Annotated in this window: 50 protein-coding genes and 1 pseudogene; 13 read left to right on the plus strand and 38 right to left on the minus strand. The window is 69.9% G+C overall.

The features are described 5' to 3' along the window. The 12 genes from VNT59_RS12380 to VNT59_RS12435 form a co-directional block, all read right to left on the minus strand. Positions 1–2367 (minus strand): ABC transporter permease (locus tag VNT59_RS12380; protein WP_325498712.1); only part of this gene is annotated, 2367 nt, incomplete at its 3' end. Next, the gene (locus tag VNT59_RS12385; RefSeq protein WP_325498713.1) at positions 2367–3233 is read right to left on the minus strand and encodes a formate dehydrogenase accessory sulfurtransferase FdhD; all 867 of its coding nucleotides are present in this window, start codon (positions 3231–3233) and stop codon (positions 2367–2369) included. The genes VNT59_RS12385 and VNT59_RS12380, both read right to left, overlap by 1 nt. 72 nt (positions 3234–3305) lie before the next feature. Continuing rightward, positions 3306–3824, minus strand: coding sequence for a hypothetical protein (locus VNT59_RS12390; RefSeq protein ID WP_325498714.1), 519 nt, complete (start codon positions 3822–3824; stop codon positions 3306–3308). Positions 3825–3845: 21 nt separating this feature from the next. Then, complete coding sequence (locus tag VNT59_RS12395) at positions 3846–5033, minus strand: formate dehydrogenase subunit gamma (RefSeq protein ID WP_325498715.1); 1188 nt, start codon at positions 5031–5033, stop codon at positions 3846–3848. 11 nt (positions 5034–5044) lie between these two features. Next, positions 5045–5269, minus strand: coding sequence for a hypothetical protein (locus VNT59_RS12400; RefSeq protein WP_325498716.1), 225 nt, complete (start codon positions 5267–5269; stop codon positions 5045–5047). Then, positions 5266–5883, minus strand: coding sequence for a formate dehydrogenase FDH3 subunit beta (gene fdh3B / locus VNT59_RS12405; RefSeq protein ID WP_325498717.1), 618 nt, complete (start codon positions 5881–5883; stop codon positions 5266–5268). Before fdh3B ends, VNT59_RS12400 begins: the two co-directional genes overlap by 4 nt. Before the next feature lie 15 nt (positions 5884–5898). Then, complete coding sequence (locus VNT59_RS12410; protein ID WP_325498718.1) at positions 5899–8868, minus strand: formate dehydrogenase subunit alpha; 2970 nt, start codon at positions 8866–8868, stop codon at positions 5899–5901. Between the two features lie 88 nt (positions 8869–8956). After that, positions 8957–9163 carry a formate dehydrogenase gene (locus tag VNT59_RS12415; protein ID WP_325498719.1) on the minus strand — a complete coding sequence of 69 codons (207 nt, stop codon included), beginning with the start codon at positions 9161–9163 and terminating at the stop codon, positions 8957–8959. Between the two features lie 127 nt (positions 9164–9290). Then, a complete protein-coding gene (locus VNT59_RS12420) occupies positions 9291–9908 on the minus strand; it encodes a TorD/DmsD family molecular chaperone (RefSeq protein WP_325498720.1) in 618 nt (205 codons plus the stop codon). Positions 9909–9914: 6 nt separating this feature from the next. Continuing rightward, entirely contained in the window at positions 9915–11966 is a 2052-nt protein-coding gene (locus tag VNT59_RS12425) for a 4Fe-4S binding protein (RefSeq protein WP_325498779.1), read from the minus strand. Beyond that, positions 11926–12543: a DUF3306 domain-containing protein gene (locus tag VNT59_RS12430; RefSeq protein WP_325498721.1), complete on the minus strand. Its 618-nt coding sequence runs from the start codon at positions 12541–12543 to the stop codon at positions 11926–11928. Before VNT59_RS12430 ends, VNT59_RS12425 begins: the two co-directional genes overlap by 41 nt. Then, positions 12536–13081: a DUF3305 domain-containing protein gene (locus VNT59_RS12435; protein WP_325498722.1), complete on the minus strand. Its 546-nt coding sequence runs from the start codon at positions 13079–13081 to the stop codon at positions 12536–12538. The genes VNT59_RS12430 and VNT59_RS12435 overlap by 8 nt, the downstream gene beginning before the upstream one ends. 72 nt (positions 13082–13153) lie before the next feature. Between VNT59_RS12435 and VNT59_RS12440 the strand changes: the two genes are divergently transcribed. Beyond that, positions 13154–13606 carry a DsrE family protein gene (locus VNT59_RS12440; RefSeq protein WP_325498723.1) on the plus strand — a complete coding sequence of 151 codons (453 nt, stop codon included), beginning with the start codon at positions 13154–13156 and terminating at the stop codon, positions 13604–13606. Between the two features lie 21 nt (positions 13607–13627). On the opposite strand, the gene fdhF is transcribed toward VNT59_RS12440, so the two are convergent. The 4 genes and pseudogenes from fdhF to apbC all read right to left on the minus strand — a co-directional run bounded on the left by fdhF (position 13628) and on the right by apbC (position 21095). Further along, on the minus strand, positions 13628–16480 hold the full coding sequence (fdhF, locus tag VNT59_RS12445; RefSeq protein WP_325498724.1) for a formate dehydrogenase subunit alpha: 2853 nt from the start codon (positions 16478–16480) through the stop codon (positions 13628–13630). Further along, entirely contained in the window at positions 16470–18200 is a 1731-nt protein-coding gene (locus VNT59_RS12450; protein WP_325498725.1) for an NADH-ubiquinone oxidoreductase-F iron-sulfur binding region domain-containing protein, read from the minus strand. The genes fdhF and VNT59_RS12450 overlap by 11 nt, the downstream gene beginning before the upstream one ends. 87 nt (positions 18201–18287) lie before the next feature. Continuing rightward, positions 18288–19759, minus strand: a pseudogene (locus tag VNT59_RS12460) (DASS family sodium-coupled anion symporter). Between the two features lie 244 nt (positions 19760–20003). Next, a complete protein-coding gene (gene apbC, locus VNT59_RS12465; RefSeq protein ID WP_325498728.1) occupies positions 20004–21095 on the minus strand; it encodes an iron-sulfur cluster carrier protein ApbC in 1092 nt (363 codons plus the stop codon). Between the two features lie 138 nt (positions 21096–21233). On the opposite strand from apbC, the gene metG reads away from it, so the two are divergent. Together metG and VNT59_RS12475 are read left to right on the plus strand one after the other, a co-directional pair. Beyond that, positions 21234–23318, plus strand: coding sequence for a methionine--tRNA ligase (gene metG / locus VNT59_RS12470; protein ID WP_325498729.1), 2085 nt, complete (start codon positions 21234–21236; stop codon positions 23316–23318). A gap of 218 nt (positions 23319–23536) precedes the next feature. Next, positions 23537–23767 carry a hypothetical protein gene (locus tag VNT59_RS12475; protein WP_325498730.1) on the plus strand — a complete coding sequence of 77 codons (231 nt, stop codon included), beginning with the start codon at positions 23537–23539 and terminating at the stop codon, positions 23765–23767. Positions 23768–23770: 3 nt separating this feature from the next. Here VNT59_RS12475 and VNT59_RS12480 read toward each other — a convergent pair whose 3' ends face one another. The 7 genes from VNT59_RS12480 to bamE all read right to left on the minus strand — a co-directional run bounded on the left by VNT59_RS12480 (position 23771) and on the right by bamE (position 31622). Next, complete coding sequence (locus VNT59_RS12480) at positions 23771–24289, minus strand: formate hydrogenlyase (RefSeq protein ID WP_325498731.1); 519 nt, start codon at positions 24287–24289, stop codon at positions 23771–23773. Continuing rightward, positions 24290–25840 (minus strand): NADH-quinone oxidoreductase subunit C, encoded by a 1551-nt coding sequence (locus VNT59_RS12485; RefSeq protein ID WP_325498732.1) that lies wholly within the window; start codon positions 25838–25840, stop codon positions 24290–24292. A 4-nt stretch (positions 25841–25844) separates the two neighbouring features. After that, positions 25845–27305 carry a hydrogenase 4 subunit F gene (locus VNT59_RS12490; RefSeq protein ID WP_325498733.1) on the minus strand — a complete coding sequence of 487 codons (1461 nt, stop codon included), beginning with the start codon at positions 27303–27305 and terminating at the stop codon, positions 25845–25847. A gap of 2 nt (positions 27306–27307) precedes the next feature. Further along, complete coding sequence (locus tag VNT59_RS12495) at positions 27308–27967, minus strand: formate hydrogenlyase (protein WP_325498734.1); 660 nt, start codon at positions 27965–27967, stop codon at positions 27308–27310. Then, entirely contained in the window at positions 27964–28926 is a 963-nt protein-coding gene (locus tag VNT59_RS12500) for a respiratory chain complex I subunit 1 family protein (protein WP_325498735.1), read from the minus strand. The genes VNT59_RS12495 and VNT59_RS12500 overlap by 4 nt, the downstream gene beginning before the upstream one ends. Beyond that, complete coding sequence (gene hyfB / locus VNT59_RS12505) at positions 28923–30956, minus strand: hydrogenase 4 subunit B (RefSeq protein WP_325498736.1); 2034 nt, start codon at positions 30954–30956, stop codon at positions 28923–28925. Before hyfB ends, VNT59_RS12500 begins: the two co-directional genes overlap by 4 nt. 162 nt (positions 30957–31118) lie before the next feature. Then, a complete protein-coding gene (gene bamE, locus VNT59_RS12510) occupies positions 31119–31622 on the minus strand; it encodes an outer membrane protein assembly factor BamE domain-containing protein (protein ID WP_325498737.1) in 504 nt (167 codons plus the stop codon). Between the two features lie 45 nt (positions 31623–31667). On the opposite strand from bamE, the gene VNT59_RS12515 reads away from it, so the two are divergent. From VNT59_RS12515 to nadB, 3 genes are read left to right on the plus strand one after another with little or no spacing between them, the layout of a single operon-like run. Continuing rightward, the gene (locus VNT59_RS12515; RefSeq protein ID WP_325498738.1) at positions 31668–31889 is read left to right on the plus strand and encodes a DUF3460 family protein; all 222 of its coding nucleotides are present in this window, start codon (positions 31668–31670) and stop codon (positions 31887–31889) included. Beyond that, positions 31886–32740 (plus strand): ScpA family protein, encoded by an 855-nt coding sequence (locus VNT59_RS12520; RefSeq protein WP_325498739.1) that lies wholly within the window; start codon positions 31886–31888, stop codon positions 32738–32740. Before VNT59_RS12515 ends, VNT59_RS12520 begins: the two co-directional genes overlap by 4 nt. Before the next feature lie 52 nt (positions 32741–32792). Then, a complete protein-coding gene (gene nadB, locus VNT59_RS12525) occupies positions 32793–34382 on the plus strand; it encodes an L-aspartate oxidase (protein ID WP_325498780.1) in 1590 nt (529 codons plus the stop codon). A 19-nt stretch (positions 34383–34401) separates the two neighbouring features. Here the strand turns inward: nadB and nadA are convergent, their stop codons facing one another. Together nadA and nadC are read right to left on the minus strand one after the other, a co-directional pair. Beyond that, positions 34402–35520 (minus strand): quinolinate synthase NadA, encoded by a 1119-nt coding sequence (gene nadA / locus VNT59_RS12530; RefSeq protein ID WP_414708386.1) that lies wholly within the window; start codon positions 35518–35520, stop codon positions 34402–34404. Between the two features lie 2 nt (positions 35521–35522). Then, entirely contained in the window at positions 35523–36386 is an 864-nt protein-coding gene (gene nadC / locus VNT59_RS12535) for a carboxylating nicotinate-nucleotide diphosphorylase (RefSeq protein ID WP_325498741.1), read from the minus strand. A gap of 159 nt (positions 36387–36545) precedes the next feature. Between nadC and VNT59_RS12540 the strand changes: the two genes are divergently transcribed. Next, entirely contained in the window at positions 36546–36905 is a 360-nt protein-coding gene (locus tag VNT59_RS12540) for a thioredoxin family protein (RefSeq protein ID WP_325498742.1), read from the plus strand. On the opposite strand, the gene VNT59_RS12545 is transcribed toward VNT59_RS12540, so the two are convergent. The 4 genes from VNT59_RS12545 to gpmA all read right to left on the minus strand — a co-directional run bounded on the left by VNT59_RS12545 (position 36906) and on the right by gpmA (position 42497). Beyond that, positions 36906–38327 carry a sigma-54 dependent transcriptional regulator gene (locus VNT59_RS12545; protein ID WP_325498743.1) on the minus strand — a complete coding sequence of 474 codons (1422 nt, stop codon included), beginning with the start codon at positions 38325–38327 and terminating at the stop codon, positions 36906–36908. It abuts the gene before it with no gap. Then, the gene (locus VNT59_RS12550) at positions 38324–39955 is read right to left on the minus strand and encodes a sensor histidine kinase (protein WP_325498744.1); all 1632 of its coding nucleotides are present in this window, start codon (positions 39953–39955) and stop codon (positions 38324–38326) included. Before VNT59_RS12550 ends, VNT59_RS12545 begins: the two co-directional genes overlap by 4 nt. Positions 39956–40141: 186 nt before the next feature. After that, the gene (locus VNT59_RS12555; RefSeq protein WP_325498745.1) at positions 40142–41584 is read right to left on the minus strand and encodes a S41 family peptidase; all 1443 of its coding nucleotides are present in this window, start codon (positions 41582–41584) and stop codon (positions 40142–40144) included. A 169-nt stretch (positions 41585–41753) separates the two neighbouring features. Next, positions 41754–42497 (minus strand): 2,3-diphosphoglycerate-dependent phosphoglycerate mutase, encoded by a 744-nt coding sequence (gpmA, locus tag VNT59_RS12560; protein WP_325498746.1) that lies wholly within the window; start codon positions 42495–42497, stop codon positions 41754–41756. A gap of 83 nt (positions 42498–42580) precedes the next feature. On the opposite strand from gpmA, the gene VNT59_RS12565 reads away from it, so the two are divergent. The 4 genes from VNT59_RS12565 (at position 42581) to VNT59_RS12580 (ending at position 44911) form a co-directional block, all read left to right on the plus strand. Continuing rightward, positions 42581–42988, plus strand: a complete 408-nt coding sequence (locus VNT59_RS12565) for a rhodanese-like domain-containing protein (protein ID WP_325498747.1) — start codon at positions 42581–42583, stop codon at positions 42986–42988. A 53-nt stretch (positions 42989–43041) separates the two neighbouring features. Further along, positions 43042–43308: a glutaredoxin 3 gene (gene grxC / locus VNT59_RS12570; RefSeq protein WP_325498748.1), complete on the plus strand. Its 267-nt coding sequence runs from the start codon at positions 43042–43044 to the stop codon at positions 43306–43308. A gap of 108 nt (positions 43309–43416) precedes the next feature. Then, entirely contained in the window at positions 43417–43881 is a 465-nt protein-coding gene (secB, locus tag VNT59_RS12575; RefSeq protein ID WP_325498749.1) for a protein-export chaperone SecB, read from the plus strand. Positions 43882–43909: 28 nt separating this feature from the next. Next, positions 43910–44911 carry an NAD(P)H-dependent glycerol-3-phosphate dehydrogenase gene (locus VNT59_RS12580; protein WP_325498750.1) on the plus strand — a complete coding sequence of 334 codons (1002 nt, stop codon included), beginning with the start codon at positions 43910–43912 and terminating at the stop codon, positions 44909–44911. A gap of 40 nt (positions 44912–44951) precedes the next feature. On the opposite strand, the gene VNT59_RS12585 is transcribed toward VNT59_RS12580, so the two are convergent. The 4 genes from VNT59_RS12585 to VNT59_RS12600 are packed head-to-tail and all read right to left on the minus strand — an operon-like array spanning position 44952 to position 48163. Next, a complete protein-coding gene (locus VNT59_RS12585) occupies positions 44952–45614 on the minus strand; it encodes a cytochrome b/b6 domain-containing protein (RefSeq protein WP_325498751.1) in 663 nt (220 codons plus the stop codon). A gap of 2 nt (positions 45615–45616) precedes the next feature. Further along, entirely contained in the window at positions 45617–46969 is a 1353-nt protein-coding gene (locus VNT59_RS12590) for a cytochrome c3 family protein (protein ID WP_325498752.1), read from the minus strand. A gap of 40 nt (positions 46970–47009) precedes the next feature. Continuing rightward, a complete protein-coding gene (locus VNT59_RS12595; RefSeq protein WP_325498753.1) occupies positions 47010–47735 on the minus strand; it encodes a response regulator in 726 nt (241 codons plus the stop codon). Beyond that, the gene (locus tag VNT59_RS12600) at positions 47732–48163 is read right to left on the minus strand and encodes a response regulator (protein WP_325498754.1); all 432 of its coding nucleotides are present in this window, start codon (positions 48161–48163) and stop codon (positions 47732–47734) included. The genes VNT59_RS12595 and VNT59_RS12600 overlap by 4 nt, the downstream gene beginning before the upstream one ends. Before the next feature lie 302 nt (positions 48164–48465). Between VNT59_RS12600 and VNT59_RS12605 the strand changes: the two genes are divergently transcribed. Further along, positions 48466–49230 carry a molybdopterin-synthase adenylyltransferase MoeB gene (locus VNT59_RS12605; RefSeq protein WP_325498755.1) on the plus strand — a complete coding sequence of 255 codons (765 nt, stop codon included), beginning with the start codon at positions 48466–48468 and terminating at the stop codon, positions 49228–49230. A 22-nt stretch (positions 49231–49252) separates the two neighbouring features. Here the strand turns inward: VNT59_RS12605 and VNT59_RS12610 are convergent, their stop codons facing one another. The 4 genes from VNT59_RS12610 to VNT59_RS12625 all read right to left on the minus strand — a co-directional run bounded on the left by VNT59_RS12610 (position 49253) and on the right by VNT59_RS12625 (position 53778). Then, complete coding sequence (locus tag VNT59_RS12610) at positions 49253–49603, minus strand: hypothetical protein (protein WP_325498756.1); 351 nt, start codon at positions 49601–49603, stop codon at positions 49253–49255. A gap of 193 nt (positions 49604–49796) precedes the next feature. Continuing rightward, on the minus strand, positions 49797–51215 hold the full coding sequence (locus tag VNT59_RS12615) for an amidase (protein ID WP_325498757.1): 1419 nt from the start codon (positions 51213–51215) through the stop codon (positions 49797–49799). Between the two features lie 79 nt (positions 51216–51294). Beyond that, on the minus strand, positions 51295–53592 hold the full coding sequence (locus VNT59_RS12620; protein ID WP_325498758.1) for an AsmA family protein: 2298 nt from the start codon (positions 53590–53592) through the stop codon (positions 51295–51297). A gap of 9 nt (positions 53593–53601) precedes the next feature. Beyond that, the gene (locus tag VNT59_RS12625; protein ID WP_325498759.1) at positions 53602–53778 is read right to left on the minus strand and encodes a hypothetical protein; all 177 of its coding nucleotides are present in this window, start codon (positions 53776–53778) and stop codon (positions 53602–53604) included. Between the two features lie 236 nt (positions 53779–54014). On the opposite strand from VNT59_RS12625, the gene VNT59_RS12630 reads away from it, so the two are divergent. Continuing rightward, on the plus strand, positions 54015–54404 hold the full coding sequence (locus VNT59_RS12630) for a response regulator (protein WP_325498760.1): 390 nt from the start codon (positions 54015–54017) through the stop codon (positions 54402–54404). A 7-nt stretch (positions 54405–54411) separates the two neighbouring features. On the opposite strand, the gene VNT59_RS12635 is transcribed toward VNT59_RS12630, so the two are convergent. Continuing rightward, the gene (locus VNT59_RS12635; RefSeq protein ID WP_013902425.1) at positions 54412–55044 is read right to left on the minus strand and encodes a response regulator; all 633 of its coding nucleotides are present in this window, start codon (positions 55042–55044) and stop codon (positions 54412–54414) included. Between the last annotated feature and the right edge of the window lie 83 nt (positions 55045–55127).

The raw sequence follows: 55127 nt of genomic DNA on the forward strand, positions 1-55127 counted from the left end.
GTATTTCGCGAGGCCCCAGCCGACCACGCTGGCCACCACGCTGGCGAGAAACCCGGCCAGCAGGCCCACGCCCACCAGCTCCGCGCGCTGCACCTGCCGCAGCAGCGCGCCGCCGGCGCCCACCGCCCGCATGATCGCGAACTCGCGGGCGCGCTCCTCGCGGGTGGCGGTCACGGCGGCGAACAGCACCACGACGCCGGCGGCCAGGGTGAAGCCGAACAGGAACTCGACGGCGCGGATCACCTTGTCCAGCACGCCCTGCAGCTGGTTGATCGTGCTGGTCATGTCGACGTTGGTGATGTTCGGGAAGGCGCGCACCAGCTGGTTGTCGAAACCCTTGCGGTCGGGCGCGCGGAACGCGCCCATGTAGGTGACCGGCACGTCGGCGAGCCGGCTCACCGGATACATGACGAAGAAGTTCGCGTGCATGGAGCCCCAGTCGACCTGGCGCAGCGACGTGACCGTCGCGTCCAGCGGCAGCCCGCCGATGTCGAAGCGCAACCGGTCGCCGAGCTTCAGGCCCAGCGTCTTGGCGATGCCTTCCTCCACGCTGACGGCGCCGCGCTCCTCCGGCTGCCACCGGCCGGCCACGATCCGGTTGTGGGGCGGCTGCTCGGCGCTGTGGGACAGGTTGAACTCCCGATCCACCAGCCGCCGGGCCCGATCCTCGGGGTAATCGTCGGGCGACACCGCCTTGCCGTTCACGGCCACGAGCCGGCCACGGATCATCGGGTACCAGTCGAAGCTGCGCACCCCGGCGTCGCGCAGCGCGCGCTGGAACGCCTCGCTTTGCTCGGGCATCACGTTGATGACGAACCGATTGGGCGCATCGGGCGGCGTGGCCTGGCGCCAGCTGGCGACCAGGTCGGTGCGCAGCAGCACCAGCAGCACCAGCGCCAGCAGCCCGACGGCCAGCGCGCTCACCTGCACCACCGCATAGGCGGGGCGCGCGCAGACCTGGCGCACCGCCAGCACCAGCCAGCGCGGCGCGGTGGCCTCGTTCACCGCCCGCCGCAGCACCTTCACCGCCACCCAGCTGAGCCCGGCGAACAGCAGCACCGCGCCGGCGAAGCCGCCGACGGCGATACCGCCCAGCCACAGGTCGCTGCTGGCGGCCAGCAGCAAGGCGGCAAAGCCCAGCACGCCGACCCCGAGCACGGCCACCGAGGCCGGCCTCAGGTTGCCGACGTCGCGCCGGATCACCCGCAGCGGCGGCACCTGCGCCAGCTGCAGCACCGGCGGCAGGCCGAACGCGAACAGCAGCGTCAGTCCCATGCCCATGCCGAAGCCGACCGGCCACAGCCCCGGCGGCGGCAGCGCGGCCTCCACCAGGCCCGCCAGCAACAGCACGAAGACGAAATGCACGGCATAGCCGATGGCCACGCCCAGCGCGCTGCCGGCCACGCCAGCCAGCGCGAACTCGAATGCATAACCGACGGCGATGGTGCGCTGGCTTTGCCCCAGCACCCGCAGCATGGCGCAGTCGTCCAGGTGCGCCGCCGCGAAGCCGCGCGCGGCCAGCGCCACGGCCACCGCACTGAGCAGCGCCGCCAGCAGCGCGACCAGGTTCAGGAATTTCTCCGCCCGCTCCAGCGTCTGCTTCATCTCGGGCCGGCCGCCTTCCAGCGACTCGACCCGCACGCCGCGCACGGCGGGACGCTTGGCTTCCTGCTGGGCCCAGGCGAGGAAGCGCGCCACCTGCGGGTCGCTGCCCGCGACGGCCAGCCGGTAGGAGACGCGGCTGGCGGGCTGGATCAGGCGGCTGGCCGGCAGGTCGGCCTCGTTCATCATCACCCGCGGCGCGAAATTGACGAAACCGGTGCCCCGGTCCGGCTCGAGCACGATCACCCGGGCGATGCGCAGCCTCGTGTCGCCGAGCAGCAGCGGATCGCCGACGCGCAGACCGAGCACCTCCAGCAGCGCACCGTCCACCCAGGCCTCGCCCCGGGCAGGCACGTCCCGGGTGATCGCGCCCGGCGCATCGGGATCGGCCGCCGTCGTGAGATGGCCGCGCAACGGATAGCCCGGCGGCACCGCCTTGAGCGCCACCAGCTTGCTCGCTCCGCCCTGCTCGTCGGCTGCCCGCGCCATGGTCGGAAAGTTGAGCGTCGTGAGCGCCTGCAGGCCCAGCGCACCGGCCTGCGCCGCGAACGCCGGCGGCGGCGGGTTGTCGCTGGCGACGACGGCATCGCCGCCGAGCAACTGCCGGGCGTCGCGCGCGAGTCCGCCCTGGAGGCGATCGGCGAAGAAGCCCACGGCGGTGAGCGCCGCCACGGCCAGTGTCACGGCGACGATCAGCAGGCGCAGCTCGCCGGCGCGCAGGTCGCGCCACAAGGTGCGCCAGCCCAGGGCCCAGGCCGACGTCATCAGGCGACCGCGCGCAGCGGCCCCGGGCCCGCGAGTCCGGGCTGCAGCTGGAGCCGGTGCGCTGCGGTGTAGCAGAGGAAGTGCTTGTTGGTGGCGCGGCCGATCGCACAGAGCCCCAGGCGCTGCGCGATCTCGTGGCCCATCTGGGTGATGCCGCTGCGCGAGACGACGACGGGCACGCCGATCTGCGCCGACTTGATCACCATCTCGCTGGTGAGCCGGCCGGTCGTGTAGAACACGAACGACGCGGCGTCGGCGCTGGCCAGCGCTCCGCCGGGCGCCTGCTGCAGCCACAGCCAGCCGGCGATCGTGTCGATCGCATTGTGGCGGCCGACATCCTCGACGAACAGCAGCATCTCCTCGCCCCGGAACAGCGCGCAGCCGTGCACCGAGCCGGCCGACTTGTAGGTGGTCTCCTGCAGCCGGATCGCGTTCACGATCGCATACAGCTGCGCCTGGCCGATGGTCGCCGGCGGCAGGTCGATCGATTCGATCTCGTCCATCAGGCCGCCGAACACGCTGCCCTGGCCGCAGCCGGTGGTGACCACGCGCCGCGCCGTGCGCGCCTCGATATCGTCGATGCCGCAGCGGGTCTTCACCGCGGCCGAGCCCACCTCCCAGTCGACGGTCACCGACTCGATCCGGTCGAGCGAGGGCACCAGCCGCTGGTTGCGCAGGTAGCCCAGCGCCAGCCACTCGGGATGGGCGCCCAGCGTCATCAGCGTCACCAGTTCGCGCTTGTCCACGTACAGCGTCAGCGGGCGCTCGGCCGGGATCGAGGTGGCGGCGCGCTCGCCGCGCTCGTTCACGGTTTCGATCTCCTGCGTGAGCGGGGCGCGGGCGCGGGTGAGGAACGGCGCTGTCATGGTCCGGAGGCTACAGCAAAAGGGCCGGCACCGTGGCGGGCCGGCCCTGGACTGCCGAGGCGGATGCGGGCGTCAGGGCTTCTTGGGCGCCGGCATCTGGCCGGAATGCTCCTTGACGCTCGGCGGGCTGGCCGCGGTGCCGCTGGGCGAATGGGCGCCGGAGGTTTCCAGCGGCTTTTGCTCCGGCGGGTTGTACGCGAACGGCCCGGGGTCGGCGCATGGCGCGGGCGGCGCGGCGGCCACCGGCGTCCCGGACGCCGAGGCGGCACTGGCGGCGGGAGCGGCAACGGCTGCGCCGCCCTTGGCCGAAACCGAGGCCGCCGAAGCGGCAGCCGAAGCCGCAGCCAAGGCCCCTGACGACGTCGCCGGCAGGGACGGCTTGGCCGCCTGCGCGCCGGCGCTCTTGCGGTACTGCGCGGCCACGCGGTCCTGCGCCTTGCAGAGCTGGTAGGCGTCCACCTTGGCCTGCCAGGCGTTCTTCGCCGCGGTCTCGGCGGCCTTGGCCTTGGCCGCATCGTCGGGCGGGGGCAGCTTGGCCGCCGCGCAGCCGCAGGCGATGGCGAGCACCGCCGGAACCAGAACCTGTCTCATGCTGTCTCTCCTGTGGCCCGGTCAGGCCGGACGCGCGGTTTCGATCTCGCCGGCGCTGCCGCGGGGGCGGCTGCGCTGCGCCGGCACCCGGCCGGCGTCGATGTCCTCGTACCAGTAGGCATGGTGCTCGCGGGCCCATGCATCGTCCACGTAGCCGGTGCGCATCGCCCGGTAGGCGCCGCGCAGGCCGATGGTGCCCAGATAGATGTGCAGCGCGAACACGCACATCATCAGCACGGCGGCCACCGAATGCACCATGTGCGTGACCTGCATGGTCTGCCGTTCGTACAGCAGGCCGGGGATGAGATGGTCCATGACCAGGCCCGAGGCGACGGCGACGAATCCGAACAGGAAGACGCCGGCCCAGAACACGACCTTCTCGCCCGCATTGAACCGGTGCGACGGCAATTCGTCGCCGCTCCTGCGCAGCGCGCCGCCGAAGTGGAGCAGCCAGCGCAGGTCGCCGCGCTGCGGCAGGTTGTCGCGCACGAAGGTGAGGAAGATGATCACCAGCGACACCGCGAACAGCGGGCCGGCGAAGTTGTGCAGGTTCTTCAGCACGTAGCTGAGGCCGCCGTACAGCGTGAGCCCGAGCACCGGCAGCAGGAAGAACTTGCCGAACGCCATCACCAGGCCGGAGACGGCGAGGCAGACGAACGCGATCGCGTTGGCCCAGTGGGCGGACCGCTCGAAGGGGGTGAAGCGCTCGATCGCGGCCAGGCCGCTGTTCTCGCTGTGGCCGAGCGGGCCGCGGGCGAAAAAGAGGATGGCCAGGGCGCCCAGCATGATCAGGAACAGCGCGCCGCCGTAGGGGATGATCCAGTTGTTGCGCACCTGGCGCCACGCCTCGCCGGCCGTCGTGAGCCGGGAGCCGGGATATTGCACCGGCCCCTGGATCAGCACGCCCGCTTCGGGCGCCTGGGTCCGGGGCAGGCTGGAGTAGCCGGCGTTGCCCGCGGCCACGCCGCGCCACATCGGCGCGTTGTTGCCGGGCTGGACGCGGTTGCGCTGCCCGTTGTTCTGCTGCAGGTAGCCCGGATCGGAACTCGCGTCCGGCTTGACCTCCGGCTTCACGTCGAAGATGTTCTGGCCCTGGATGCCGCCCGGCGCGGCCACCGGCGGCGGCAGGTCGTCCGAGGCCTTGGTCTGGGCGGCGGCCGGCCCGCCGAACGCCACCAGCAGCGCCAGCAGCAGTGATCTGGTCAGCATGGCGGCCTTTCTCAGTTGACCTTCGTGTACTCGTTCTGGGTATTGACGGCGCGGGCCTTCAGCTGCTGTTCCCAGCTCACCTTCTCGCCGGCCTTCCAGCCGGGCGCCACGAACGGCGAGCCGGTGCCCTGGAAGGCGGCCTGGTCCTGGCGCACGCCGCTGCCGTTGGTCTGCGGCTGCTCGGTGCAGGCGGCCGCCGCGGCCAGGACGGCAATCGCGATGAGGGTGCGCTTCATGACTTGGCACCTCCGGGCTGGCCGGCCTGCTTGGAGCCGTAGGCGGTGCCCCAGCCCCAGACTTCGGCGCCCTTGCCCCGCTTGAGCACCCGGTTGCGGAAGATGTCCGCCACCACGTCGCCGTCGCCGCCCAGCAGGGCCTTGGTGGAACACATTTCGGCGCAGACCGGCAGCTTGCCCTCGGCCAGCCGGTTGCGCCCGTATTTCTCGAATTCGGCCTGCGAGCCGTTGGCCTCGGGACCGCCGGCACAGAAGGTGCACTTGTCCATCTTGCCGCGCACGCCGAAGCTGCCGGCGGCCGGAAACTGCGGCGCGCCGAACGGGCAGGCGTAGCTGCAATAGCCGCAGCCGATGCACACGTCCTTGTCGTGCAGCACCACGCCCTCTTCGGTGCGGTAGAAGCAGTTGACGGGACACACGGCCATGCACGGCGCGTCGGAGCAGTGCATGCAGGCGACCGAGACCGAGCGCTCGCCCGGCACGCCGTCGTTGAGGGTCACCACCCGGCGCCGGTTCACGCCCCAGGGAACCTCGTGCTCGTTCTTGCAGGCGGTGACGCAGCTGTTGCACTCGATGCAGCGCTCCGAGTCGCAGACAAATTTCATTCGTGCCATGTGGGTCTCCCGTCCTTATGCCGCGCGCTCGACGTTGCAAAGCGTGGTCTTCGTTTCCTGCATCATCGTGACGCTGTCGTAGCCATAGGTCGTCCCGGTGTTCACGGCCTCGCCCCGCACCACCGGCGCCGCGCCGCTCGGGTAGTACGGCAGCATGTCGGTGCCTTGCCAGCGGCCCGAGAAGTGGAACGGCATCCAGCAGGTGTCGGGGCCCACCCGTTCGGTCACCAGGGCCTGCACGTTCAGGCGCGCCCCGGTCGGCGTGGCCAGCCACACCCGGTCGCCGTTGCGGATGTTGCGCGCCGCGGCGGCCTTCGGATTGATCTCCACGAAGGCTTCCTGCTGCAGCTCGGCGAGCCACGGATTGGAACGGGTCTCCTCGCCGCCGCCCTCGTATTCGGTCAGGCGCCCGGAGGTGAGGATCAGCGGGTACTTCTCGGCGACCTTGTCGGTGACGTTCTTCTGCTGCAGCGTCTTGTACAGCGTCGGCAGCCGCCAGAACGCCTTCTTGTCGTCGTGCGTCGGGTACTTGGCGACCAGGTCGGGCCGCGGCGAGTAGATCGGCTCGCGGTGCTGCGGGATCGCATCGGGGAAGTTCCACACCACCGCGCGCGCCTTGGCGTTGCCGAACGGATGGCAGCCGTGGTTCTTCATCACGACGCGGATGATCCCGCCGGACGAATCGGTCTTCCAGTTCTTGCCCTCGGCCGCGGCCTTCTCGACGTCGCTCAGCTCCTGCCACCAGCCCAGCTTCTTCAGCAGCACGTGGTCGAACTCGGGATAGCCGGTCTGGATGTCGGCGCCCTTGGAGGCCGAGCCATCCTCGGCCAGCAGGTTGACGCCGTCGCGTTCGACGCCGAAGTTGGCGCGGAAGTTGCCGCCGCCGTCCATCACGTGGCGGCTGGTGTCGTACAGGTTGGCCGAGCCGGGGTGCTTGAGCTCGGGGGTGCCGAAGCAGGGCCACGGCAGCCCGAAATAGTCGCCGGTCAGGTCGTAGCCGGTGAGCTTGTCCTTGACCTGGCCCTTCACCTTGAGCGTCTTGACGTCGAACGCCGCCATGTTGCGCATGTGGGCCTTCAGGCGCTCCGGGCTCTGCCCGGTGTAGCCGATGCTCCAGCACGACTTGTTCACTTCGCGCAGGATGTCCTCGGGGACCGGTTCGTCCATCCCCTTGACCTTCTGCATCTTGAAGTTCTTGACCAGTTCCTTGCCGAAGCCGAGCTTGTCGGCCAGCTGGTACATGATCATGTGGTCGCTGCGGCTCTCCCACAGCGGCTCGATCACCTTCTCGCGCCACTGGATCGAGCGGTTGGACGCCGTCACCGAGCCGCTGGTCTCGAACTGGGTGGCCGCCGGCAGCAGATAGACGGCGCGGTTCGGGTTGAGGTCCTCGGGCTTGCCCGGCATCGCCGCCATCGCGGCGGTGGCCGAGGGATAGGGGTCGACGACGACCAGCAGGTCCAGCTTGTCCATCGCCCGCTTCATCTCCAGGCCGCGGGTCTGCGAATTCGGGGCGTGGCCCCAGTAGACGACGCCGCGCAGGTTCGGCCCCTGGTCGATGACTTCGTTCTTCTCCAGCACGCCGTCGATCCAGCGCGACACCGTGATGCCGGGCTTGCTCATCATGGAGGGGTCGGCGAAGCGGCCCTTGATCCACTCGTAGTCGACGTCCCACACCTTGGCGAAGTGCCGCCAGGACCCCTCGACGATGCCGTAGTAGCCCGGCAGCGAGTCCGGATTGGGTCCGATGTCGGTGGCGCCCTGCACGTTGTCGTGCCCGCGGAAGATGTTGGCGCCGCCGCCCGAGACGCCCACGTTGCCGAGCGCGAGCTGCACGATGCAGGAGGCGCGCACCATCGCGTTGCCGATCGAGTGCTGGGTCTGGCCCATGCACCACACCAGCGTCGAGGGCCGGTTCTTGGCCATCATCTCGGCCACCCGCGCCATCTGCGCCTCGGGCACGCCGCAGGCCTCTTCGACCTTGTCGGGCGTCCACTTGGCCATGACGTCCTTCTTGACCTCCTCCATGCCGTACACCCGGTCGTTGAGGTACTTCTTGTCCTCCCAGCCGTTCTTGAAGATGTGGTACAGCAGGCCGAACAGGAACGGAATGTCGGTGCCCGAGCGGATGCGCACGTACTCGTCGGCCTTGGCGGCGGTGCGGGTGAAGCGCGGATCGGCCACGATCATCTTGCAGCCGGTTTCCTTGGCGTGCAGCATGTGCAGCATGCTCACGGGGTGGGCCTCGGCGGCGTTGGAGCCGATGTACAACGCGCACTTGCTGTTCTGCATGTCGTTGTACGAGTTCGTCATCGCGCCGTAGCCCCAGGTGTTGGCGACGCCGGACACGGTGGTGGAGTGGCAGATGCGGGCCTGGTGGTCGCAGTTGTTGCTGCCCCAGAGGCTGACGAACTTGCGCATCAGGTACGCCTGCTCGTTGCTGTGCTTGGACGAGCCGATCCAGTACACCGACTCCGGTCCGCTCGCCTTGCGCAGGTCCAGGATTCTGGCGCTGATCTCGCCCAGCGCCTGGTCCCAGGAGATCCGCTCGTACTTGCCGTTCACGAGCTTCATGGGGTAGCGCAGCCGGAACTCGCCGTGGCCGTGCTCGCGGATCGCCGCGCCCTTGGCGCAGTGCGCGCCCAGGTTGAGCGGCGAGTCGAACACCGGCTCCTGCCGCACCCACACGCCGTTCTCGACCACCGCGTCGATCGCGCAGCCCACCGAGCAGTGGGTGCAGACGGTGCGCTTGACCTCGATCTTGCCCTGGCCGACCGCCGGGGCGCGGCCCTCGGCGGCGCGCGCCTTCTTCACCAGCGTCAGCGACGAGGCGGCGAGGCCGACGCCGACGCCCAGCCCCGAGCGGCGCAGGAAACCGCGCCGGTCCATGGTCGGCAGCGCGTGCGAGAGGCCCCGCTGCAGGCTGTGGACGAAGGCGGTGCGGGTGCCGGCGGGCGCCGCCGCGGCTTTCTTGGTCAGCAACATGATGACGACTCCTGCGAGGCGCGCTCGGGTCGGGCGGGCCTGGAACGAAGGGAACGCTGGACGGCCATGGACCTTCCGCCGGGGAAGGTCACACGCGGGTGGTCTGGTAGTAGCGCTTGACGTGTTCCGTCAGCTGGTAGCCGCCGCCGCGCGCCGGCGGCGCCTTGGCCTGCGCGGGTTGGTCTTGCGGCTCGCCGGCCGCCGGCAGCAGGCTGGCCGCGGCGGCGAGGGCACCGGCGGTGCCGGCGCCGGCAAAGACGGTACGGCGTGACAAGAGGCTCTTCGGCTGCTTCATCGCTGTCTCCCCTGGCATCGAATTCATTCGACGCTGCCGCTGCAATGTAGTCCGCCGGGAAAACCCCTGCACTGATGGAAACCCCAGGATGGTGCACGCAGCCTGCTTGGGCTGGCGGTCGCGGGGTTCAATCGAGCAGGTCGAAACCCTGTGCTTCAACGCTCATGAAGGCCTGGGTGAACCCCGCCAGCGCCCTGTAGAAACGGGCCGCCGGGTGGGCCGCGATCGCCTCGCACAGCGGGGCCATCCACGGCTGCAACTGCGCGCAGAAGAACGACCGCTGCCTTGTCAGGTTGCTGACAGCCACGTCGTCGCCGGCGATGAGGTAGCGCATCACCTCGCACAGGTAGGCGATGTGGTCTTCCGTTTCCGGCATGGCCTCGTCGCGCCCCAGCCCCAGGGCCGCCAGTTCGTCGCGCAGGCGGGCCAGCGGCTTGTCGTTGAGAAAACCGCTGAGATAGTGCGAACCGAACAGATAGACCTCCGGCTTGCCGACGCCGCCGAACAGCGCGTGGTATTCGCCGGCGATCGCCTGGTCGCTGCCGCCGCGCGCGGCGCCCACCAGCTGCCGCCACGGCTCTTCGAGGTAGGCCCCGGCCGCGGGCGCTTCGGTCGGCGCGACCCGCAGTGCCGCCAGCAGTTCGGGCGGCGGCGGGGCGTAGAACAGCTGCGCCAGCAGGCCGTACACCTCGGCCCGGGCGGTTTCCTCGTCGAGGGTGGTGGAGACAGGGATCGGTTCCGTCATGGGCGGCTACAGGTCGGTGATCTTGACTTCGTCGGCCGCGGCGTAGATGTCGATGACCCGGCAATCGCCGCACATCTTCAGCCGCTCCAGCGCCGGCCCCTGGAACATCGAATGCCCCGCCAGCCGGCCCAGCATCGCCTCGATCGCCTTGAGCGTGCCGAACGGCTTGCCGCAGCGGATGCAGGCATACGGCTGCGCCTCGTTCAGCACGCGCGGCTGGCGCCGCTCGGGCGCGGGCAGCAGGCGCGGCTGCAGCGCGATGGCGTGCTCGGGGCAGGTCGTGGCGCACAGCCCGCATTGCACGCAGTTCTTCTCGATGAAGCGCAGCTGCGGCGACTGGGCGTTGTCCTGCAGCGCGCTCGCCGGGCAGGCGCTCACGCAGCTGAGGCACAGCGTGCACTTGTCCCGATCCACCTCGATCGCGCCCAGCGGCGCGCCCGCCGGCAGCGCGATCGGCGCCGGCCGCGCGCCGGCGTGCGCCATCAGGTGATCGAGCGCCAGTTCCAGCGTCGCCCGTTTCTCGGGCGCGAAGGCGAACTTCGCCGGTACCGCCGGCGTCTCGGCGCGCTCGCGCGCCAGCAGCTGCAGTTCCTGGTCGACGTCGGCCATCGTCCGGACGCGCAGCACGGCGAAGTGCCGGCCCTGGTAGCCCAGCCCGTGCAGGATCGATTCGGCGACCTCCATCTGCCCGGCGAGCGCATCCAGGTACTGCGGCGCCTCTTCGCCGGTCGTCAGCACCGCCACCTGCGATGCCCCCATGGCCACGGCCCCGAGCCAGGCTTCGATGCCCAGGCTGGCGGCGTGCCACACCGCCACCGGAATGACGTTGGCCGGCACGCCCTGCGCGACGCCCAGGCGGGCGCCCCGGCCGACTTCCTCGACCAGCGCCTGGCCCCGCTCCTGCGAATGCAGCAGCAGCACCGGCGCCTTGCCGCCCACCTGCAGGTAGGTCGACAGCAGGGTGCGGAACTTGGCGCCCTGCGTCGCCGCCGTCGGATACGCGTAGCTGATCGCGCCGGTCGGACACACGGTGGTGCAGGCGCCGCAGCCGACGCACAGGTGGGCGTCGACCTTCACCTGCTGGCGGCCCTTGTCGCTGGAAATCGCCTCGGCCGAACAGACGTCGATGCAGGCCCGGCAGCCGACGGTCTGGTTGCGGCTGTGCGCGCACAGCTTCTGCTTGTAGCTGACGAAGCGCGGCTTCTCGAATTCCCCCACCAGTGCGCGCAGCTGCAGCACCGTGGCCAGCGCGCCGTCGTTCCACGCCCCGGCGGGCAGATGGAAGTAGCCCTGCGGCCGGGCGTGCTGCCGGAAGGCGGGGGCCTCGCGCAGGTCCAGCACCAGGTCGAAGCGGTCGGTCCGGCGCTCCGGCTCGCGGCTGAAGTCGATCGCGCCGGCGACGGCGCAGGCCTTCACGCAGTCGCGGTGCGAGGCGCACAGGCCGGCATCGATCTGGTAGTCCAGGCCGATCGCGCCCTCGGGGCAGGCGGCCACGCAGGCGTTGCAGCGGGTGCACAGGTCGAGGTCGATCGGATTGGTCGCCGTCCAGGCGAGCTCGAACGCGCCGAGCCAGCCCTGCAGGCGCTCGATGCGGCCGCCCAGCACCGGGTAGCGCCGCTCCTGCGCGCCGGCGCCGCCTTGGGTGAACAGCGTGACGTCCAGCTCGTCGCCGGCCAGCGCTGCGGCGCGTTCGGCTGCCTCCATCGGGCCGATCACCAGCAGCCGGCCCGAGCTCTTGAACGTGACCGTCGGCACCGGTTGCGGATCGGGCAGGTGCGCCGCGGCCAGCAGCGCCGCCAGCTTGGGCATGGCGACGCCGGCATCGCGGCTCCAGCCGCCGGTCTCGCGGATATTGACGAAGCGCAGCGGCGCCACGGCGCCCTCGGTGTGCTGGGCGACCTCGGCGAACAGCCGCCGCTCCTGGGTGCAGGCCACGACCACCTCGCCGCCGCCCTGCACCGCCCGCTGGAAGCTCGCCGCTTCGCGCCGGCAGAGGCTGGAGTGGAGCGTCAGTTCCTCATGCAGCGCCGTCCCCAGTTTGCCCGGGTCCAGCGGCATCGTCTTGTTGCAGTCGCAAATCAGGGTCGGCATGGTCGGGGTGCTCGGGAACGGTCTCGGACTGTGCCACGGATCGCACGGTGGGCTTATCCGCAACATCCCTGGGCTGCTGCGCCGTCGGGGCGGTTGCGTCGGGCTCGTCGAACAGGCGCAGGAACGCCGCGCCGGCAAGCTGTCGCGCCATCGCGGCGGGCAGCGGATCGGGCTTGCTGTAGTCGTCGATGTAGACGTCGAGCCCGTCCATCACGTTGAAGCGCGGATCGGCGAACAGCTTCTTCAGCGCCGCGTTCTTGACCTCGGGCGCCACGTCGCGCGCGGCGAACCGCCGGAAGTCGGACTGCGCCGTGAGCCCGTGCACGTCGTCCATCGTCGGCGGCGGATCGGCGGCCGGCGGGGCCGCAGTGCCGGCGCCGGTGGCAGCTGGCGTCGCCGCCGCCGTTGCCCTTGCGGGAGCCGGCGCCGCAGCCGCCGCCGGCGCGTCGGCCGCCGCCACCGGCGGCACGGGCTCGCCGAGCGGCTTGCCCTCGCGCGCATCGAGCTTGCGGCGCGACCAGCGCCCAAGGAAGCCGTCACTCATGGCCGCCGCCGAACTGCTTCTCGGTCGTCACCGACGCCGGGTTGCCGAAGCGGTCCTGCAGCGGACGGAAGCTCTGCGGCCGCCGCCGCTTCTTCGGCTCGATGACGTAATGCTCGTCGGCGAAGGCGCGGGCCCATTCGACGACGGCGGGCGGCGCGGGCACCTGCTCGACCGTCTCCTGCGCGTCGAGCCAGCGGCCGGCGTCGTGATAACTCAGCGTGACGGCGACCGGGCGCGCCATCGGCTCGGGCGCGACGGTCGGCGCCTCCTCCATCCGCCACAGCACGAACCAGCCCGGCGCCGCCGTCGTCACGTTCAGGTAATAGCCTTCGGCATCATCGCGGAACAGCTCCACCCGCAAGCCCGGATGCAGCCAGCGCTCGCCCTCCTCGCTGCGCACCAGCAGGCGCGGCTCGCTGCCGTACGCCGGTTCGTGCGGGACCACGTCGTCGAGCACCCAGCGCCAGGGCTGCCAGCGGTTGGCGAGCCGCTCGCGGCGCATGATCACCGCGACGTCGATGCTGGGACGTTCCATCATGCGGGCACTGTAATCCATGCCCGGCTACCATTCACGGCCCGGACTTACCCGCACCGATCACAGGGAGACACCATGAGCCATCCGACCGCCGGCCCCAGCCGACGCCTGTTCGCCGCGGCCTGCGCGGCGCTGGCCGCCGCCGCGCTGCCGCTGGGCGCCGCCCGGGCGCAGGCCGCCGGCAAGCCCAACCGGGTGGTGCTGCAGGTGAGCGACGCCGATCCGCAGAAATGGACGCTGGCGCTCAGCAACGCCTACAACGTGCAGAACGGCGTCGGCGCCGACGGCGTCGAGCTCGAGATCGTGGTCTACGGCCCGGGGATCGGCATGCTCAGGAACGGCTCGCCGGTCGCCGACCGCGTGGCCAGCGCGATGAAGTCGGGCATCGCCGTCGTCGCCTGCGAGAACACCATGACGGCGCAGAAGCTCACCAAGCGCGACATGCTGCCCGACATCGGGTACGTGCCGGCCGGCGTGGTGGAACTGATGAAACGCCAGCAGCAGGGCTGGGCCTACATCCGGCCCTGACGCCGCTGGCGGCCGGCGCGCTCAGCCGCTGATGGCGACCGCGCAGTACTTGAACTCCGGGATCTTGCCGAAGGGGTCCAGCGCGGCGTTGGTCAACAGGTTCGCCGCGGCCTCGACGTAAGCGAAGGGGATGAACACCGTGCCCGGCGCGGTACCGTCGTCGCGGCGCAGGTACAGTTCGACCTCGCCGCGGCGCGAGCGCACGCGCACGCGCTGGCCCGGCTCGAGTCCCAGCGCCTCGATGTCGGCGCCGCACAGCGACGCCGTCGCCACCGGCTCGATCGCGTCGAGCACCGCCGAGCGCCGCGTCATGCTGCCGGTGTGCCAGTGCTCCAGCTGGCGACCGGTGATCAGCACGAAAGGAAAATCGGCGTCGGGCCGCTCGTTGGCCGGCACCAGGCCGGTGGGCACCAGCGTCACCCGGCCGTCGGGCGTCGGAAAGCGGTCGATGAAGACGATCGGCTGGCCCGGGTCTTCCTCCGTGAGGCAGGGGAACGTGACGCTGCCCTCACGCTGCAGCCGCTCCCAGCTGATGCCGCCGATCGCCGCATGCTGCGCCTGCCGCATCTCCTCGTAGACGGCGGCGACTCCGCAGTCCGGCCCCGGGTAGTTCCACGTCAGGCCCAGGCGCCGCGCCATCTCCTGGATCAGCCACAGGTCGGGCCTGGCGTCGCCGGGCGGATCGATGGCCTGCCGCCCCAGCTGCAGCATCCGGTCGGTGTTGGTCACGGTGCCGCTCTTCTCGGGCCACGCCGTCGCCGGCAGCACCACGTCGGCGAGCCAGGCGGTCTCGGTCATGAAGATATCCTGCACCACCAGGTGCTCCAGCGCCGCCAGCGCCTCGCGCGCGTGGTTCAGGTCGGGGTCGCTCATCGCGGGGTTCTCGCCCATGATGTACATGCCGCGCACCTTGTGCGGATCGCTGTCCGGCGCCAGCGCCTTGTCCATGATCTCGACCACCGTGTAGCCGGGCCGTTCGTCCAGGCGGGCCCCCCAGAACTGCTCGAACCAGGCATGTGCCTCGCGGTCGTCCACCCGCTGGTAGTTCGGAAACATCATCGGAATCAGCCCGGCGTCGCTCGCCCCCTGCACGTTGTTCTGGCCGCGCAGCGGGTGCAGCCCGCTGCCGGGCTTGCCGATCTGGCCGGCCACGGTGCACAGCGCGATCAGCGCGCGCACGTTGTCGGTGCCGTGGACGTGCTGGCTCACGCCCATGCCCCACAGGATCATCGCGCTGCCGGCGGTGGCGAACGCGCGCGCCACCTCGCGGATCGCCGGCGCCGCGATACCGCACACCGGTGCCATTGCCTCCGGGCTGAAGCGCGCGACGCTCTCGCGCAGCGCCGCGTAGTTGCTGGCGCGGGCGGCGATGAACGCCTCGTTGGCGAGCCCTTCCTCGATGATCGTGTGGATCATCGCGTTGACCAGCGCCACGTCGCCGTCGGCCTTGAACTGCAGCGTGCGCCAGGCATGGCGCGAGAGCTCGGTCGCCCGCGGGTCGGCCAGCACGATCCTGGTGCCCTGCCTGGCCGCGTTCTTCATCCAGGTCGCCGCGACCGGATGGTTGCTGGTCGGATTGGAGCCGATCACCAGGATCAGATCCGAGTGCTCGATGTCGTTCACCTGGTTGCTCACGGCGCCGGAGCCCACGCCTTCGAGCAGCGCGGCGACGCTCGAGGCGTGGCACAGCCGGGTGCAGTGGTCGACGTTGTTGCTGCGAAAGCCGGTGCGCACCAGCTTCTGGAACAGGTAGGCCTCCTCGTTCGTGCCCTTGGCCGAGCCGAAGCCGGCCAGCGACTTCGGCCCGCGCCGGTCGCGCAGGTCGACCAGCCGGCCGGCGGCGAGCGCCAGCGCCTCGTCCCAGCTCGCTTCGCGGAAGACATCGCCCCAGCGCGCGGGATCGCGCTGCACGTCGGTGTCCTTGGCCACGCCGTCCTTGCGGATCAAGGGCGTGGTGAGCCGATGCGGATGGTGCGCGTAGTCGAAGCCGAAGCGTCCCTTGACGCACAGGCGGCCGTGGTTGGCCGGCCCGTCGCGGCCATCGACGGCGACGATCTTCCGGTCGCGCACCTTGTAGGTGATCAGGCAGCCGACGCCGCAGAACGGGCACACCGACGCGACTTCGCGGTCGACCCGCTGCGAGCCGACCAGGGTCTTGGGCATCAGTGCGCCCGTCGGGCAGGCCTGCACGCATTCGCCGCAGGCCACGCAGGTGCTGTCGCCCATGGCGTCGCCGAGGTCGAACACGATCACGCTCTGCGCGCCGCGGCGGGCGTAGCCGATCACGTCGTTGACCTGCTCCTCGCGGCAGGCGCGCACGCAGCGCTGGCACTGGATGCAGGCGTCCAGGTTGACGGCCATCGCCGGGTGCGAGAGGTCGGGGGCCGGCTGGCGGCGGCGCAACGCCTTGAGTTGCGGTCGCGCGCTGACTTGCAGCCTGGCGGCCCATTCGCTCAGTTCGCCGTGCTGGCCGACACCGGCGGGCTCGGCCGCCGCCGCCGGCGCGGGCGGGAGCTCGCCGCGCCGCTCCGCCGGCGGCTGCGCGCCGTCGGTCCACTTGTAGCCCGCGTCCGGCATGTCCGCCAGCAGCAGCTCCACCACCATGCGCTGGCTTTTCAGGGCGCGTTCGCTGCGCGCGCGCACCTGCATGCCCGGCGTCACGGCGCGGCAGCAGCTCGGCGCGAGCACCCGCTCGCCGGCGATCTCCACCACGCAGGCACGGCAGTTGCCGTCCGGCCGGTAGCCGTCCTGGTGGCACAGGCGGGGAATCTCGACGCCCGCGCGGCGCGCGGCTTCGAGGATGGTGTCGCCTTCGACGGCCTTGACGGCCACGCCGTCCAGCTCGAAGTCGACCAGGGGGAGATCAGATTTCATGGGGGAAGTAGTCCTGCACGCAGCGCACCGGATTGGGCGCCGCCTGGCCGAGGCCGCAGATCGACGCGTCGGCCATCACCTGGTTCAGGTCCGTCAGCGTACCGTTGTCCCACTGCGGCGCTTCCATCAGCAGCGCCGCCTTCGACGTGCCGACCCGGCACGGGGTGCATTGGCCGCAGCTCTCGTGCGCGAAGAACCGCATCATGTTGAGCGCGGCGTCGCGCGCGCGGTCGTGCTGGCCCAGCACGATGATGGCGGCCGAGCCGATGAAGCAGCCGTGCGGCTGCAGCGTGTCGAAGTCGAGCGGCAGGTCGGCCAGCCGGGCCGGCAGGATGCCGCCCGACGCGCCGCCCGGCAGGTAGCCGTAGAGCTGGTGGCCGGGCGCCATGCCGCCGCAGTATTCGTCGATCAGCTGGCGCAGCGTGATCCCGGCCGGGGCGAGCTTGACGCCCGGCTGGGCGACGCGGCCGCTGACGCTGAAGGAGCGCAGGCCCTGCCGCCCGTTGCGTCCGGCGCCGGCGAACCACTCGGGGCCCCGCTCCAGGATGTCGCGCACCCAGAACAGCGTCTCGAAGTTGTGTTCCAGCGTCGGCCGGCCGAACAGGCCGACCTGGGCGACGTACGGCGGGCGCAGCCGCGGCTCGCCGCGCTTGCCTTCGATGCTCTCGATCATCGCGGACTCCTCGCCGCAGATGTAGGCGCCGGCGCCGCGCCGCAGCTCGATGCGCGGCAGCGGACACGGCGGGTCGGCCTGCAGCGCCGCGAGTTCCGCCTCGAGCAGCGCCCGGCAGGCGTGGTACTCGTCGCGCAGGTAGATGAACACCGCCTCGGTGCCGGCCACCTGCGCCGCGATCAGCATTCCCTCCAGGAACCGGTGCGGGTCGCGCTCCAGGTAGAAGCGGTCCTTGAAGGTGCCGGGCTCGCCTTCGTCGATGTTGACGGCCAGGTAGCGCGGCGCGGGCTGCTCGCCCACGATCCGCCACTTGCGCCCGGCCGGGAAGCCGGCGCCGCCCAGGCCCCGCAGCCCGGAGGCTTCCATCGCGCGCAGCACCCGGTCGGCATCGTCCTCGCAGTTGACGACGGCGGCGGCCGTCGCATAGCCGCCCTGCTCGCGGTACGCCCGGTAGCCGACGAAGCCGGACGGCATCGCCGCGCGACCGCGTTCGCCAGCCGGCCGCTGCTGCTCGCCGGCGACCGCCTGCGCCAGCAGCTCGGGGGTCGCCTGGCCCACGGCGACCTGCCCGACGAGCGCCGCCGGCGCCTGCTCGCAGCGGCCGATGCACGGCGCGGCGATCACGCGCACCGCACGGCCGACGATCTGCGGCAGCCGCTCCAGCAGCGCGCGCGCGCCGGCCAGCTCGCAGGACAGGCCGTCGCACACCCGCACCGTGAGCTCGGCGCCGGGTCGGTCGTCCGGCAACAGGTCGAAGTGGTGGTAGAAGCTCGCCACCTCCATCACCTCGGCCATCGGAATGTTCATCTCGCGCGCCAGCGCCACCAGGTGCCGCTCGTGCAGCCCGTGCCAGCGGTCGTTGACGCGGTGGAGGTACTCGATCAGCAGGTCGCGCCGGTGGCCGCCGGCGGGCACCGGGCCGATGAGGCTTCGCACTTCGGCCAGCGCGCCTTCCTGCGGCTGGCGGCCCTTGAGCTTGGCGGCGCGGCGCAGGCTGCGGCGCAACGCCTCGGCCGTCCCGAGCACGGTGGCGGGAGCATTCCCCATGAGTTCTCGATCCAAAAAAACGTAACAGCTGCGCGGTCGAGCGCGACCGCGCAGAGCGCGCTGCTGTCCCGTTCGTTCACGACCTCGCTACAGGTATCCGAGCATATTCCACCACACCGCGCCGACCGCGACCAGGATCGCCAGATTGACGACGCTCATGACGGCGCCGGCGGCCCACCACTCGTTGAGCGTGGCATAGCCGGAACCGAAGATGATCGGCGCGGTGCCGGTGCCGTAATGGGTCAGCGACATCATCAGCGACGAGGCGAACGCCAGGACCAGCGCGAACAGCATCGGCGGCGCGCCGAGCGCCACGCCGGCGGCGAAGAACGCCCCGAACATCGCGGTGATGTGGGCGGTGGTGCTGGCGAAGAAATAGTGCGCGTAGAAATAGATCAGCACCAGGATCGCCGTCGCGCTGATCCAGCCCAGCCCGAGCTGGCCGATGCCCTGCCGGATGGTGGTCGACACCCAGCCGACCAGGCCCAGCTTGCCCAGGAAGGTGGCCATCATCACCAGGGCGGCGAACCAGACCAGCGTGTCCCAGGCGCTTTTCGCCTTCAGGATGTCGTCCCAGTCGAGCACGCCGGTGACCAGCAGCAGCGACAGGCCGATGAAGGCGGCGGTGGTGGCGTTGATCTCGAAGGCGGGGCCCAACAGCAGCGCGGGCACCTCGCCCACAGCAGCAGCATCAGCCCCAGGACGCCCAGCGTGATGTATTCGGAAGCCTTCACGGGCCCCAGCCGGGCCAGTTCGTTCTGGGCCAGTTCCTTGGCGTTGGGCGTGTTCTTGATCTCGGGCGGGAACAGCAAGTACAGCACCAGCGGCATCACCAGCAGCATGCACAGGGCCGGCAGCAGCGCCGCCAGCGCCCACTGGCCCCACGTGATCCTGATGGCGGAGTTGGTGGCCTTGGCGACCAGGTCGACGATCAGCGGGTTGGGCGCGGTGGCCGTGATGAACATGGCCGACGTGATCGGGTTGGTGTTGTAGTTGACCAGCGCCAGGTAGCGCCCGATCTTGCGGGCGGTCCCGAGTTCGGCGCTGGAGCCGAAGGCGTCGGCCACCGAGCGCATGATCGGGTGGATGATGGCCCCGCCGCGGGCCGTGTTGCTCGGCGTCACCGGCGCGATCGCCACTTCCGACAGCACCAGGCCGTAGGCCACGCCGATCGTCTTGCGTCCGAACAGCGAGATGAAGTAGTAGCCGATGCGGGTGCCCAGCCCGGTCTTGCTCAGGGCGGCCGAGATCATCACCGCGATGGCGATCAGCCAGATCAGCGCGTTGGAAAAGCCGCTCAGCGCATCGGCGATCGCGCCCTCGGGATTGTGCGGGCGCGTGACGCCGGTGAGCGCCACCAGCGAGATCGCGACGATCGACAGGGCGCCGATCGGCATGGCCTTGCCGATGATCGCGGCGATGGTGCCGATGAACAGGGCCAGCAGATGCCAGGCCTCGGGACTGACCTTGGCGGGCACCGGGATGACGAACCAGAACAGGAGGGCGATGCCGATGGCGATCGCGCTGGGAAGGGGCTTGGGGAGAGACTGCTTGAGCATGGCGTTCGACGCCTGCCGCCGGGCCGCGGTGCGGCCGTGACGGCGGCAGGCTTTGCAGGCTGCTGGAGCAATAGCTCCATAACCATGCAGTGATTTTACGAACGCCTCAGCGATGCAACGAGTGCCGGGCCGGCCGACTTGCGCATCGTTTGACCTTCCTCATCTCGCCGGCGCAGGCGGCGCGCGCAAGCCGGCGCGCCCGGACGCAACCGTGCCCGCGCACGCCCCGGGCGCCGCGCCGGATTCAGGTGCCCTTGGAGACCGTGATGGTGGGGAACTTGGAAGAGAAATCCTTGGCCTTGGCCGCGATCTTGATCGCCACCTGGCGTGCCACGGCCTTGTAGATCGCCGCCACCTCGCCGTCGGGCTCGGCCACCACGGTCGGCTTGCCGCTGTCGGCCTGCAGCCGGATCCTGATGTCCAGCGGCAGCGCGCCCAGATAGTCCATGCCGTACTCGGCCGCCATCCGCTGGCCGCCGCCCTCGCCGAAGATGTGTTCGGCGTGGCCGCACTGGCTGCACACGTGCACCGCCATGTTCTCGACGATGCCCAGGATCGGCACGCCGACCTTCTCGAACATCTTGATGCCCTTCTTGGCGTCGAGCAGCGCGATGTCCTGCGGCGTCGTCACGATCACCGCGCCGGTCATCGGCACCCGCTGGGACAGCGTGAGCTGGATGTCGCCGGTGCCTGGCGGCATGTCGACGACGAGGTAATCGAGGTCCTGCCAGTTGGTCTGGCGCAGCAGCTGCTCCAGGGCCTGGGTGGCCATCGGGCCGCGCCAGATCATCGCGTCGTCCGGGGCGACCAGAAAGCCGATCGACATCACCTGCACGCCGTAGTTCTCCAGCGGCTCCATGGTCTTGCCGTCGGCCGACTCCGGCCGCTGGTCGATCCCCATCATCATCGGCTGGCTGGGGCCGTAGATGTCGGCGTCCAGGATGCCCACGCGGGCGCCCTCGGCGGCCAGCGCCAGCGCCAGGTTCACCGCCATCGTGCTCTTGCCGACGCCGCCCTTGCCGGAGGCGACGGCGACGATGTTCTTGACGCCCGGCAGCAGTTGCACGCCGCGCTGGGCGGCGTGGGCCACGATCTTGCTGCCCAGGGTGGCCGAGACGTTCCTGACGCCCGGCACGGCCTTGGCCGCATTCACCAGCGCCGTGCGCAGCGCCGGGATCTGGCTCTTGGCCGGATAGCCCAGCTCCACCTCGAACGAAACGTCGCCCTCGTGCACCTGCAGGTTGCGCAGCGCCTTGGTGCTGACGAAATCCTTGCCGGTGTTGGGATCGATCACGGCCGAAAGGGCCTGGAGCAGCTGGTCTTGGGATGCGGACATGGGTGGGGATTCCTCTGCGGCAAGTGTACCGACTCGATCCTGCTCCCCTCGCGATGTCCCCGCCGCGCGCAGGGCAGCCGCGGCCTGCGGCCGGCGCAAAGCGGTCGCCTAGAATTCCTGGTTCCCTGGAAGCCCACCATGCCCGCACAGCGCAAGCTCTTCGTCACCACCGCCCTGCCGTACGCCAACGGCAAGTTCCACATCGGCCACATCATGGAATACATCCAGGCCGACATCTGGGTGCGGCACCAGCGGATGCACGGGCACATGGTTCATTTCGTCGGCGCCGACGACGCCCATGGGGCGCCGATCATGATCGCCGCCGAAAAGGCCGGCAAGACACCGCAGGCCTTCGTCGCCGACATCGCCGCCGGCCGCCGCCAGTACCTGGACGGCTTCCACATCCAGTTCGACAACTGGCACTCCACCGACAGCGCCGAGAACACCGAGCTGGCGCAAGGCATCTACCGCACGCTGCGCGCCAACGGCCTGATCGCGACGCGCACCATCGAGCAGTTCTACGATCCGGTCAAGGGCATGTTCCTGCCGGACCGCTACATCAAGGGCGAGTGCCCCACCTGCCACGCGAAGGACCAGTACGGCGACTCGTGCGAGGTGTGCAGCAGCGTCTACGCGCCGACCGACCTGATCGAGCCCTACTCCACGCTGAGCGGCGCCCGGCCCGAGCTGCGCAGCTCCGAGCATTTCTTCTTCAAGCTCTCGGACCCGAAGGTGGTCGCCTTCCTCCAGGCCTGGACCCAGGACGGCAAGCTGCAGCCCGAAGTCGCCAAGAAGGCCAGCGAGTGGTTCGAGGCCGGCATGGCCGACTGGGACATCAGCCGCGACGCACCCTACTTCGGCATCGAGATCCCGGATGCGCCGGGCAAGTACTTCTACGTGTGGCTGGACGCGCCGATCGGCTACCTGGCCAGCCTGAAAAACCACTTCGACCAGGGCCAGGCCCAGAACCACTGGGACCCGGCCTCGCGCACCGACGCCTCGTTCGACGACTTCGTGGCCGACCCGGCGGTGGAGCAGGTGCACTTCATCGGCAAGGACATCGTGTACTTCCACACCCTGTTCTGGCCGGCGATGCTGCAGTTCTCGGGCCGCAAGACGCCCGACCAGATCAACGTGCACGGCTTCATCACCGTCAGTGGCGAGAAGATGAGCAAGAGCCGCGGCACCGGCATCGACCCGCTGAAGTACCTCTCGCTCGGCATGAACCCCGAGTGGCTGCGCTACTACATCGCCGCCAAGCTCAACAGCAAGGTCGAGGACGTCGACTTCAACCCGGACGATTTCGTCGCCCGCGTCAACGCCGACCTGGTGGGCAAGTACGTCAACATCGCCAGCCGGGCGGCGAAGTTCGTGCCCGGCGGCAAGCTGGTCAAGAGCGATGTGGCCCGGCTCGCCCCGGCGCGCCGCGTCGAGGAGATCGGCAAGCTCTACGAAGCGCGCGAGTACGGCAAGGCGCTGCGCGAGATCATGGCCTTCGCCGACGAGATCAACCTGCGCTTCGACGGCGCCGCGCCCTGGAAGCTGGTGAAGGAAGGCCGCGGCGCCGAGGCGGCGCAGGTGTGCTCCGAATGCCTGGAGCTGTTCAAGGTGCTCACGGCCTGCCTCAAGCCCGTGCTGCCCGAACTCGCGCTGCACGCCGAAGCCTTCCTGCAGTGCCAGCCGCTGACCTGGGCCAACGCCGCCCTGCCCCTGGGCGAGGGCCACCAGATCGGCGAGTACAAGCACCTGATGCAGCGGGTCGACCCCAAGCAGATCGACGCCTTGTTCGAACCGCCCGCCGAAGCGGCCGCAGCGGCGCCGGAGGCGCCGGCCGCGCCCGCCACCGGCGGCCGCAGCGACCCGGGCGGCGAAGGGCTGGCCGCCACCATCAACATCGACGAGTTCGCCAAGGTGGACCTGCGGATCGCGAAGATCCTGCGCTGCGCACCGGTGGAGGGTTCGACCAAGTTGCTGCAGCTGGAGCTCGACATCGGCGAGACCTCGCCGCGCAACGTGTTCGCGGGAATCGCCTCGGCCTACGAGCCCCAGGAGCTGGTCGGCAAGTTCACGGTGATGGTCGCCAACCTGGCGCCGCGCAAGATGAAGTTCGGCATCAGCGAAGGGATGGTGCTGGCCGCCAGCCACGCCGACCAGAAAGCCAACCCCGGCATCTTCATCCTGCAGCCCTGGCCCGGCGCCAAGCCTGGCATGCGGGTGCGCTGAAGCAACCGCGGCCGCGCTGCTCCGAGCTGGTTGGCACCGGGTTCGGTGCTCCGGCATGGTTGGAGCAGCCCCTTCGGCGCTCCGGCGCGGTCGCTGCACCGGCATTCGGCGCTCCAGCATGGTCGGCGCCGGCCGCTGCCAACCAAGCCTGAGCGCAGGCATCCGGCCTGCGCTTTACATGCGCTCCCTAGAATGGCCGATCTTCAGAAGGCCGCCCGATGTCCCGCAGTACCGCTTCTCCCCTTCGTTTCGTTCGTCGCTGCGTCGCGCTGGCCGCGATCGCCGCCGGCAGCGCGTTGCTTGGCGGCTGCGCGGTGGTCACCGTCGCCGGTGCGGCGGTCGGCGTGGCGGCGACCGGGGTGGGGCTGGCCGTGGATGCCGGCGTCGGCGCGGTGAAGCTCACCGGCAAGGCGGTGGGCGCGGTGCTGCCCTCGGGCGACGAGCAGTAACTCCTACTTGCGCCGGCGCACGGCGGCGAGGATGCCGCGCATGATTTCCAGCGGTGGCGGCGGGCATCCCGGCACGGTGAAGTCGACCGGCAGCACCTTGGCGACGCCGCCGCGCGTCGCATAGCTCTCGCCGAAGATGCCGCCGCAGGCGCCGCAATCGCCGACGGCGACCACCAGGCGCGGCTCGGGCATCGCGTCGTAGGTGCGCAGCAGGGCCTCTTCCATGTTGCGCGTCACCGGCCCGGTCACCAGCAACAGGTCGGCGTGGCGCGGACTGGCCACGAATTTGATGCCCAGCCCTTCCAGGTTGTAGTAGGGGTTGTTCAGCGCGTGGATCTCCAGCTCGCAGCCGTTGCAGGACCCCGCATCGACCGCGCGGATGGCCAGCGCCTGGCCCAGGATGTCCAGCAGTTGCTGCTGGATGCCGGCGACGGCGGCCGCCGCATCGGCCTGCGCAGGGGCGAACGGCGGCGCCTCGGTCGGCATGCCGGCGCGCCCGATCTGGCGGACGATCTTCCACATCTAGAGGTCCACTCCCGAATAAACCAGGTTGAACGACTTGTTGATCAGCGGGAAGTCGGGAACGATGTTGCCGATCACCGCGTGTTCGAGCGCCGGCCAGTTCTGCCACGACGGATCGTGGCAGTGGCAGCGCCGGATGCTGCCGTCCGCGCCGAGCTCCAGCGCCACCAGCACTTCGCCCCGCCAGCCTTCCACCCAGCCGACGCCGACCCCGGCCTGCGCCGGCGCAGCGATCGCGGCGCGCACTTCGCCGGCGGGCATCCGGCCGCAGATCTCGCGGATCAGCCGCAGCGACTCGAAGGTCTCGAAGAAGCGCACCGCCACGCGCGCGCGCACGTCGCCGGTCTGCTCGCCGGCGGCCGCCACTTGCAGTTCCTGGTACGGCACCCAGGGGTGCTCACAGCGCAGGTCGGTGGTGCGGCCACTGGCGCGGGCGGCCAGGCCGGTCAGGCCCAGCCGGGCGGCCAGCGCCGGCGTGACGACGCCGGTGGTGGTGAAGCGGTCCTGCAGCCCTGCATGGGATTCGTAGATGGCGGCCAGCGAGCGCACTTCGGCCTCGATCTGCGTGCATTGCCGCAGCAGGCGCTGGCGCATGGCGTCGTCGAGGGCGACCGCGACGCCGCCGGGCACCACGCAGTCCATCGTCAGCCGGTGGCCGAACGCCGCCTGCGACAGCCGCAGCCAGTCCTCGCGCAGGCGCGAGAACTGCGCCAGGCCGAAGGCGAGCGCCGCATCGTTGCCGAGCGCGCCGAGATCGCCCAGATGATTCGCCACCCGTTCGCGCTCGAGCAGCAAGGCGCGCAGCCACAGCGCCGCTGGCGGCACCTGCACGCCCAGTGCGCTCTCGAGCGCCATGCAGTAGGCCCAGGCGAAAGCGACCGTCGAGTCGCCCGACACGCGCCCGGCGAGCCGGTGCGCCTCCAGCGGCGCCATGCGCGTGAAGCGCTGCTCGACGCCCTTGTGGGTGTAGCCCAGGCGCTGCTCCAGCCGCAGCACCTTCTCGCCGACCACCGAGAACCGGAAGTGGCCCGGCTCGATGATGCCGGCATGCACCGGCCCGACGGCGATCTCGTGCACGCCGTCGCCTGCCACCCGCACGAAAGGATAGTCCTGCAACGGGGTCTGCGGCACGCCCGCCGGCGCGGCACCCCGGCGCAGCGGCCGGTAGCCGTCGGGCCAGCCCCCGTGCGCGAGCCAGGGCCGGCTGTCCTCGGCGCCTTCGGCCACCACGCCGACCATATCGGCGGCGGCGCGCTGCATGCGGGCGGCGAAGGGAAACAGCCGCGACAGGTCGGGATAGGAGCTCTGGCCCGGTTCCAGCTGCAGGTCGAGCCAGTACAGGCCCTGCTGCACGGCATAGGCGGCGGACAGGGCCAGGCGCGGTTGCGCCCCCTCGCCCCGGTCGCCGGCCCACAGCGCGACCAGCCGGCCGCCGCCGGCCGCCACGGTGCGCGCGCCGGCCAGCCACTGCAGCGCGTCGACGCTGGCGCGCCATATCGGCAGCGGCCCGGGCAGCCGCTGGAGCGCGAGGTTGAGGCCGGACAGTGCCATCGCTTCAGTTCCCCAGCATGCGCGCCGCCTGCCGGTACCACATGTCCAGGTAGGGCGGGATGTACAGGCCCAGCATCAGGCCGAGGCCGAGGTGGACGAACACCGGGATCAGCGCCGGCGGATGCGGCAGCCGCCGCACCGTCGTGTCGCCGAACACCATCGGCTGGACCCGGCTGAACACGCTGGCGAACGCCACCCCCAGCGCGATCAGCAGGAACGGCGTGGCCCAGGACTGCTCGCGCATGGCGGTGGTCACGATCAGGAATTCGCTGGCGAACACGCCGAACGGCGGCATGCCCAGGATCGCCAGCGAGCCGAGCATCAGGCCCCAGCCCACCCTCGGGCTGATCTTGATCAGGCCGCGGATCTCGTCCATCACCTGGGTGCCGGCCTTCTGCGCGGCATGGCCGACCGCGAAGAAGATGGCCGACTTCACGAGCGAATGCACGGTCATGTGCAAGAGGCCGGCGAAGCTGGCGATCGGCCCGCCCATGCCGAAGGCGAACGTCATCAGCCCCATGTGCTCGATCGACGAATAGGCGAACATGCGCTTGACGTCCTTCTGCCGGATCAGCAGGAAGGCCGACACCACGACCGAGAGCAGGCCGAACCCCATCATCAGGTTGCCGGCAAGATGGCTGTGCAGCGCGCCGTCGGTGAGCACCTTGCCGCGCAGCGCCGCGTAGAGCGCCACGTTCAGCAGCAGGCCCGACAGCACGGCCGACACCGGCGTCGGGCCTTCGGCGTGCGCGTCGGGCAGCCAGTTGTGCAGCGGCACCAGGCCCACCTTGGTGCCGTAGCCGATGAAAAGGAACGCAAACGCCAGCGTCATGATGTTGGGATCGAGCCGGTCCTTCACCGCGTCCAGGTGGGTCCACAGCAGCGCGCCGCCCTCGGCGCCGAGCACCTTCTCCGCCGCCATGTACAGCAGCACCGTGCCGAACAGGGCCTGCGCGATGCCGACGCCGCACAGGATGAAGTACTTCCAGGCCGCTTCCAGGCTGGCGGCCGTGCGGTAGACGCTGACCAGCAGCACGGTGGTGAGGGTCGCCGCTTCCATCGCCACCCACAGGATGCCCATGTTGTTGGTGGTCAGCGCCAGCAGCATGGTGAAGCTGAACAGCTGGTACATGCTGTGGTACAGGCGCAGCCGGCCGGGCGTCATCTTGCCGTGGTCGCGCTCCACCCGCATGTAGGGGCGCGAGAAGATCGCCGTGGTCAGCCCGACGAACGCCGTCAGCGTGACCAGGAACACGTTCAGCGGATCGATGAAGAATTCCTCGCCCAGGGCAAACAGCGGACCGTCGGAGATGACGCGGGCCGTCAGGCCGCAGGCGGCCAGGAACGTGCCCAGGCTGAAGGCGACGTTGATCTCGGGCGCCTCGTCCCAGTGGCCGCACAGGGCCAGCACCACCCCGCCGGCCAGCGGGATGGCGAGCACCAGGAACAGCACGTCGATCGCCATCGTCACTGGTCCTTCAGTTGTTCGAGGTGCCGGATGTCCAGGCTGTCGAACTGCTCGCGGATCTGGAACATGAACACGCCCAGGATCAGCACGCCGATCAGCACGTCCAGGGCGATGCCCAGTTCCACCACCATCGGCATGCCGTAGGTGGCGGAGGTGGCGGCGAAGAACAGGCCGTTCTCCATCGCCAGGAAGCCGATCACCTGCGGCACGGCCTTGGCGCGCGTGATCATCATCAGGAAGGACAGCAGCACGCAGGCCAGCGCGATGCCCAGCGTGCCGCGCGCCAGCGCGGTGGCCAGCTGCGCGATCGGCGTGGCGAGGTTGAAGGCGAAGATCACCACCAGGATGCCGATCAGCATGGTGGTCGGGATGTTGATCAGCGTCTCGACGTCCCAGCGGATCTTCAGGCGGTCGATGATCCGGTGCAGCAGCACCGGGATCAGCACCACCTTCAGCACGAAGGTGAGCGCCGCCGACAGGTACAGGTGCGGCTGCCCGGTCACGTAGCCCACCACCACCGTGGAGACCACCAGCGCCAGGCCCTGCAACGTGAACAGGTTGATCAGCGACAGGATGCGGCGCTGCGAAATCATCGCGAACGCCAGCATCAGCAGCAGCGCGCCGATCAGGTTGATCGACTGGGCCAGCAGCTCCCTCATGCCACCGCCTTTCCGGACGCCAGCAGCAGGTGCACCAGCATGCCGATCACCGCCAGCAGGAACGCCGCCGCCAGGAACTCCGGCACGCGGAAGATCCGCATCTTGGCCGCCAGCGTCTCCAGCACCGCCAGGCCGATGCCGCCGATGGCCAGTTTCAGCACCAGCACCGGCAACGCCAGCAGCAGCGCGAGCGGCGCCTGCGCGTCGGCGATGCCCCAGGGGAAGAACAGCGCCAGCCCGATGCAGGAGTAGGCGAACAGCTTCAGGCTCGCCGCCCACTCCAGCAGCGCCAGGTGCCGGCCCGAGTATTCGAGGATCAGCGCCTCGTGGATCATCGTCAGCTCCAGGTGCGTCGCCGGGTTGTCCACCGGCACCCGGGCGTTCTCGGCCAGCGAAACCATCGTGAACGCCACCCCGGCGAACGCCAGCGCGGGGTGGATCGCCAGCTCCCGATGGGCCAGCGTTTCGACCACCGTGGCAAGCGAGGTGGAGCCAGAGATCAGGGAGGCGGAAAACAGCACCATCAGCAGCGCCGGTTCGGCCAGGAAGCCGATCAGCATTTCGCGGCGGGCGCCGAGCGTGCCGAACGAGGTGCCGATGTCCATCGCCGCCAGCGAGATGAACACCCGCGCCAGCGCGAACAGGCCGACCAGCGCGATCGCGTCGGCCGCCGGGGCCAGCGGCAGGTCGGTGGACATGGTCGGCACGATGGAACTGGCCAGCGCCATGCAGCCGAACACGATGTAGGGGACGGCCCGAAACAGCGGCGACGCGTGCTCGGCCACCACCGAGTCCTTGTGGAACAGCTTGTGCAGCAGCTTGTACGGCTGCCACAGGCTGGGGGCCGACTTGTTCTGCAGCCACGCCCGCCACTGGTTCACCCAGCCGGTCAGCAGCGGGGCCAGCGCCAGCGCCACGAGGATCTCCAGCGCCTGGGCGGCGAAGCCGAGCGGGCTCATCGGCGCACCACCATGAGGACGGCGATCAAGGTCGCGAAGCTGTACAGCAGGTACACCGAAATGCGCCCCTGCTGCAGCAGCCCGACCAGGCGCGCGATGCGTGACGCCAGCGCCACCAGCGGCAGGTAGATCCAGCGCCAGAAATGGTCTTCGACCACCACCCGGTAGCGCGGCTCGGCATCGAACGGCGTCGGCAGCTCGCGGCGCATCACGAAGAAGGGCTCGAAGATCTGCCGGATCGGCTGGCCGAAGCCTTCGGCCGTGTCCTGCATGCGGGCGTTCTGCCAGGGGAAGCCGCAGTCCCAGGGCGCGGCGCGGCGCAGCCGGCCGTGATAGAAGACCCGCACCAGCAGGTAGGCCAGCCCGCAGCTGGCCGCGACCCCGAACAGGAAGATCACCGGGCCGTAGCTGGCGCGCTCGACGCTGATCGGCGCGAGCAGCCAGCCGCCGGCCGCCACCGTGCGGCCGAGGCCGGCGCCCAGGAGCTGCTGCGTCACCGGATCGATGAACTGGATGAACTGCACCGGCGCCAGGCCCAGCCCGACGCAGCCGAGCACCAGCCACAACATGCCCACGCGTTCCCAGGCGCCGGCGTCATGGGCCTGGGCCAGCTTTTCCTCGCGCGGCTGGCCCAGGAAGATCACGCCGAAGAACTTCACCATGGTGTAGCCGGCCAGCGCCGCCACCAGCGCGATCAGCGCGGCGACCACGGGAATGAGCATGTTCAGCAGCGAATCGGGCAGCCCCGGCGTGAACAGGAAGCTTTGCAGCAGCAGCCACTCCGAGACGAAGCCGCCCAGCGGCGGCAGGCCGGCGCTGGTCAGCACGCCGACCAGGGTGACCCAGGCCACCCACGGCATGTAGCGGATCAGGCCGCCCAGCTTGCCCAGGCTGCGCTCGGCGGTGGCGTGCAGCACGCAGCCGGTGCTCAGGAACAGCAGGCTCTTGAAGACGGCGTGGCTGGCGACGTGGTAGAGGGCCGCCGTGAGCGCCAGCGCCGCCAGCGCCTTCATGCCGTAGCCGGCGAAGACGACCGTCAGTCCGATGCTGGCGAACAGCAGGCCGATGTTCTCGATCGACGAGTAGGCCAGCAGGCGCTTCATGTCGACCTGCACCGCCGCGAACACGACGCCGAACAGCGCCGTCGCCAGCCCCAATGCCAGCAGCAGGCCGCCCCACCACCACAGCTGCGTGTGCAGCAGGTCGAACGACACGCGCAGCAGCCCGTACACGGCGGTCTTGAGCATCACCGCGCTCATCAGCGCGGACACCGGCGATGGCGCCGCCGGGTGCGCCTCCGGCAGCCACACGTGCAGCGGCAGCAGGCCGGCCTTGGCGCCGAACCCCAGCAGCGCCAGCAGGAAGGCGGTGGAGGCCCAGAACGGCGAGAGCTGCTGCGCCCGCATGTTGGCGAAGGTGTAGTCGCCGGTGTTGGCCTGCAGCACGCCGAAGCACAGCAGGATGGCGACGGCGCCGATGTGCGCCATGGTGAGGTACAGGTAGCCGGCACGGCGCACCTCGTCGATGCGGTGGTTGGCCGTGACCAGGAAGTAGGACGACAGCGCCATCGTCTCCCACATCACCATGAAGGCATAGGCGTCCGCGGCGAGCACGACCAGCGTCATGCTGGCCAGGAACACGTGGTATTCGAGGCACAGCAGCCCCGGTGGCGTGCCTTCGGCCTTGCGGAAATAGCCGGCGGCGAAGACCGACACCCCGGCCCCCACGGCGCCGATCACCATCAGGAAGAATGCGGCCAGGCTGTCCAGGCGCAGGTGGAACGGCAGGTTCGGCAGCCCGACCGGCAGCACCACCGACTGCGCGCCGCCGAAGACCGAGGGCAAGGCGGCGCCGAACAGCAGCAGCCCGACGGCCCCGCCGGCGGGAAAGAGCACGCGCGAGACGAAGGTGAACCGCCGCAGCGCCACGATGCCGGCCACCCCGATCAGCAGCCATGCGGCAACGGCCAGCAGCATCCAGTCGAGCCGTTGCCAGCCGCCGGCATGCATCAGTACGGTGATGTCCGTCATTCCTCTGCCCGCGCCGACCGGCGCAGTGGCCGCCGATCTCGTGTCGGGTCACCTGCTGAGGGGGCGCGGATGGGCATATGGTAAACCCATCGGCGGCGCGGGGCAGCCAAAGGCCGGGCTGCTGGCGCATGTTTGCGCGCCGGGCGCCACCTGCCGGCGGCTTCAGCGGCCCCGGTGCTCCAGCGCCTCGGGATCGGGCGCGCTGCTGGTGCGCAGCACCCGGTAGTCCGGGTTGAACCAGACCGTGAACACCATCGAGGTGTTGGGCGGCTCCAGGTAGCGCCAGTCCCAGGCGATTTCGTTCTTCAGGGCGTACGGGGTCTTCTTCATCGGCTTGCCGAGCAGGCGGCGCACCTCCTCCATGGCCATGCCGGGCTGCACCTGGGCGAAGGTGCGCGGGTTCAGCACCTGCCGCAGCGAGGTCATCTTCCCGTCCGGGCCGATGCCGATCATGAAGTTCTGGTGGCCGGACGGCTGCCGGTTGTATTCGAAGATGCGCTCGCCGCCGGCGCCGTCCCAGATGTTCTCGGGCGCGCCGAAGCGCTGGCGCACGTCCGCCTCGGTCGACACGCCCTCCTCCAGCTCGCGCACGCGCTGGGGATCGCACGCCGCCAGGACGGTCAACGCCAGCATCAGGGCGGCGCGGCCCAGCTTCTTGATCAGCATCAACGGCACTCGGAGGTAAAATTCGGCTCGAAAGGCTTCCAGTCTATGTCCATCCTGCTTCGCATCTTCCGCCGCCCCGACTACAACTCGGACACGACCGAATTCATCGAGCAGCTCAAGGCCAGGAAGCCGGACATCGAGGCCCAGCAGCGCGTCGGCCGTTCGCTGCTGTGGGACAAGCACATCGACCGCGACGCCACCGAGGAGTGGCAGGCGGCCCGCGTGCGCCAGAAATCCTACGTCTACTTCTCCCAATCGGGCCGATGACGGCACCGGCGCCCGCGACGCTGCCTGAGCCGCCGGCGCCCGAGCTGGGCGGCATGCCCGACGTCGTCGACCAGGTCGCGCTGGCGCGGCTGTATGGCGAACCGCTGTTCGCCATGCCGACCGACCTCTACATTCCGCCGGACGCGCTGGAGGTCTTCCTCGAAGCCTTCGAGGGGCCGCTGGACCTGCTGCTGTACCTGATCCGCAAGCAGAACTTCAACATCCTCGACATCCCGATGGCCGGCGTCACCCGCCAGTACCTGGCCTACGTCGAGGAGATTCGCTCGCGCAATCTGGAGCTGGCCGCCGAATACCTGCTGATGGCGGCGATGCTGATCGAGATCAAGTCGCGCATGCTGCTGCCGCCGCGCAAGAGCGCGGAGGGCCAGGAGCCCGAGGACCCGCGCGCCGAGCTGGTGCGCCGGCTGCTGGAATACGAGCAGATGAAGCTCGCGGCGGCGCGCCTGAACGAGGCGCCGCAGCTGGGCCGCGACGTGTGGCGCGGGCAGGTCTACATCGAGCAGTCGCTGCAGCCGCGCTTTCCCGACGTCAACGTGGCCGACCTGCAGGAAGCCTGGCGCGACATCGTCAGGCGCGCCAAGCTGGTGCAGCACCACAAGATCACGCGCGAGGAGCTGTCCGTGCGCGAGCACATGAGCGTGGTGCTGCGGGCGCTGCAGGGCCGCAAGTTCGTCGAGTTCGAGCAGCTGTTCGATCCGACGCGCGGCATGCCGGTGCTGATCGTCACCTTCATCGCCGTGCTGGAGCTGGCGAAGGAAGCGCTGATCGACCTGACGCAGGCCGAGGCGTTCGCGCCGATTTACGTGCGGCTGGCCTACCAGCCGGCCTGACAAGAAGTATGGCCCCCGGTGGGGCAGAGGTGATCCCGTGACTGCGACTTCCATGGACTTCGACGTACTGATCGTGGGCAGCGGCCTGGCCGGCCTGTCCGCGGCGTTGCACCTGGCGCCCACCCACCGCGTGGCGGTGCTCACCAAGCGCGGCATCACCGACGGCTCGAGCGAGCGCGCCCAGGGCGGCATCGCCGCCGTGATGGCCGAGGGCGACACCTTCCAGTCGCACGTCGACGACACCATCGTCGCCGGCGCCGGCCTGAACGACGTGGCCGCCACCCGCTTCGTGGTGGAGCACGCGCCCGAGAGCATCGAATGGCTGCGCCAGCTCGGGGTGCCGTTCTCGCTGGAGGACGGCCACCTGCACCTGACCCGCGAAGGCGGCCACAGCGCGCGCCGCATCGTGCACGTGACCGACGCCACCGGCGCCGCGGTGCAGCAGACGCTGATCGAGCACGTGCGCCGCACGCCCAACATCACCGTCTTCGAGCAGCACACGCTGGTGGACCTGATCACCAGCCGCAAGCTCGGCATGTCGACGGCGACGCCGCCGGCCTGCCTGGGCCTGTACGCGCTCGACGAGGCCACCGACCAGGTGATCACCCTGCGCGCGCCGCAGACCATCCTGGCCACCGGCGGGGCCGGCAAGGTCTACCTGTACACGACCAACCCGGACACGTCGACCGGCGACGGCATCGCGGCCGCCTGGCGCGCCGGCTGCCGGGTGACGAACATGGAGTTCATCCAGTTCCACCCGACCTGCCTGTACCACCCCAACGTCAAGTCGTTCCTGATCAGCGAGGCGGTGCGCGGCGAAGGCGGCCGGCTGCTGCTGCCGGACGGCACCCGCTTCATGCCCAGGCACGATGCGCGCGGCGAGCTGGCGCCGCGCGACGTGGTGGCGCGGGCCATCGACTTCGAGATGAAGAAGGGGGGCCTGGACTGCGTCTACCTGGACATCTCGCACCAGCCCGAAGCGTTCATCCGCGAACACTTCCCGACCATCCACGCGCGCTGCCTGGAACTGGGCATCGACATCACCAAACAGCCGATCCCGGTGGTGCCGGCCGCGCACTACACCTGCGGCGGCATCCACACCGACCTGGCCGGCCGCACCGACCTGGCAGGCCTGCACGCCATCGGGGAGGCGGCATACACCGGCCTGCACGGCGCCAACCGGCTGGCGAGCAACTCGCTGGTCGAATGCATGGTGTTCGCCCGGGCCGCCGCGCACGACATCCGCGCGACGCCCTTGCCGACGCCGCCGGCGGTGCCGCCCTGGGACGTGAGCCGCGTCACCGATCCCGACGAATGCGTGGTGATCTCGCACAACTGGGACGAGCTGCGCCGTTCGATGTGGGACTACGTCGGCATCGTGCGCACCAACAAGCGCCTGGAGCGCGCCGCCCACCGCATCCGGCTGCTGCAGGAGGAGATCCAGGAGTTCTACGCGAACTTCCACGTCACGCGCGACCTGCTGGAGCTGCGCAACCTGGTCACCGTGGCCGACCTGATCGTGAAGTCGGCCCAGGCCCGCCACGAGAGCCGCGGCCTGCACTTCAGCCGCGACTATCCGGACCTGCTGCCCAACGCCCTGCCGACCATCCTCACCCAGGAACAGGTGCTCTCGCGCGCCTGAGGCGAGGCGCGGCCCGCCGTCAGGCGGCGCCGATGTTCGGCACCAGGGCGCCCGCCGGCTGCCCGGCCTTCAACGCCGCGGTGAACGCGAGCATGCGGTCGATCGGCACGCGCGCCCGCGCGCCGACCTGCGGATCGACGTGGATCTCGTTGGCGCCGGTCTCCAGGACGTTCGCCAGTCCCGCCAGGCCGTTCATCGCCATCCAGGGGCAGTGCGCGCAGCTCTTGCAGGTGGCGCTGTTGCCGGCCGTCGGCGCCTCGATGAACACCTTGCCGGGGTTGAGCGTGCGCAGCTTGTGCATCATGCCGTTGTCGGTGGCGACGATGAATTCGCCGGCGTCCATCTCGCGCGCCGCCTTCAGGATCGCCGAGGTGGAACCCACCGCATCGGCGAGCGCGACCACGTCCGCCGGCGACTCGGGATGCACCAGCACCTTCGCCTTGGGGTACTGCTTCTTCAGCGACTCCAGCTCGAAGGCCTTGAACTCGTCGTGCACGATGCAGGCGCCGTTCCAGAACACCATGTCGGCCCCGGTCTCGCGCTGGATGTAGTGGCCCAGGTGGCGGTCGGGCGCCCACAGGATCTTCTGCCCGGCGTCCTTGAGCGCGCGCACGATGTCCACGGCGCAGCTGGAAGTGACGAGCCAGTCCGAGCGCGCCTTCACGGCGGCGCTGGTGTTGGCATAGACGACCACCGTGCGGTCCGGGTGCTGGTCGCAGAACGCCGAGAACTCGCCGATCGGGCAGCCGAGGTCGAGCGAGCAGGTCGCGTCCAGGTCCGGCATCAGCACGCGCTTTTCCGGGGACAGGATCTTGGCGGTCTCGCCCATGAAGCGCACGCCCGAGACCACCAGCGTGGTGGCGGGATGGTCGCGCCCGAAGCGCGCCATCTCCAGCGAGTCGCTGACGATGCCGCCGGTTTCCTCGGCCAGGTCCTGCAGGTCGGGGTGGACGTAGTAGTGCGACACCATCACGGCGTCGCGCTCCTTCAGCAGGCGGCGCACCCGCTCCTTCAGTTCGGCCCGTTCGGCCGGCGAAGGCTCGGCGGGCACCCGGGCCCAGGCATGCTTGGTGTCGCAGGCATTGCCCGGCAGGGGCTGCTCGTATTCGACGTCGACGATGGGGATGACGGCACTCATGCTCATAGTTCCTTGAGCCGCATGGAGAAGTCGATGGCCTTCACGTCCTTCGTGATGGCTCCGATGGAGATCCGGTCCACGCCGGTTTCGGCCAGCGCGCGCACGGTGTCCAGCGTGACGCCGCCGGAGATTTCGAGGATCGCGCGGCGGTCGTTGATGAGGACGGCTTCGCGCAGGGTGGGCAGGTCCATGTTGTCCAGCAGGATCATGGTGGCGCCGCCGTCCAGCGCTTCGCGCAGCTGCGCCAGCGTCTCCACCTCGATCTCGACGAAGCTGGCCCGCGACGCCACCGCGGACGCCGCCTGCAGCACCTGCCGCACGCCGCCCGCGGCGGCGATGTGGTTTTCCTTGATCAGCACGGCATCGAACAGCCCGATGCGGTGATTGGTGCCGCCGCCGACCCGCACCGCGTACTTCTGCGCCAGCCGCAGCCCCGGCAGGGTCTTGCGGGTGTCGACGATCTTCGCCCGGGTGCCGCGCACTGCCTCGACATACGTCGCCGTCTGGGTCGCCACGGCACTGAGCAGCTGCAGGAAGTTCAGGGCGGTGCGCTCGGCCGTCAGCAGGGCGCGGGCGCTGCCCTCCACCTCCAGCACCACCTGGTCGGCCAGGGTGCGCTGGCCCTCGGGCACCAGCCAGCGCAGCACCGCCTCGGGCTCGACCTGGCGCACGGCGGCGTCGACCCAGGGCGCGCCGCAGATCACGGCCTGCTGGCGCGAGAGCACGCGGGCGCGGGCCCGCCGCCCGGCCGGCACCAGCCCGGCCGTCAGGTCGCCGGCGCCGACGTCCTCGGCCAGGGCGCGGGCGGCGTCCGAGCGCGCCAGGTCGGCCACCGCCGCCGCCGTAAATTCGAAACTGTTTGCCATCGGCCAAGCATAGCCGGATGGCGCGACCGTCATGGCCGCGCGGCCTTGTTCGGCGTCAAGCAGCCCCGTCGGGCCGCCGGCGCCGCTTCGCGTGGCGCCGACGCCCTGCCGTGGCCGTGGCCTACGCGGCCCCGGCGCCAACCCGGCCACAATCGCGCCATGAACACGGCCTACGCTGAACTGGAGCCGGCACGCGCGGACGTCGACGCGCTGCCCGGGGCGACGCTGCTGGAATTCGGGACGCCCTGGTGCGGCTGGTGCCGCGGCGCGCAACCGCTGATCGCCCAGGCCCTGGACGGCCGCGACGGGGTGCGGCACCTGAAGGTCGAGGACGGCAGCGGCCGGCCGCTGGGGCGCTCGTTCCGGGTGAAGCTGTGGCCGACGCTGGTCTTCCTGCGCGATGGCCAGGAACTGGCGCGGCTGGTGCGGCCGCAGGGGGCCGACGAGATCCGGCAGGCGCTCGACCGCATCGCCGCGGCCAGCGCCGACCCGCCGGGCGGGCCGGCGCCGCGCGGCTGATCAGTCGCTGTCTTCCGCGCTGCCGGGTTCGGTGTCCCGGACCCGGATGTTGTACTTCTTCATCAGCGCCTGGAAGTTGGCGCGCTGCATCCCCGTCTCCTCGGCGCTTCTGGTCACGTTCCAGGTATTGCGCCTGAGCGTTTCGTGGATGAAGAGCTTCTCGATGTCCTCCACCGACTTCTCGCGGGCGATCTTCTTGACGCGCTTCAGGTCCTCGCTGGTGCGCGGCACTTCCAGGTCGTGCCGCGGCGCCACGTGCAGGATGCTGGCCAGGTGCGCCTGCCGGATCATGCTGTCGGAAGCCAGGATCACGGCCCGGTGCACGGCGTTTTGCAGCTCGCGCACGTTGCCCGGCCAGTCGTACGTCATCAGCAGGCTCATCGCGCCTTCGGAGAACTGCGGCACCGGCCGCTCCAGCTCCTCGCTGAAATGGCGCAGGAAATGGAAGGCCAGCGCCGGGATGTCGTCGCGCCGCTCGCGCAGCGGCGGCAGGTGGATCGGGAACACGTTGATGCGGTAGAACAGGTCCTCGCGGAACGTGCCCTCGCGCACCATGGCCTCGGGGTCCTTGTTGGTGGCCGCGATCACCCGCACGTTGGTCGAGTGCACCTTGGTGTCGCCGACGGCGCGGAACTCGCGCTCCTGCAGCACGCGCAGCAGCTTGGCCTGCGTCGACAGCGGGATGTTGGCCAGCTCGTCGAGGAACAGCGTGCCGTTGTTGGCCACCTCGAACATGCCGCGCTTGCTCGACACGGCGCCGGTGAAGGCGCCCTTCACATGGCCGAACAGTTCGCTCTCCAGCAGGTTCTCGGACAGCGCCGTGCAGTCGACGGCGACGAACGGCTGCTCCTTGCGCAGGCTGTTGTAGTGGATGGCGCGCGCCACCATCTCCTTGCCGGTGCCGCTCTCGCCGGTGATCAGCACCGTGGCGTTGGTCGGCGCGCATTTGGCGATCAGCTGGTAGACCGTCTGCATCTGCGGACTGAAGCCGATGATGTTCTCGAACCGGTATTTCGAGCTCACCTCGTTCTTCAGCGAGCGGTTCTCCTGCAGCAGCCGGCGCTGCTCGAGCGCGCGGTCGACCACCAGCTTCAGCTCGTCGGGGTCGAAGGGCTTGGACAGGTAGTCGAAGGCGCCGAGCTTCATCGCCTTGACGGCGGTCTGGATCTGCGACAGGCCGGTCATCATGATCACGTCGATCTCGGGATGCCGCTCCTTCACGTGCTGCAGGACCTCGAGCCCGTCGATCTTGGGCATCATGATGTCCAGCACGACGACGTCGTAGCTGCTCTCGTCGATCCTGCGCAGCGCTTCCCAGCCGTCGGCGACGGACTCCACCTCGTAGGCCTCGCCCTGGAGGATGCGCAGGCAGCTGCGAACGACGATCTCCTCGTCATCGACGATCAGGATCCTGGCTTTCATTGGATGCTCTCCGAGAGATTGCTGGCGCTGTCGACCACCGGCAGGCGGGCCGGCAGCAGGACCCGGAAGGTGCTGCCCTCGCCCACGGTGCTCTCGACCTCGATCTCGCCGCCGTGCGAACGCACGATGCCGTAGCTCACCGACAGGCCCAGCCCGGTCCCCTTGCCGACCTCCTTGGACGTGAAGAACGGATCGAAGATGCGTTGCAGGTTCGCCGCCGGGATGCCGCAGCCGGTGTCGGTGATCTCGATCTGGACGGCGGGCGACGGCGCGCCGGCGCCGGCGAACCGGCGCGCGGGGAGCAGCCGGCTGCGCGCGGTGATGCGGCCCGGGCCCTCGATCGCCTGCTGCGCGTTGACCAGGATGTTCATCAGCACCTGCTTGATCAGGTCCGCGTCCACCGACAGCGGCGGCAGCTCGGGGTCGAGGTCCGTCACGATCTCGATTTGCTGCAGGGCCGCCGAGCGCTCGACGAAGCGCACCGTGTCCTCGATCAGCTGGTTGACGTCGACCAGCGCCTTTTCCGGTGTCTTCTCGCGCGCGAAATCGAGCAGGCGCCGGATGATGCTGGCGCAGCGCTTGGTCTCGCGGATCACGAGATCCAGGTCCTCGGCGTCGGCGCTGCCCTCGGGCATCTTCTTGCGCAGCAGCGTGGTGAAGGTGAGCACGCCGGTGAGCGGGTTGTTCAGTTCATGGGCGATGCCCGCGGCCAGCTGCCCGATCGAGGCGAGCTTTTCGCCGCGCGCCACTTCGGCTTCGGCCAGCCGCAGCTCCTCGGTGCGCTCCTTGACCTTCTCCTCGAGCTTTTCGACCCACTGCTCCAGGTCTTCGTGCGACTTCTTGACGGCGCCCATCATGGCGTTGGTGGAGCGGGCGAGGCTGCCGAATTCGTCGTCGCCGCGCACCGGGATCGGGCTGTCGAAGTTGCCCGAGGCGAGGCGCTTGGCGCCCTTCTCCAGGTCGCGCAGCGGCACGTAGATCATGCGGTGCAGCAGCCAGCCGACCGACAGCGACACCAGCAGGATGAAGCCGATCGACACCGCGATCATGTTGATCACGTGGGCGCGCAGCTGCTTGTTGATGGCGTCCATCGAGTAGGTGATGTCCACCACGCCGAGCACCGACTGCACTTGCGGATGGCGGTGGCACGAGGCGCTGGAACACGACGGCTCGTTGCGGATCACCTCCATGTTGCCCAGCATCTGGTGCTTGTCGGCGGTCTCGAACAGCCGCCACTTCTTGTGGTTCGGGATGTCCGACAGCACCCGCTCGCCCTGGTGGCAGTTGGAGCAGTGCTCGGCCTCCTTGTCGATGTTGCTGCCGATCTCCTCGGGCCGGTTCGAGTGCGCGATGACCCCGTTCTTGCGCAGCACGCGGACCCGCTGGATGCCTTCCTGCTTGCCGATGTCGTGGATGATCTTGTCGACGATGTCGGGCTCGTCCAGCAGCATCGCGTAGCGCGTGCTGCGGGCGATCACCTGCGACAGCTGCGTCATGTGGGTCACCAGCGCGCTGAGCTGGTCGTTGCGCGCCTGCTGCACCAGCAACAGCACGAACAGCACCATCACGGCCACCAGGGCGGCGCTGAGATAGAGGCTGACTTTCGCTTTGAGGCTGGTCGGAAACATCCGAGGCGGCGCAGGCGGGGGGCTGCTGCGCCTCGCGCCAGTGTGCCCTCAACCATGGAAGGGCCTTTTGATGCCAAGCAAGTGGCCCCGCATTCCCGAACCCCGCGCGCCCCCCGGCGCCCAAAAGCAAAGCGGGGCCGCAGCCCCGCTTCGTCGACCGCCGCCGGCGGGTCCGACCCGCCCGGCTCAGTTTTCCTTCTTCTCGTCCTTGCGCTCGACGATCTGGGTCTTGCTCACCAGGACCGGGCGGCCCTTGAGCTGGTTGAGCGCCTGGACCAGCTGGAAGTCCTTGTCGCTGCCGAATTCCGGCATCTTGCGGTCGGCCACGGGCTTCTTGGCTTCCTCTTCGGCGCGCTTGCGCGCTTCCTCGCGGGCCTTCTCGCGCGCCGGGTCCCTGGCGGCGTCCTTGCCCTGGCCGGCCGTGAGATGGTGCTCGAGGTCGGCTTCGCGGGTGCGCAAGGCGGAGAACAGGTTGCCCTCCTCGGTCTCGTCGACCATGACGTCGGGCACGATGCCCTTGGCCTGGATCGACTTGCCCGTCGGCGTGTAGTAGCGCGCCGTCGTCAGCTTCAGGCCGGTGTCCGGGCCGAGCGGGCGCACCGTCTGCACCGAGCCCTTGCCGAAGGTCTGGCTGCCCAGCAGGGTCGCCCGCTTGTGGTCCTGCAGGGCGCCGGCGACGATCTCGCTGGCCGAGGCCGAACCCTCGTTGACCAGCACCACCAGCGGCACCGATTTCAGGGCCGCCGGCAGGCGGCGCAGCGGATCGGAGCCGGCCCGGCGCTGGTAGTACTCCGGCGCCGCCTTGTAGACGAACTTGCTCTCGGCCAGCTGGCCGTTGGTCGAGACCACGGTGACGTTCTCCGGCAGGAAGGCGGCGGAGATGGCCACGGCGGCGTCCAGCAGGCCGCCCGGGTCGTTGCGCAGGTCGAGCACCATGCCCTTCAGGTGGGGCTCGGCCTTGTAGATCTCCTCGACCTTGCGCACGAAGTCATCGACCGTGCGCTCCTGGAACTGCGACAGGCGGATCCAGCCGTAGCCCGGCTCGATGACCTTGCCCTTGACCGACTGGGTCTTGATCTCCTCCCGGGTGATGGTCGCCGGGAAGCTGCGGTTCTCGTCCTTGCGGAAGATGGTCAGCGTCACCTTGGTGCCGGGCTCGCCGCGCATGCGCTTGACGGCGTCGCTCAGGGACAGGCCCTTGACCACCGTGTCGTCGATCTTGGTGATCAGGTCGTTCTGCTTGAGGCCGGCGCGGTAGGCGGGCGAACCCTCGATCGGCGAGACCACCTTCACCAGCCCGTCTTCCTGCGAGATCTCGATGCCGACGCCGACGAAGCGGCCGGAGGTGCCTTCGCGGAATTCCTTGAAGGACTTCTTGTCGAAGTACTGCGAGTGGGGATCGAGGCTGGCGACCATCCCCGAGATGGCGTCGGTGATCAGCTTCTTCTCGTCGACCGGTTCGACGTAGTCGCTCTTGACCATGCCGAACACGGCGGCCAGCTGCTGCAGCTCCTCCAGCGGCAACGGCGCCAGCGAGCCACGGGCGACCGTCTGCAACGACACCGTCGTCAGCGCGCCGGCCAGGGCGCCCACGGAAATCCAGCCGGCGATCTTCAGTTTGTGGCTCATAGCGGGGGAGTCCAGTCCTTCAGCGTTCGGAAAATATACACCTGAGAGGATGCTCTGACGCAATGGTTACTTGCGGGTTCCCCTCTTCTCGCGCGGATGTGCGAAAAGCTTTGTGTTTCCCCGACTTTATCCCGAGGCGGCCGGCCGCGCGCGCCGCCCGGACATGTCCTCAGGCCTTGCCCTGGCTGGCCACGGCGGCCGCCGCCCTGGCCGCCGCCTCGGCGTCGCCCAGGTAATAGTGGCGCAGCGGGTTCAGGTTGCCATCGAGCTCGTACACCAGCGGAATCCCGTTCGGGATGTTCAGCCCGACGATGTCCTGGTCCGAGATCCGATCGAGGTATTTCACCAGGGCGCGGATCGAGTTGCCGTGGGCCGCCACCAGCACCCGGCGGCCGGAGGTGATGGCGGGCGCCATCGACTCGTTCCAGAACGGCAGCACCCGCGCCACCACGTCCTTCAGCGACTCGGTGAGCGGCACCTGCGCCGGCTGCAGGTCCGCGTAGCGCGGGTCGCCCCGCTCGCAGCGCGGATCCTCCGGCGTCAGGGCCGGCGGCGCGATGTCGTAGCTGCGGCGCCAGATCAGGACCTGCTCGTCGCCGAACTTGCGGGCCGTCTCCGCCTTGTTCAGGCCCTGCAGCGCACCGTAATGCCGCTCGTTCAGGCGCCAGGAGTGCGCCACCGGCAGCCAGGTCCGGTCCATCTCGTCCAGGCAGTGCCACAGGGTGCGGGTGGCGCGCTTCAGGACGCTGGTGTAACAGAGGTCGAACTCCCAGCCACCCTCCTTCAGCAGCCGTCCCGAGGTCTTGGCCTGCTCGATGCCGGTGGGCGTCAGGTCGACGTCGGTCCAGCCGGTGAAGCGGTTTTCCAGGTTCCAGGTCGATTCGCCGTGGCGGATCAGGACGAGCTTGTACATGGGCAGTGGGCCTCGGGATGCGGTGCAAAACCCGGCATTTTAGAATCGCGGGTTCACCCGAACACCGCACTGCACAAGGAAACATGAAATTCATCATCGACAACTGGATGCTCATCTCGGTGGCACTGGTCTCCGGCGCCATGCTGGTGTGGCCGGCCATCCAGGGCTCGGCCGGGGGCGGACTCACGGCCGCCAACGCCGTCCAGCTCATCAACCGGGAGCGCGCGGTGGTGGTCGACGTCTGCTCGCCCGAGGAATTCGCCGGGGGCCATGTCGGCGGGGCCAGGAACGTACCGCTGGGCCAGCTGGAACAGCGCCTGCCGGAGGTCGTGAAGAACAAGACGGTGCCCCTGATCCTCGTGTGCGCCAGCGGCGCGCGCGCCAGCCGCGCCGCTGGCGTCGCCAAGAAACTGGGCTACGAGCAGGCCCAAGTCCTGGCCGGCGGGATGAAAGCCTGGAAAGAAGCTAACCTTCCGGTCGAGAAAGCCTGAGGGCCGGCGCACGACAGGCGTGCGCCCGGCACCCCGCCAGGCACAGGAATCCCATGCAGCCCGTCAAGATGTACACCACGGCCGTTTGCCCGTTCTGCATTCGCGCCAAGCAGATCCTCAAGGCCCGCGGCGTCGAATCGATCGAAGAGGTCCGGGTCGACGCCAGCCCCGAGGAACGCATGAAGATGATGGAGATCACCGGCCGCCGGACGGTGCCGCAGATCTTCATCGGCGACACCCACGTCGGCGGCTGCGACGACCTCATGGCGCTCGACAGCCAGGGCGGCCTGGTGCCGCTGCTGAACGGCGCTTCCAGCTGAGGCGGCCCGTCGGGCGGGCGGCGGCCCGCGGCCTGAGATAATCGCTCCTTTCAGCCCGCCAGGCGGCCGCCGGCGGGCTTTTCGCTCGCATTGACAGGAAACAAAGCCATGGCCGACCAGCAAGCCGATCCCGTGTTCCAGATCCAGCGCGTCTACCTCAAGGAAGCGTCGCTGGAGCAGCCCAATTCCCCGGCCATCCTGCTGGAGCAGGAGCAGCCGACCGTCGACATCCAGCTCGGCGTGGAAGCCGCGCCGGCCGCCGACGGCGTCTTCGAGGTGGCGGTGACCGCCACCGTCACGACCAAGATCAAGGACAAGACGGTGTTCCTGGTCGAGGTCAAGCAGGCCGGCATCTTCGAGATCCGCAACATCCCGGCCGAGCAGATGAGCGCGATCATGGGCATCGCCTGCCCGCAGATCGTCTACCCCTACCTGCGCAGCAACGTGTCCGACATCGTGACGCGCGCCGGCTTCCCGCCCGTGCACCTGGCCGAGATCAACTTCCAGGCCATGTACGAGCAGCAGCAGGCCCAGCAGGCCGAGCAGCCGTCCGGCATCATCACCACCGCCTGAACGGGCGGCGGCCGGCGCGGGCAGGACCATGAAGATCGTGGTGTTCGGCGCCGGCGCCTGGGGCACGGCCCTGGCCGTGTCGGCCGCCAGCCGGCATCAGGTGACGCTCTGGGCGCGCGACGCCGCCCAGGCCGACGCGATCGGGGCGCGGCGCGAGAACCGGCGCTACCTGCCGGGCATCGCGCTGCCGCCGGCACTGGCCATCACCTCCGGGGCGCCGTCGGACGTGCCGAGCCTCGCCGTGGCCGCCGATCTGGCGGTCGTCGCCACGCCGATGGCGGGCCTGCGTGAACTGCTCGCGCTGCTGCGGCAGCACCCGGGCCCCGTTGCCTGGCTGTGCAAGGGCTTCGAGGCGCCGGCCGGCGGCGGCGACGGCCTGCTCGGCCATGAGGTCAAGGCCCAGGTCGCGCCCGACCTGCGCGCCGGCGTGCTCAGCGGCCCCAGCTTCGCCATCGAGGTGGCGCGCGGCCAGCCGACGGCGCTGGTCGCCGCCAGCGACGATCCCGGCGTGCGCACCGCGCTGGTGGCGGCGTTCCACAGCCCGCAGCTGCGGGTGTATGCCAACGACGACGTCGCCGGGGTCGAGATCGGCGGTGCCGTGAAGAACGTGCTGGCGATCGCCACCGGCCTGTGCGACGGGCTCGAGCTGGGCCTGAACGCCCGCGCCGCGCTGATCACCCGCGGCCTGGCCGAAATCACCCGGCTCGGGGTCGCGCTCGGCGCCCGCCCGGAAACCTTCATGGGCCTGTCGGGCCTGGGCGACCTGGTGCTCACCGCCACCGGGGACCTGAGCCGCAACCGCCGCGTCGGCCTGCTGCTGGCCCAGGGCAAGTCCCTGGCCGAAGCGGTGGCCTCGCTGGGCCACGTCGCCGAAGGCGTCTATTGCGCCAGGGCGGTGGTGCGGCGCGCCGCCCACGCCGGCGTCGACATGCCGATCGCCCGCGCCGTGGTGGCGCTGCTCGATGGCGAGCTGAAGCCCTCGGGCGCGGTCGCGGCCCTGATGGGACGCGACCCCGTCGCCGAGGGCTGAGCCCGCCGGGCGGCGCCTCCCCAGGGCCGCCCCAACTCCGTCATGCCTGCGCCGGGTGCTGCGCCACCGGCGGCGCCGGCTCGTCTTCGTCGACATCCTCGTAGCCGGTGATCATCGCCTTGATGTGGGCGGTGGGCGTGTGCCCCAGGGTGGCCAGGTAGGGGTGGATGAACATGTAGAAGACGAAGAAGATGAAGATCAGCACGTGCACGGTGTCGACCACGCGGATGCCGCCGACCAGGTCGATCAGGTGCGAGAAGCGCTTGACGTCCCACAGCAGCAGCCCGGTGGCGAACTGCAGCGGCAGCAGGAACAGCATCAGGATCTGGTAGAGCGTGCGCTGCAGCGGGTTGAACTTGTGGTACGGGTCGATCCGGTGCGGATTGGGCTCGCCGTGGAACATGCCCCAGCCGTAGTACTGCATCTGCGCCAGCGAAGCCTTGGTCAGCTTGATGATGTTGAACTCCGGGTGGTAGGCCATGTTCCGCGGCGAGAACAGGTAGAACAGCAGCCAGAGCAGGAAGTTGGCGATCAGCGCGAACGCCACCCAGTTGTGCACCACCACGGCGGTGCGGAACGACATCAGCTGGAACAGGTCGAGGTACCTGATCTGCACGCCGGTGACGATCAGCACGATGAACAGCAGCGCATTGGCCCAGTGCCAGATCCGCACCGGCAGGGGGTTGACGTACAGCTTGCCCATGATCAGCTCCTCTCCTTCGATGGTCCGTCGGCGTCCGCCGGCCGGGCCCGCCGCCGGCGGAACATCAGCTGCATCACCAAGTGGGCGCCCGGAATGGCGATGCCGGCGGCCAGGGCCATCAGCAGCAGGACGTCCAGCAGCTTGATGCGCGTGCTGCCGATCGCGTAGAAGCCGCCGACCGCGCCGATCGACTCGAGCGAGGTCAGCACACCCTGGCTCGCGTCGTGCCGCAGCGGCCGGCCGTCGGCGCCGGCCATGCTCACGGTGACGCTCTGGAACGAGGCAGCGCCCTGGCGGTGGCAGGTGTCGCAGTCCTTCAGCGCGAGGCCCTTCGCGGCGAGCCGGTGGGCCTGCACGCCGGTCTGCACTTCCAGCCGGCCGCGCAGCACGGTCCTGGCGGCCGCGCCTTCCTGGTTGAACTCCTGCAACAGACTCCACAGCGCGCGCGCGTCCAGTCCCGCCGGCGTGCGACCCGCCTCGTCGGCCAGTTTCACGAACTTGGGCACGCCGACGCTGCCGGCCTGCTGCGGTGCCCCACCCTCGTAGACGCGCAGGTTGACGCGGCGCGTGGTTCCCGGCGAATGGCAGGCCGGGCAGGAGATCGCCTCGAGGTGGCGCTGCGTGTTGGGCAGCCACTGCGCGTGGCTGGTCGCCACTTCCTTGTGGCAGGACAGGCAGCCGGTCCTGAGATGGTCGCCGAGCGCCGCCGCCGCCACGTTGTGCGTGCGGTGGCAGTCCTTGCAGACCAGGGCCTCGTCGCCGCCCTGGCCGTGCACGCTGTCGGCAAAGGCCCGGGTGATCGCGCCGTGGCACGCCTGGCAGGGCGCGGCCTGCGCCTGCCCGGCCCCCCGCTCCTTGGCCGAACGGGTGGCATGCGGGTCGTGGCAGTCCGTGCACAGCGGCGCCTTCTCGCTGCCGGCCTTCACCAGGGCCGCGTGGACGCTGTCCTCGTACTGCTTCATCGTCTTCTTGTGGCAGTCGCGGCAGGTTTCCATCTGCCCGAGCGCGAACGCGCGCCGGCTGGCGACCGGCCTGCTGCCGCCCTTGCCGTGCGTCGCGGCGTCGAGGTCGGAGTGGCAGCCTTCGCAGCCGTCCGCCGCGTGCACCGACGATGCGAAGGCCCTGGGCGCGATGGCCAGCGACAGCCGCTCGCCGTTGCCCAGGGTGCGGTCCAGTTCCGGCCTGGCATGGCATGCGAGACAAGCCTTGTCCTGGCTGGAGAGGACGTCCCTGGCCGGGGCGGCCTGCGCCGCCAGGCCGGGAAGGGACACGACCAGCGCCAGGACCACCGCCACGAAGGCCACGGCCCGGCGCCGGCCGTCGGCCGTGCCGGGGAAGGTGCCGGAGGTTGTCATGCCGTCCTCGCTCGAGCGTTCGGGCCCGGCACCTGCTCCGTCACGACTTCGCGGCTGCGGCGCCAGCCGGGGCCCGGGCGCCGGTCCACACCAGCATCGCGAGCCCCACGAAAGGATAGGCGATGACGTAGCCGAGTCCAACGAACGGCGCGCCGAACAGCCTGAGCATGAAGCCGGCGAAGGCCAGGCCTTCGCGCACCCGCGGCGACGCCAGCGCCGCCTTGCCGCCGATCCAGGCCAGCATGCCGAGGCCGACGAACGGCAGCAGCACGGCGTACAGCAAACCGACGAACGGTGCCGACAGGAACAGCAGCATGTTGACGAACGTGCCCCGCTGCGGCGGTGCTTCGGCCGGCACGGCCGGGCTTGCCGCGGGCGCGGCGGCCGGCGCGACCGGCGCGGGCTGCAGCGCCTTGGCCGTGCTCGCCTCGATCATCTCGGGCGAGAGCGGCTTGTGCAGGAACTCGGATACGCCGGCGGCGCGGGCGCGTTCCTCGCTGGTCTGGCTGCCGTAGCCCGTCACGATGACGACGGGCGTCCACGGCTGCCGTGCCTTCACGCGTTCGGCGACCTCGAGCCCGTTCATGCCGGGCATGCGCAGGTCGGTGAAGACCACGTCGTAGGTTTCGGCCTGGAGCTTTTGCAGCGCGTCGTAGCCGTCCTCGGCCGTGACGACGATGTAGCCCTTGCCGGACAGAACACGGTTGAAGCTCTTGCCAACCACCGGGTCGTCATCGACGACCAATACCTTGCGCAGTGCACTCATGATGGACTCCTTTGAAATTCGGGCTGATGGGGGCCGGCGACGCTGTGCAGGGCCCAGCACTTGTGCCGGAGCGCCGCGGTCGATGCTTCGATCACCTGGTCGGGACCGAGCGGCTTGGCGAGATAGTCGTAGGCGCCGAGGGCGACGGCTTCCTTGGCGGACTCGATGGTGGGATCGCCGGTGACGATGATCACCTCGCTGGCCGGCCACCGCTGCTTGAGCGCGCGCAGCACCGTCATGCCGTCGACGTCCGGCATGCGCAGGTCGAGCAGCACCACGTCGGCCGGGTCGTCCTGCATCGCCTGGGCGGCCTGGGCCCCGCCCTCGACCGACTTCACCTGGCAGTGCGCCGAGTCGAGGATCCGCGTGAAGCTGCGGCGCACCACTTCTTCGTCGTCGACGATGAGGATCTTGGCCTTGTGGTTCATGGTGTCCGCCTGGTCTTCCCTATGGCTGGCTCAAAGCATCAGCCGTGCCAGGCTCGCGCGGCTTCGGGATTTCGCTTGCGTGGCAACGACTTGCGCATCGGAGCGCGGGCGCGGGCCGGGCGCCGCGGCGGGCGCGAAGTACATCCGCGCCATGCAGCCGGCCCGGCCCGCGCGGGGAATCCTTCGGCCAATCAACGACTTGCGTCATCGCCGCCGGCGCGGCGCGGCCTATACACCGGGCCATGCCGCGGCGGCCTCCTGCCACGCGACGGCGCGGGCGAAGGTTGGCCGACAATGGCGCCATGACGGACGACCAGCTGTTGCGGTACTCGCGCCACATCCTGCTCGAGGAAGTGGGCGTCGAAGGGCAGGAGCGCCTGCTGGCGGGCCACGCGCTCGTGATCGGCGCCGGCGGGCTCGGCTCGCCGGTGGCGCTCTACCTCGGCACCGCCGGTGTCGGGCGGATCACGCTCGTCGACAACGACCTGGTGGACCTGACCAACCTGCAGCGTCAGATCGCGCACAACCTGGCGCGCGTGGGCCGGCCCAAGACCGAATCGGCGCGCGAGGCCATCGCGGCGATCAATCCGGAGCCGCGGGTCGAGACCGTCACGCAACGCGCCGACGACGCGCTGCTGGCGCGGCTGGTGCCGGCGGCGGATGTGGTGATCGACTGCTCCGACAACTTCCATACGCGTCACGCGATCAATGCCGCCTGTGTGCGGCACGCCAAGCCGCTGGTGTCGGGCGCCGCGATCCGCTTCGACGGGCAGGTCACCGTCTACGACACGCGCGACCCGCAGTCCCCCTGCTACGCCTGCCTGTTCGCGCCGGCGGACGAATTCGAGGAAACGCGCTGCGCCACCATGGGCGTCTTCGCGCCATTGGTGGGCATCGTGGGCGCCGTGCAGGCCGCCGAAGCGCTCAAGCTCCTGAGCGGCGCGGGCACCTCGCTGGCCGGTCGGCTGCAGATGCTCGACGCGCGCCACATGGAGTGGCACGAGGTGCGCGTGCCGCGCAACATGGAGTGCCCCGTGTGCCGCGGCCGCGGGCTCGCGGCCCGCTAGTCGCCAGCCCGGCGCCGCTGCCTCAGCGGCGGGCCAAGCGCGTAGGCGGGCCGGCGTTCACCGGGGGCCCGGCCGGCGCGGCCAGGTCGGCGGACGGCTGCAATGATGCATCGACCTGGCCGACGACGACCGGCAAGGCGGCGCTGGGGGCCGCAGCGCGGCGGTCCTCGTCCAGTGGCGGAACGAGACAGTAGATGCCTGCCGCCGACGCGGTGATGGCGAAGGCCAGCACCTCGAGCAAGGGACTGCGCGGGCCGTCCTGGGCATGGCTGCCCGGGGGCGGTGGCGGACGCAGGCGCGCGGCCGCCCAGGCACGCGGGCGCTCGCTGGCGCGCAGTGCGTTTCTCGGGCCGGGGTTCCTGTGAGAACGCATGTGACCTCCCTTGCCGGCATGCGCCGCGTGGGGCAGATGGCTCTGCGCGCGCACACGGATGCCTGAACAAATTACAGACGCTGTGCCAAGCGCCCGCATGGGAGGAACGTCCTTGTCAAGGCCCGGTCAACGTAACAATCGCAAAGATTAGCCACAATCAGTCGCAGCCGCTGGGCCCCACGGTCGAGGTGTCTCAGCGGGCGCCGCGCGCATCCGGCGGCACCCGGGGCGGCCGCGGAATCGGCTGCGTCTGCTCGTAGGCCCGGGCCGCGCGCAACACCAGTGCATCGCCGAACATCGGTCCGACCAGCTGCAGGCCTATCGGCAAGCCGGCGCTGGTGAGGCCGCATGGGATGGTGCACGCGGGCTGCTGCGTCAGGTTGAAGGGGTAGCTGAAGGGCGTCCATCCCAGCATCGCCTGGGGATTCATCACGCTGTGCCCGGCCGGCCTGGCGTCGAATGCCGGCACCGTGACAGCCGGCGTCACCAGCAGGTCGTGGTGCATCATGAACTGGCGCATGCGGGAGCCGAGTTCGCCGCGGCGCAGGTTGAGCTGCTGCACCTGGAGTGCGCTGTAGCCGGCGCCCAGTTCGGCCTCGGCCCGGAAGTCCGGGTCGGTCACGGCCTGCTGCTCCCGGGTCAGCCCGCTCCACACCGTCCAGGCGCCGACGAACCACAGCCCGGTGGTGATCTCGAGCGGATCGTCGAAACCCGGATCGATCTGCTCCACGTGGGCACCCATGGAGGCCAGCCGGTCCACGGCGCGGCGCACCGCGCGGGCGACCTCGGCGTCGACCTTGGCATAGCCGAGCGTGGGCGAGAAGGCGATGCGCAGGCCCCGGATGCCGTCCTCCAGGCCGGCGCAGTAGTCGCTCTCGTCGGCGGGCAAGGCGGTCCAGTCGCGCGCGTCGGGCCGCTTCATCACGTTCATCGCGAGCGCGGCGTCCGCGACGCTCATCGTGTGCGGCCCCAGGTGCGCCACCGTGCCGAATGGCGACAGCGGATAGGCCGGCACCCGGCCGAAGCTCGGCTTCAGGCCGAAGTTGCCGCAGAAGGCGGCGGGAATGCGGACGCTGCCGGCGCCGTCGGTGCCGATGGCGATGGGGCACAGCCCGGCGGCGACCGCGGCCGCGGTGCCGCCCGACGAGCCGCCCGCGGTCTTGGCCAGGTCCCACGGATTGCGGGTGATGCCCGTCAGCGGCGAGTTGGTCTCGCCCTTGCAGCCGAACTCCGGCGTGGTGGTCTTGCCCAGCAGCACGGCGCCGGCTTCGCGCAGTCGGGCCGTCACCGGCGCGTCGATCTCCCACGGCTGGCCGGGATCGATGCTGCGCGAGCCGCGCAGGGTGGGCATGCCGCGGGTGAGGATCAGGTCCTTGATCGCGACCGGCACGCCGTCCAGCGGCCCGCAGGGCGCGCCGCGCGACCAGCGCTGCTCGCTCGCGCGCGCGCTGGCCAGCGCCGGCGCCTCGTCGATCCAGCAGAACGCCTTGAGCAGCGGATCGAGCTCGCGAATGCGGGCGAAAAACGCCCGCGTGGTCTCGACCGGCGAGGCGCGTTGGGTACGGTACAGATGCAGCAGCTCGGTCGCCGAGCACCGCGTGAGATCGGACATGACGGTCTCTCCCTGGAGCCGCCCATGATGCGCGCGCGCTGCGCCGCGCGTCGCTGGTGTTAGCCCTAGGCGCCGGGGGCTAGGGCCCGTACGTGGTGCCGGGCGCGCCCGGCGCATGCGGGCGCTGGGCCTGGTCGGACGGCGCGCCCCCCGCGGGCGACGGCGCCTTGGCCGCGGGCCCATCCGTGGGGGCAGCGTGCTCGTCCTTGCCGTTGGGCGCCGGCTGCGAATTCCTGGCGCCGCCCAGGATGCGGCCGAGCAGGCCCGGCTTCTTCGATGGATCCTTCGCCTCCGGCGGCTGCGCCATCACGGCGATGCGAGCGGCCTGGTACGCGGAGGCGGCCTCCCGCAAGGCGGGTCCGCAATTCGCGTCCTTGCCCGGCCCGGTTTCGACCGTGGCAGCCAATGCCAGCAGCGGATTGACCGCCCCCAGCGCCAGCGCCAGGCCACCGCGCGCCGCCAGCGCGCCCTTGTCCGGGCCGGCCTTCGGCTGGCCGAAGGTGCCGGCGATCTTCAGCGGCGAGCGCAGGCTGAGGATGCTCATGTCCTTCGGATAGGGCCGCAAGGTGATGTCCATGGCCTCGTTGGCCAGGCTCACCTGGCCGTTGCCGTAGATCACGGTGTCGCTGGTGTCCAGCACCAGGGCCCGGGTGGTCATCAGGCCCTTGTCGACGTCGAACGCGGCCGCCGCGCAACGCAGCTCCACGTTCTTGTCGCCTTCCACGAAGAACTTGATGATCTCGCCGCCGTCGATGCCGGCGACCTCCATCAGCAGGTTGCTGATCTCGCCGCGTCCCATCAGCAGCGCGACGGCGCCCGAGGAACTGGCCAGCATGTGCGCCACCGAGTTGCCCCGGCCCTTGAGGTCGATGTCGCCGTGAATCTTGCCGAAGCTGGCCTTGGTCAGCTTCGCCGTCGGGAACAGCCGGTTCAGCTCGAGCGAGCGCGCGTCGAGATGGACCTCGGCCACCGCGGGGTTGGCGCCGCCGTCGATGCGGATGCGACCGGCCAGGCTGCCGCCGGCGACGCCGACGTCCATGGGATCGAGGTTCAGCACGCCGTCCTTGAGGCGCACGTGCACCGTCATGCGATCCAGCGGCAACTGCTTCACGTGCGAGATCCTGGCGGCGCGATAGGTCACGTCGCTGTTCATCTTGCGCAGCCGCTCGACGTCCAGCAGCGCCGTCGGCAGCACCTTGCGGCCGCCGTCCTGCGCCGGCGACGCCGCCCGCAGCGGCTTGGAGCGGTCGCCCTTGACCTGCGGCAGCGCGGCGGCGCTGCGCGGCTGCTCGTCCAGGCCCACCAGCGGCGCGAGGTCGTCGAAGTCGAGCGCTTTCGATTCGAGCTTGCCGGTGAGCAGCGGCACCTCGCGGGCGCGGTCGAAGGCGAGTTCGCCATGCAGGTCCGAGTTGCCGAGCTTGCCGTTGATGCCGGCGATGCGCCACACCTCGCCTTGCTTGGCCAGTTGCCCTTGCAGCGAGTAGCGCGGCGTCGCGGGCAGCACCAGGCCGACCAGCTTGTACAGCTCCTGCAGGTCGCGGCCCTGGATGCTGAAGCTGGCGTTGGCGCCATCCAGGGTCGCCAGGCTCGCGACCGAGCCCTTCGCGCGCAGCGTCGTGTTGGCGGCCGTCGCTTCGATCTCAGCCGGGAACGGGCGCTGCAGCGGGCCGCGCAGGTACAGCACGTTGCCGGTGCGGCCCTTGGCCGCGAAGCTTTCCTTCTGCCAGGTGCCCTTGGCCGTGAAGCTCAATGGCAGGGCGCCACCCTCGGTGCCCGGCGCCGGGGCGCCGCCGTTGGCCTGGTCCTTGCCGGCCGCCGGTGCGGTGAAGCGCAACGGACCGTCGATCGCGAACCGGGTGTGGATATCGGCACCGTGGGCCGGCGCGACGAAATGCACCGTTCCCTCGTCCACCACCAGGGCCCCGATGTCGGGCAGGTTGGCGGGGTCCTTGGTGTCGCGCCCCATCGACCAGCTGCGGCGGCCGTCGGGCTCGATCTGCAAGCCCAGCTGCGGCCTGGTGAACCGGATCAGCGGCAGCACGATCCGGCGCTTGAGCAGCGGCAGCAGTTCGACGTCGATCTCCGCGCCGTCGGCCTTGACCAGCAGCGGGTCACGCGCCCATTCGGGATTCGCAAATTCGATGCCGTCGGCCACGATCCGCGTCGTGCGCCCGAGCTTCACGTCCAGCCGGCGGGTGATCTCGAAGTGGCGCCCGGTCCGCTCGCTCACGTAGCGATTCAGGGGGCCGCGCAGCACGTCCCAGGGAAAGAAGGCGATCAGCAGCGCGAGCGCCGCCAGCAGCACGGCGATGCCCAGGACGATCTTGAGCCACAGCGGGTGGCCGAGCGATGGTTCATGGGTCGCGGCGCCGTCCATGCGATGCGGTCAGCGCGCGGCGTGGGCCGGCGCGCTCGGTTCGTGCCACGAGCGGTGCACCACCAGCACCTGGCGCTCGCCCGCGGACGGCTGTTGTGGCGCCGGCTGCGGCTCGCCCAGCGCCAGCAGGGCTGCTGCCATCAGCGTGCCGAAGAAGATCATGGCGGATTGAAGCAGCAGTCTCATGGCGTGGTTCCTGTGGCAGTCCAGTGTGCGCAAGCCACGCGCCGTGCCTGGTCGGTTGGTCACGGCTCCTCCTGTCAGCCCGGACCTACGCCGGGACTGTAGGATTCATCCTACCGGGCCCTGTACGCTGCACTGGCAGAATGCAAGAGTGGGGGCCCCAGGAGCGACCTCCGGTCTTGCGCTCGCGACAACGACATCAACACCGTGAAGCCCTTCCAGCCCTGATCCGACCAGCTGTGGAATTGCGCACCTACATCGTCGAAGACAATGCCACGATCCGCGAGAACCTGATCGGTGCGCTGGAAGAACTCGCATCCATCAAGCCGCTCGGGTGGGCGGAGACGGAGGGCCAGGCCACCGACTGGCTGGGTCAGCACCGCGGCGGCTGGGACCTCGCCATCGTCGACCTGTTTCTCAAGCAGGGCAGCGGACTGGGCGTCCTGGAAGCGTGCCGCGGACGCGACGCCGGGCAGCGGGTGGTGGTCCTGAGCAACTACGCCACCACCGACATGCGCAAGCGCTGCATGCAGCTGGGCGCCGATGCCGTCTTCGACAAGTCGAACGAGATCGACGCCCTGGTCGAGTACTGCATCCTGCAGACCGAAGGATCGCGGCCGGATGCCTGAATTCGGCTCAGTCGATCAGTTTGTTCTTGAGCGCGTAGTAGGTGAGATCGCTGTTCGAAGCGAGGCTCATTTTTTCCATCAGGCGCGTGCGGTACGTGCTGACGGTCTTGACGCTCAGGGAGAGGGCCTTGGCGATGTCGCCGGCGGTCTCGCCCTTGGCGAGCTTGAGGAACACTTGGAATTCACGTTCGGACAGCTGCTCGTGGGGCGCCCCGCCTTCCTTGCGATTGAGCTGCTGCGCAAGCAGTTCGGCGACGGCCGGCGAGATGTAGCGCCGGCCCAGGGCGATGGTGCGGATCGCGTTGACGATCTCCATCGGCTCGCATTCCTTGTTGAGGTAGCCGCTCGCGCCCTGGCGAATCAGGTTCATCGCGTAGTGTTCCTCGGGATAGCCCGACAGGATCAGGATGCCGACGTCCGGCGCCTTGGCGCGGATCATGCCCAGCGCGTCGATGCCGCTTTGTCCGGGCATCGACAGGTCCATCACCAGGACATCGAGTTCCGTGGTGCGCACCAGATCGATCGCTTCGCGGCCGCTCGCGGCCTCGCCCACCACCCGCAGGTCGACCTGTTCGGAGAAGAACTGTTTCAGCCCCGAACGGACGATGGCGTGGTCATCGACAATGCCGACTTTGATCATGTGTGTCCTCTTTCGCGTCTAGTTTGGAGCATTGTGCCCAACTTTCAACTCAAAAGACCTACCCTTCGGTCATGATTATTCTG

The organism is Ramlibacter sp., assembly GCF_035554825.1.
Classification (GTDB): domain Bacteria; phylum Pseudomonadota; class Gammaproteobacteria; order Burkholderiales; family Burkholderiaceae_C; genus Ramlibacter.

Excerpts from the sequence above, each read along its gene's own strand:
- VNT59_RS12600 (WP_325498754.1), bottom strand. The coding sequence starts at position 48,163 with ATGAACCACAAGGCCAAGATCCTCATCGTCGACGACGAAGAAGTGGTG.
- secB (WP_325498749.1), top strand. The coding sequence starts at position 43,417 with ATGGCCGACCAGCAAGCCGATCCCGTGTTCCAGATCCAGCGCGTCTAC.
- VNT59_RS12500 (WP_325498735.1), bottom strand. The coding sequence starts at position 28,926 with ATGAGCCCGCTCGGCTTCGCCGCCCAGGCGCTGGAGATCCTCGTGGCG.
- VNT59_RS12540 (WP_325498742.1), top strand. The coding sequence starts at position 36,546 with ATGAACACGGCCTACGCTGAACTGGAGCCGGCACGCGCGGACGTCGAC.
- VNT59_RS12520 (WP_325498739.1), top strand. The coding sequence starts at position 31,886 with ATGACGGCACCGGCGCCCGCGACGCTGCCTGAGCCGCCGGCGCCCGAG.
- VNT59_RS12425 (WP_325498779.1), bottom strand. The coding sequence starts at position 11,966 with ATGCCGCTGGACCCGGGCAAACTGGGGACGGCGCTGCATGAGGAACTG.
- VNT59_RS12635 (WP_013902425.1), bottom strand. The coding sequence starts at position 55,044 with ATGATCAAAGTCGGCATTGTCGATGACCACGCCATCGTCCGTTCGGGG.
- VNT59_RS12580 (WP_325498750.1), top strand. The coding sequence starts at position 43,910 with ATGAAGATCGTGGTGTTCGGCGCCGGCGCCTGGGGCACGGCCCTGGCC.
- nadA (WP_414708386.1), bottom strand. The coding sequence starts at position 35,520 with ATGAGTGCCGTCATCCCCATCGTCGACGTCGAATACGAGCAGCCCCTG.
- VNT59_RS12605 (WP_325498755.1), top strand. The coding sequence starts at position 48,466 with ATGACGGACGACCAGCTGTTGCGGTACTCGCGCCACATCCTGCTCGAG.
- VNT59_RS12485 (WP_325498732.1), bottom strand. The coding sequence starts at position 25,840 with ATGGCACTGTCCGGCCTCAACCTCGCGCTCCAGCGGCTGCCCGGGCCG.
- VNT59_RS12475 (WP_325498730.1), top strand. The coding sequence starts at position 23,537 with ATGTCCCGCAGTACCGCTTCTCCCCTTCGTTTCGTTCGTCGCTGCGTC.
- VNT59_RS12440 (WP_325498723.1), top strand. The coding sequence starts at position 13,154 with ATGAGCCATCCGACCGCCGGCCCCAGCCGACGCCTGTTCGCCGCGGCC.
- VNT59_RS12420 (WP_325498720.1), bottom strand. The coding sequence starts at position 9,908 with ATGACGGAACCGATCCCTGTCTCCACCACCCTCGACGAGGAAACCGCC.
- bamE (WP_325498737.1), bottom strand. The coding sequence starts at position 31,622 with ATGCTGATCAAGAAGCTGGGCCGCGCCGCCCTGATGCTGGCGTTGACC.
- VNT59_RS12610 (WP_325498756.1), bottom strand. The coding sequence starts at position 49,603 with ATGCGTTCTCACAGGAACCCCGGCCCGAGAAACGCACTGCGCGCCAGC.
- VNT59_RS12410 (WP_325498718.1), bottom strand. The coding sequence starts at position 8,868 with ATGTTGCTGACCAAGAAAGCCGCGGCGGCGCCCGCCGGCACCCGCACC.
- gpmA (WP_325498746.1), bottom strand. The coding sequence starts at position 42,497 with ATGTACAAGCTCGTCCTGATCCGCCACGGCGAATCGACCTGGAACCTG.
- VNT59_RS12480 (WP_325498731.1), bottom strand. The coding sequence starts at position 24,289 with ATGTGGAAGATCGTCCGCCAGATCGGGCGCGCCGGCATGCCGACCGAG.
- VNT59_RS12595 (WP_325498753.1), bottom strand. The coding sequence starts at position 47,735 with ATGAGTGCACTGCGCAAGGTATTGGTCGTCGATGACGACCCGGTGGTT.
- VNT59_RS12390 (WP_325498714.1), bottom strand. The coding sequence starts at position 3,824 with ATGAGACAGGTTCTGGTTCCGGCGGTGCTCGCCATCGCCTGCGGCTGC.
- VNT59_RS12495 (WP_325498734.1), bottom strand. The coding sequence starts at position 27,967 with ATGAGGGAGCTGCTGGCCCAGTCGATCAACCTGATCGGCGCGCTGCTG.
- VNT59_RS12545 (WP_325498743.1), bottom strand. The coding sequence starts at position 38,327 with ATGAAAGCCAGGATCCTGATCGTCGATGACGAGGAGATCGTCGTTCGC.
- VNT59_RS12550 (WP_325498744.1), bottom strand. The coding sequence starts at position 39,955 with ATGTTTCCGACCAGCCTCAAAGCGAAAGTCAGCCTCTATCTCAGCGCC.
- VNT59_RS12620 (WP_325498758.1), bottom strand. The coding sequence starts at position 53,592 with ATGGACGGCGCCGCGACCCATGAACCATCGCTCGGCCACCCGCTGTGG.
- VNT59_RS12385 (WP_325498713.1), bottom strand. The coding sequence starts at position 3,233 with ATGACAGCGCCGTTCCTCACCCGCGCCCGCGCCCCGCTCACGCAGGAG.
- nadC (WP_325498741.1), bottom strand. The coding sequence starts at position 36,386 with ATGGCAAACAGTTTCGAATTTACGGCGGCGGCGGTGGCCGACCTGGCG.
- VNT59_RS12565 (WP_325498747.1), top strand. The coding sequence starts at position 42,581 with ATGAAATTCATCATCGACAACTGGATGCTCATCTCGGTGGCACTGGTC.
- VNT59_RS12515 (WP_325498738.1), top strand. The coding sequence starts at position 31,668 with ATGTCCATCCTGCTTCGCATCTTCCGCCGCCCCGACTACAACTCGGAC.
- apbC (WP_325498728.1), bottom strand. The coding sequence starts at position 21,095 with ATGTCCGCATCCCAAGACCAGCTGCTCCAGGCCCTTTCGGCCGTGATC.
- hyfB (WP_325498736.1), bottom strand. The coding sequence starts at position 30,956 with ATGACGGACATCACCGTACTGATGCATGCCGGCGGCTGGCAACGGCTC.
- nadB (WP_325498780.1), top strand. The coding sequence starts at position 32,793 with ATGGACTTCGACGTACTGATCGTGGGCAGCGGCCTGGCCGGCCTGTCC.
- VNT59_RS12585 (WP_325498751.1), bottom strand. The coding sequence starts at position 45,614 with ATGGGCAAGCTGTACGTCAACCCCCTGCCGGTGCGGATCTGGCACTGG.
- grxC (WP_325498748.1), top strand. The coding sequence starts at position 43,042 with ATGCAGCCCGTCAAGATGTACACCACGGCCGTTTGCCCGTTCTGCATT.
- fdh3B (WP_325498717.1), bottom strand. The coding sequence starts at position 5,883 with ATGGCACGAATGAAATTTGTCTGCGACTCGGAGCGCTGCATCGAGTGC.
- VNT59_RS12400 (WP_325498716.1), bottom strand. The coding sequence starts at position 5,269 with ATGAAGCGCACCCTCATCGCGATTGCCGTCCTGGCCGCGGCGGCCGCC.
- VNT59_RS12395 (WP_325498715.1), bottom strand. The coding sequence starts at position 5,033 with ATGCTGACCAGATCACTGCTGCTGGCGCTGCTGGTGGCGTTCGGCGGG.
- VNT59_RS12615 (WP_325498757.1), bottom strand. The coding sequence starts at position 51,215 with ATGTCCGATCTCACGCGGTGCTCGGCGACCGAGCTGCTGCATCTGTAC.
- VNT59_RS12450 (WP_325498725.1), bottom strand. The coding sequence starts at position 18,200 with ATGGGGAATGCTCCCGCCACCGTGCTCGGGACGGCCGAGGCGTTGCGC.
- VNT59_RS12555 (WP_325498745.1), bottom strand. The coding sequence starts at position 41,584 with ATGAGCCACAAACTGAAGATCGCCGGCTGGATTTCCGTGGGCGCCCTG.
- VNT59_RS12590 (WP_325498752.1), bottom strand. The coding sequence starts at position 46,969 with ATGACAACCTCCGGCACCTTCCCCGGCACGGCCGACGGCCGGCGCCGG.
- fdhF (WP_325498724.1), bottom strand. The coding sequence starts at position 16,480 with ATGAAATCTGATCTCCCCCTGGTCGACTTCGAGCTGGACGGCGTGGCC.
- VNT59_RS12490 (WP_325498733.1), bottom strand. The coding sequence starts at position 27,305 with ATGGCGATCGACGTGCTGTTCCTGGTGCTCGCCATCCCGCTGGCCGGC.
- VNT59_RS12415 (WP_325498719.1), bottom strand. The coding sequence starts at position 9,163 with ATGAAGCAGCCGAAGAGCCTCTTGTCACGCCGTACCGTCTTTGCCGGC.
- VNT59_RS12625 (WP_325498759.1), bottom strand. The coding sequence starts at position 53,778 with ATGAGACTGCTGCTTCAATCCGCCATGATCTTCTTCGGCACGCTGATG.
- VNT59_RS12430 (WP_325498721.1), bottom strand. The coding sequence starts at position 12,543 with ATGAGTGACGGCTTCCTTGGGCGCTGGTCGCGCCGCAAGCTCGATGCG.
- metG (WP_325498729.1), top strand. The coding sequence starts at position 21,234 with ATGCCCGCACAGCGCAAGCTCTTCGTCACCACCGCCCTGCCGTACGCC.
- VNT59_RS12435 (WP_325498722.1), bottom strand. The coding sequence starts at position 13,081 with ATGATGGAACGTCCCAGCATCGACGTCGCGGTGATCATGCGCCGCGAG.